Consider the following 56,385-nt stretch of genomic DNA (forward strand, 5'->3'; position numbering starts at 1 on the left):
TTCGCCTGACGCTCTCTTGCGAGCGGCGATTGGCATCTTCAACACTCAACGGTGACAGCGCCTTTCCTTTCGCCTGCCCCCGATGACAGCCGGTGGCTTTTGATATTTCATCGAATATTTACTGTGCGGCCGCAGGTCACTCTTCTTGGTTTCGGAAGAGGATCGTAGGATGGACCGTTTCTAGTGAAGGGGCTTACATGGCGAATATTCCTGTCAAAGACGACCGGGGGTTCTTTATTCTTCCTCAGCGGTTCGAAGGTGGCGGCTACTATACCTATGGCAGCCTTCAGGAGGACGCGGACAGTACGCCCATCCGAAGATGATTACTCTCCTGCTGGCTATCGCGACGGAATGGTGCCAGATAGACAAGCGAAAGTTTGGCATTGGAAATTTCAGCAAAGCGAATGGACCGCAGTTCAAGCCGCATCATTCCCACAGACTTGGTCTTGAAGTCGACGTCAGGCCCCTTCGTGTCGACGGGAAGGAGCTCGCTTGCAAATATCTCGACCCTGGCTACGACCGTGCGGCCACAACAAGACTCATCTCCCTCTTTGTCCGGCACCCGTTGGTCAACCGCGTGTTATTCAATGACCCGACCATTCCGAACGTCCGTCGCGCTCCCGACCACGACAATCATTTCCACGTAGAACTCATCCGATAGGGTCTTCCATGCGGCAATTGCTTGCAATGCTGTTTCTTCAATTCCTGACCTCCAGTCTGGCGTTCGCCGGCGATCAGGAGGAACCGTACAAGAAGTTTTCTGGGACGTATTGGATCTATGGGGGCGAACTCAGCGAGCCACGACCACCGACCATGGGGGACAAGAAGATCGCCTTTTCCATCAACGGCCAGCTCGCTAAAGAGCTGTTCGACGCAATCGGTCCTGACAAGCACGACGTCTGCACTGAAGGTAGTGGCATTCGCATGCGTTGGCAGGATAAACGAAACCTGTTATGCAGCCGTTCGAAAGAAGGCGAGTACGAATGCAATTTCGGTTTCGACCTCAGAACAGGGAAGGGCATTCGAGGGAGTATTTGCTAAGGCAAACGCGCCGTTTCACTCGCCGTCGCACACCATGGCATCGGTTCCGGGAACCCGCTCGACCAAATGGTACTTGTTCGGCTCGCTAATCATGTGCCGGCCGGCTTTGTGACCTGGAGGCGCTCAGCGGATGATTTGACTCAGCCAACCAGATATTTCTGTGGCGCATCAATTTCAACGGGCTGCCAGCGTGGCACAGTCTGGGCGGGACAACTTCCGGAGTTCACCATGTACCACGCACAACGACCAACCCCTGCTTTCGTCGGCGCCTCCTGGGGCGCCTTGCTGATCGGCGCCGCAGGCTACCTGACGGGTTTGTGGAACGCCGACATGCAGCTTAACGAAAAAGGCTATTACCTGACCTTGCTGTTATACGGTCTGTTCGCCGCCATTTCCTTGCAGAAGACCCTGCGCGACAAGGCGGAGAGTATGCCCGTCACCGGCTTGTACGTCGGCCTGTGCTGGCTGTCCCTGATCAGTGCGGCGCTCCTGACGACGGTCGGGTTGTGGAATGCCACCTTGGCGCGCAGTGAAAAAGGCTTCTACGCGATCGCCTATGTGATGGCGCTGTTCGCCGTCATCGCGGTCCAGAAGAACGTGCGCGACCTGAAAGCCGTCCGGCCGACGGCCGACGCCATGCCCGTCCAGTCCTGAAGCCTCATGCCCCAAACGGCTGAGCGTTGTGCATCTTGAAAAGTAGTCAGCCGTCCCTATTTTTCTCCTTAGTCAAAGAACACCACTAGGGAGCAATACCATGCGGCAAGACAAACTGACGACCAAGCTTCAGGAAGCGCTGGCGGATGCCCAGAGCCTGGCGGTCGGCAACGATAACCAGTACATCGAACCTCTCCACCTGCTGGCGGCCCTGCTGAACCAGGACGACGGCGGCGCGCGCTCGCTGCTGCAGCGCGCCGGCGTCAACGTCGGCGCCCTGACCAACGCGCTGAAGTCCGCCTTCGAACGCCTGCCCAAGGTCTCGGGCACCGGCGGCGACGTGCAGGTCGGGCGCGAGCTGGTGTCCCTGCTCAACCTCGCGGACCGCGAATCGCAGAAGCGCGGCGACCAGTTCCTCTCGTCGGAGATGGTGCTGCTGGCGCTGACGGAAGACAAGTCGGACGCCGGCCGCCTGGCGCGCGAGCACGGCCTGGCGAAGAAGGCGCTCGAATCGGCGATCCAGGCCGTGCGCGGCGGCGAATCCGTGAATTCGCAGGATGCCGAAGGCCAGCGCGAAGCGCTGAAAAAATACACCCTCGACCTGACCGAGCGCGCCCGCATGGGCAAGCTCGACCCGGTGATCGGCCGCGACGACGAGATCCGCCGCGCGATCCAGGTCCTGCAGCGCCGCAGCAAGAACAACCCGGTGCTGATCGGCGAGCCTGGCGTGGGCAAGACCGCCATCGTCGAAGGCCTGGCGCAGCGCATCGTCAATGGCGAGGTGCCCGATTCGCTCAAGGGCAAGCGCGTGCTCTCGCTCGACATGGCGGCCCTGCTGGCGGGCGCCAAGTACCGCGGCGAGTTCGAAGAGCGCCTGAAGTCAGTGCTGAAGGAGCTGGCCCAGGACGAGGGCCAGACCATCGTCTTCATCGACGAGATCCACACCATGGTCGGCGCCGGCAAGGCCGAGGGCGCGATGGACGCGGGCAATATGCTCAAGCCCGCGCTGGCGCGCGGCGAGCTGCATTGCGTGGGCGCGACCACCCTCGACGAGTACCGCAAGTACGTCGAGAAGGACGCAGCGCTGGAGCGCCGGTTCCAGAAGATCATGGTCGACGAGCCGAGCGTGGAGGCGACCATCGCCATCCTGCGCGGCCTGCAGGAGAAGTACGAGCTGCACCACAAGGTCGAGATCACCGACCCGGCCATCATCGCCGCGGCCGAGCTCTCGCACCGCTACATCAGCGACCGCTTCCTGCCCGACAAGGCGATCGACCTGATCGACGAGGCGGCGGCCAAGATCAAGATCGAGATCGACTCCAAGCCGGAAGTCATGGACCGCCTCGAGCGCCGCCTGATCCAGCTGAAGATCGAGCGCGAAGCCGTGCGCAAGGAGACCGACGAGGCCTCGATGCGCCGCCTCGAGCTGCTGGACGAAGAGATCGCGCGCCTGGAACGCGAGTACAACGACTACGAGGAGATCCTCAAGGCCGAGAAAGCGGCGGTGCAGGGCACCACCCACATCAAGGAAGAGATCGAGCGCATCCGCCACCAGATGGAAGAGGCCAAGCGCCAGAGCAACTGGCAGCAGGTCTCCGAGCTCCAGTACGGCCGCCTGCCGGAACTGGAAGCCCAGCTGAAGAAGGCCGAGGAAGCCGCCGGCGCCGAAGCCGAGAGCGCGCAGCCCAAGCTGCTGCGCACCCAGGTCGGGGCCGAGGAAATCGCCGAGGTGGTCTCGCGCGCGACCGGCATCCCGGTGTCGCGCATGATGCAGGGCGAGCGCGACAAGCTGCTGCACATCGAAGAGAAGCTGCACGAGCGCGTGGTGGGCCAGGACGAGGCGATCGAAGCCGTGTCCGACGCCATCCGCCGTTCGCGCGCCGGCCTGGCCGATCCGAACAAGCCCTATGGTTCCTTCATGTTCCTGGGCCCGACCGGCGTCGGCAAGACCGAGCTGTGCAAGGCGCTGGCCGCCTTCCTGTTCGATACCGAGGAAGCGCTGATCCGCATCGACATGAGCGAGTTCATGGAGAAGCATTCGGTGGCACGCCTGATCGGCGCGCCGCCGGGCTATGTGGGCTACGAGGAGGGCGGCTATCTCACCGAAGCCGTGCGCCGCAAGCCCTATAGCGTGATCCTGCTGGACGAGATCGAGAAGGCGCACCCGGACGTGTTCAACGTCCTGCTGCAGGCGCTCGACGACGGCCGCATGACCGACGGCCAGGGCCGCACCGTCGACTTCAAGAACACGGTGATCGTGATGACCTCGAACCTGGGTTCGCACAAGATCCAGTCGATGGACAGCGACGATCCGGCGGTGGTGAAGTTGGCCGTGATGGCCGAGGTGCGCGGGCACTTCCGACCGGAGTTCATCAACCGGATCGACGAGATCGTGGTGTTCCATGCGCTCGACGAGAAGAACATCGGCGCGATCGCCAAGATCCAGCTGCACAACCTGGAAGAGCGCCTGGCCAAGATGGAGATGGCGCTCGACATCGACGACGAAGCGCTGCAGAAGATCGCGGAAGCAGGTTACGACCCGGTGTATGGCGCGCGTCCGCTCAAGCGCGCGATCCAGCAGCAGATCGAGAACCCGCTGTCCAAGGCTATCCTGGCCGGCAAGTTCGGGCCGAAGGACACCATCCCCGTGCGCGTGCGCGGCGGGCAGCTGGTGTTCGGGGAGCAGCCGGCGGTCGAGCTGGCAAAATAAGGAAAGGCGCCGCAAGGCGCCTTTTTCATTGCGCGGTCCTGGCTCAGGCCTGCGTCTGCTTGCGGCGGCGCGCCATGAAGCCCAGCAGCGCCAGGCCGCCGCCCAGCATCGCATAGGTCTGCGGCTCCGGCACCGGCGCGATCGCCTGCGACAGCAGGCTGCCCACCTTGCGATCGCCCTCGCCGAAGAAGTTCACCTTCAGGTGCGGCGACTCCAGGTCCTGCGCGCCGCCGGCGAAGGTGAACTGGAACACCATGTCGTCGCTCAGGGCGATGCGGTCGCCCGAATAGCACAGGCCAAAGCCGGCATGGCCGCCGCCCGCGCAGCCGTTGGCATTCAGCTCCTTCGACGACAGGGTCCAGTCGCCCGCCGCGCCCGGCGCCGAAGTCAGGCTCACGTTCGAGAAGCTGCCGATGTCCTTCAGCTGCAGGGCGCCGAGCGAGGTCGCACTGGCCCAGTCGCCGGTCGGATTGGCGGCGTCGATTTCCAGGGTCAGCACATTGTCGGTCCAGGAGGACGTGAAGGTGACGCCCTGGTAGGTGAGGGATCCGGCGCTGGCCGGCAGGATGGCGCCTGCGGCCAGCAGGACGGCAGCTGCTTTGATGAGTGTGGTTTTCAACTTGCTCTCCTCGTAAAGGTGACAGTCCCCGCCTTCGCGTCCTGCGAACGGCCTGGACCGGCGCACTGTTGAGTACGCTGGGCTCAGCCTATTGCGTTTGGGAAGGGGGTTCTGTTAGCTGAATCACGGATGGCTCAGTTCAGCCGTTGCGGCGAACCGGGCCGGTGGAGGAGGGCACAAAGGAAAACGGACCCATGGCGGGTCCGTTTCGTGGAGGGGCGGCGTGCCGCCCTGGCTCATGCGCGCGGCTTGCGGCGGCGTGATGCCAGGCCCATCGCGGCCAGGCCCAGGCCCAGCAGGCCTAGCGCTGCGGGCTCCGGCACCTCGGCATGCGCTTGTTCGCCGGACTGTTCCCCCGAGCCGGAGCCGGTGTCGACCGGCAGCGTGTTGCCGCCGTCGATAGAGCCCGGATGCAGGCCCTCGTCCACCGCGCCAGGAGTGGCTTTGCCATCGCCTGCGCTCGTATCCGCGCCCGAGCCCGTGCCCGTACCGCTGCCCGTGTCTGACGCGGTATTCGAATCCGCACTGAACACGAAGGTATCCGACAGCAGGCTGCCTTCCTTCTTGCCGCGGGCATCGAGGAAGCGCACTTTCAGGTGCGGCGTATCGAGATTGAGCGCGCTGCCGGCCAGGTTGAAGGTGAAGACCATGTTGTCGGTCAGTGCAATGCCTTCACCTTCGAAGCACAGCTTGTCGAGCGAGGCGGAGGCGCGGCGGCCGCGGCCGTTCGACGCCGGGCAGCCGGCGGCCTTCAGCTCGGCGCGGTTCATGTTCCATGCGATCCCGGTAGGCGTTTCCAGGCTCGCACTCGACACGTTGCCGATGCCCTTGATGGCTAGCGCATCGATGACGACCGCGTCCTGCCAGCCGCCGCTGCGGTTCTTCGCATCGATTTCGATCTTCAGCACATTGCCGCTATAGGTGCTCGTAAAGGTGACCCCCATGTCGGTCGTGATGACGCTGGCGCTGGCTGCGCTCATGCCGGAGGCGAGGAAGAGGGAAAGCGCCGTCCAGCGCAGGGTGGTAGAAATCATGATGCTTATTGGCCTGTTGGCGTTTCTCGTTGTTAAGACTGCAAGCGAGATGCTGAGGGTTTAAGTTCATATAGTCAACATAAAATACCTAAATACAACAAATATTTACTGGAAGAATGTTCGCAGGAAATCCCTATGCCACAAATCAATTTCCAATTAGAAATTAAAGTCGTTATTTCATGATGCAGATATGACGTTTCGTATGGCGGGATACTCATGAAAGCCGAGCTCGCTTTAGTTCTCATGGGGAGAAATTTTATTCCGCATCATGATATGTGCGTCCCAAGTGTTTGATATCGCTGGAAAAAATTTTGGCTTCATGTCTTATATAAGAGTGATTGTGCTGCGCACAAACCGCTCTATGATTTCTCCAACGGACTCGCTTTCAGCAATCGAATGGTGTTTATCTTGAGGAGAACTAGCATGGCAACCCGTGAACAGCAGATCAGCCAATTGCAGCAGGACTGGGACAGCAATCCGCGCTGGAAAGGCGTGACCCGCAATTACACCGCGGCCGACGTCGTGCGCCTGCGCGGCTCGCTGCAGATCGAACACACCCTGGCCAAGCGCGGCGCGGAAAAGCTCTGGGACTTGGTCAACAACGAAGCCTATGTGCACGCCCTGGGCGCACTGACCGGCAACCAGGCGATGCAGCAGGTGAAGGCTGGCCTGAAAGCTATCTACCTGTCCGGCTGGCAGGTGGCGGGCGACGCCAACCTGGCCGGCGAAATGTATCCGGACCAGTCGCTGTACCCGGCCAACTCGGTGCCGAACGTGGTCCGCCGCATCAACAACACTTTCCAGCGCGCCGACCAGATCCAGTGGTCCGAAGGCAAGGACGAGATCGATTACTTCGCCCCGATCGTGGCCGACGCCGAAGCCGGTTTCGGCGGCGTGCTGAACGCCTTCGAGCTGATGAAATCCATGATCGAGGCGGGTGCCGCCGGCGTGCACTTCGAAGACCAGCTGGCCTCGGTCAAGAAATGCGGCCACATGGGCGGCAAGGTGCTGGTCCCGACCCGCGAAGCCGTCGAAAAGCTCAACGCCGCGCGCCTGGCCGCCGACGTGATGGGCGCCCCGACCCTGGTCATCGCCCGCACCGACGCCGAAGCGGCCGACCTCCTGACCTCGGACGTCGACGACAACGACCGCCCGTTCTGCACCGGCGAGCGTACCGTCGAGGGCTTCTTCCGCGTGCGCCCGGGCCTGGAGCAGGCCATCTCGCGCGGCCTGGCCTACGCGCCTTACGCCGACCTGGTGTGGTGCGAAACCGGCAAGCCGGACCTGAACTACGCCAAGCAGTTCGCCGAAGCCATCCACGCCAGGTTCCCGGGCAAGATGCTGGCCTATAACTGCTCGCCGTCCTTCAACTGGAAGAAGAATCTGGACGACGCCACCATCGCCAAGTTCCAGCGCGAACTGGGCGCCATGGGCTACAAGTTCCAGTTCATCACCCTGGCCGGCTTCCACGCCCTGAATTATGGCATGTTCAACCTGGCCCACGGCTATGCGCGGCGCGGCATGTCGGCCTTCGTGGAGCTGCAGGAAGCGGAATTCGCCGCCGCCGAACGCGGCTTCACCGCGGTCAAGCACCAGCGCGAGGTCGGCACCGGCTACTTCGACGCGGTCACCCAGACCATCCAGCAGAACCAGAGCTCGACCACCGCGCTGCACGGATCGACCGAAGACGAACAATTCTTCGACGAAAAAAAGGTTGCGTAAATTCTAGTTTCTAGAACGTTCATGCTCTGTAGCAACGCGTGCTTCGGCGCGCGTTTTTTTGTGTGTGTCAATCGGGCAACAGCTGTTGATTTTCATGCTACGCACCTGTAAATTTCGTCTCTGCAAGCAATTGTCTGTTTGTAATACCACTTCACTAACTGGTGATCCGCACCACTTCATAAACATGGCCCTGCAACGACGGGGCCGGATTCCAAAACCACCAAGGTCCTGAAAATCATGAAAAAAATCTCCGCCCTGCTGTTCGCACTCGTCCTCACCGCTTGCGCGAGTGCTCCGCGCATCGCCGCACCGAACCTGATCACCGCACCGACCCCGATCGTGGGCAACAGCGGCAAGTACATGTCGCCGTTCACCGAAGACGGCACCGTGGCCGCCTGGGTGGAGAAGGGCCGCAACGCCAGCGCCGGCGCCAGCATCGGCGGCTTCCTGGGCGCCCAGGCCGGCCAGAAAGTGGCTGAAAACATCCCGTTCATCGGCGGCTTCCTGGGCCAGGCTGTCGGCGAAAGCGCCGGCCGTGCGATCGCCCTGAAGATGGTCGGCGGCGAAGAGTTCATCCGCGCCAACTCGGACATCTCGTTCAACTCGGTCAACGACCTGGCCGTCTACATGTACGCCAAGAACTCGACCCACAAGGATTTCGCCGAAGCCCTGAAGCTGACCCAGGAAATCTACCCGGAACTGAAGACCACCTACTACCAGGCGATCATCAACGCCTCGCGCGGCAAGTAAGGAAACACCGATGAAAACGACGTACATCGCGGCCCTGGCCGCCGTGCTGGCCCTGAGCGGCTGCGCCACCTCGAACCTGAACAACAGCGCGGGCAGCCGCGTGGTCTACCAGGACGTGAGCACCACCTCGACCCAGGTCGCCGGCGTCGGCATGGAAGCGCAGGACATCGTGTCGAGCACCGACAAGATGGTGCGCGACATCCTGTCGAACCCGGCCATCGCCGGCCGCACCACGCCGCCGCGCATCATCATCGATTCGGAATACTTCGCCAACGACAGCTCGTCGCGCGTGAACAAGAACCTGATCACCGACCGCCTGCGCATCGAACTGAACCGCGCTGCCCAGGGCCGCCTGGTGTTCGTCGCCCGTCACTACGGCGACATGGTTTCGAAGGAACGCGAAGCCAAGCGCAGCGGCGAAACCGACCGCGGCACCATCCGCAGCACCAAGGCCAAGGCTGGCGCGGACTTCCGTCTCGGCGGCCGCATCACCTCGCTGGATGCCAACTCGGCCCGTACCGGCACCCTGTCGCGCTACCACCAGATCAGCTTCGAGCTGATCGACCTGGAGTACGAGACCATCGCCTGGAGCGGCATGTTCGAGTTCAAGAAGGAAGCCCAGGATGACGTCCTGTACCGCTAAGCGGAGCAGCATCGTCCTGGCAGTGGCCCTGGCACTCGGTGTGCCGGGCGCCGCCCAGGCCGATTACGCGTCCGAGGCAGCGCGCCTGAAAAGCGCGCCGGCCAAGGACGCGACCCTGCACACCCTGCAGGCCGGCGTGGCCGCCATGTCCGAAGGCAAGACCGCGGAAGCGTCCGAGCTGTTCGACGGCGCGCTGGCGAGCATCGAAGGCATGTTCGCCAACACCGAGAACGCCGCCAAGGCGCGCTCGCTGTGGTACGAAGAGGGCGCCAAGGACTACAAGGGCGAGCCCTACGAGCGCGCCATGGCCTACTACTACCGCGGCATGCTGTACCTGGCCGAGGGCGACTACGAGAACGCGCGCGCATCCTTCCGCGGCGGCATCCTGCAGGATGCCTTCGCCGAGGAACAGCAGCACCGCAGCGACTTCGCGGCGCTGATGATCCTGGAAGGCTGGAGCAGCCAGGCGAACGGCGAAGCCGGCATGGCGAAGGACACCTACGCCGAGGTGGCGCGCCTGCGTCCGCAGTTCGCTGCGCCGGCCGCCGGCGCCAACCTGCTGGTGGTCGCCGAGCTCGGCGGCGCGCCGCGCAAGGTCGGCGACGGTGTCGGCAACCACGAGATCGTGTACCGCAAGGCCAAGCGCATGCCGGAACGCAGCCTCAAGATCGAGTTCGACGGCAAGCCGCAGCAAGTAGCGCTGGCCGAGGACGTGTTCTTCCAGGCCAGCACCCGCGGCGGACGCCCGGTCGACCGCCTGATCGAAGGCAAGGTGGCGTTCCAGAACACCGCCAGCGCGATCGGCGAGACCTTCGGCGCCATCGCCTCGGAAGGCAGCGTGATCGCGGCGGCCAACGGCGGCGGCGGCGGCCGTGCGCTGGGCGCGGTCGCGGCAGTGGGCGCGATCGCCTCGCTGGTCGCGGTCAACGTCAAGCCGCGTGCCGACGTGCGCTACTGGAACAACCTGCCGGAAACGCTGCACATCGGCGCCGTCCAGCACCAGGGCCTGCCCGAGAACGTGACCATCAAGCTGTTCGACGAGAACGGCCAGCAAGTCCCCGCCGATTCCCTGCGCATCCAGAAATGGATCGACAAGAAGGGCAACGGCGTGGTCTGGATCAAGACTAGGAACAATTAAATGAAAAACACCCTCAACATCGCCGCTGCCGGCCTGGCCGCAGTGCTCCTGACCGGCTGCCCGACCGTGTCGCCGGAAGGCGCCCAGCTGGGCGCGCGCGTCAACGACGCCATGGCGCCGACCGCGACCGTGATGTACGACCAGGTCGTCATCATCGACAAGGTCCTGCAGAACACCAAGAACGGCAAGATCGCCATCGAACGCCAGGGCGCGCGCCGCAATCCGACCGGCACCCTGAACGTGATCGTCCAGATCCGCAACCGCACCGACCACCCGCAAGTGATCGAAGCGCGCACCAGCTTCTTCGACAACGGCTTCGCGCCGACCGAGAAGCCGTCGGCCTGGACCCGCGTCCACCTGGACGGCAACGGCATCGGCAGCTACCAGGAGTCGTCGATCGGCGCCGCCCAGGTTGCGCACTACTACGTCGAAGTGCGGGAGGCCCGCTGATGCGCCGTCTGATGTTTGCCGCGCTGATCGGCATCGCCGCCGGCGCCGGCGCGCAGAACCTGACCGCGCCGAATGCGCTGGCCCCGGCCGGCGCCGCCGTGCAGGGCTACACCGATCCGGCCGAAACCGCCGTGATCGCGGACACCCCGGGCGCGGGCAGCTTCCAGCAGTGGTATGTCGGCCAGCGCCGTCCGGCCATGGTGGTCTATTTCGACCGCAAGCTGGACCAGCTGCCGCCGGGCTGGCAAGGCCGTGAACGCCTGCTGGTCGAAGAGACCACCAAGGCCCAGGGCAAGGAAGAAAACCGCAAGCTGACCGTCGGCTTCGAGCGCAACACGGCCCAGGCCGCGCGCCCGGTGTCGCAGTTCGCCCAGCTGTTCCAGAACGCGCTGGAAGCGGAACTGAAGCGCCAGAGCCTGCGCGTGCTGGACGGCAAGGTCCTGCACCGTAAAGAGTCGGCCAGCGGCCGCGGCGGCGACATCGAGTACGCCTCGCTCAAGAAGTCGGCGCGCTTCGTGTTCGAAGTCGAACTGCTGGTGCTGAACGGCCAGTGGGAGCTGGTGGGCGTCCTCAAGGACATCCATAACGGCGACCTGACCGCCAACGTGCGCCTGCCGGTGGACAACCTGGGCAACCAGGCCGCCATCGACCGCGCCGTGCGTTCGCTGGTGCGCCGCCTGATGCATTACTCGGTCGCCTGACAGGACCGTTTCCCTTCGGGGAAGTACAAGGCCGCGGCTCACTGCCGCGGCCTTTTTATTTGTCCGCAGGGCGGCTTAGACCTCATCCATTTCCGTGCCCACCCCGTTTGTAGTGGATAATGGCGCCCATCGCGCCGCTGTCCTTAATGCGGCAACCATTTTCTCGAGGAATTCCAGCCCATGCTGAGCTACCGCCACGCCTTCCATGCGGGCAATCACGCCGACGTCCTGAAGCATTTCGTCCAGGTCCAGCTCCACCTGTACATGAACCAGAAGGACGCCGCCTACACCTATATCGACACCCACTCGGGCGCCGGCGTGTACGCGCTCGACAGCGCGCAGGCCACCAAGAGCAGCGAATACGAGACCGGCATCGGCCCGCTGTGGTCCTGCACCGACGTGCCGGCCCCGCTGGCGGCCTATCTCGACCTGGTGAAAGGCATGAACCCGAGCGGCAAGATGCGCTACTACCCGGGCTCGCCCTATGTGGCCGAGCAGGTGGCGCGCGAGCAGGACCGCCTGCGCCTGTTCGAGCTGCATCCTTCCGACCACAGGATCCTGAGCGAGAATTTCCGCCGCCTGGAAGCGCACAAGGCGGAGCAGGGCGAGCGTGCGCGCGGCCGGCGCGTGATCATCGAGCACGGCGACGGTTTCAACAGCCTCAAGGCACTGCTGCCGCCGCCTTCGCGCCGCGCCCTGGTGCTGATCGATCCGCCCTACGAGATCAAGGACGACTACCGGCGCGTACGCGACGCCCTCGACGAAGCGCTGGGCAAGTTCCCGAGCGGTATCTACGCGATCTGGTACCCGGTGCTGCAGCGCATGGAATCGCGCCAGTTCGCCGACCGCCTCAAGCGCCTGCCGGCCAAGGAGTGGCTGAACGTCACCCTGACCACCCGCACCCCGACCCCGGACGGAACTGGCCTGCACAGCAGCGGCATGTTCATCCTGAATCCGCCCTATACGCTGGAGCCGATGCTGCGCGAAGTGATGCCCTATCTGGTGCGCGTGCTGGGCAAGGATGCCGGCGCCCGCTTCACCATCGAAAAAGGCACGCAAGTGACGGGCGCCGCCGCCGGCCGCCTGGTGGGTGACGCACCGCGCGCGCCGGTAGGCAATGCGCGCCGCGCCAGCCCGCTGTCGGGCAAGGGCAGCTTGCGCCTGCCGGGCCAGAGCATGCCGGGCCGCGAGGAGGGCGCCGCCCGCCCGCCGCGCGCCGCGGGCGAACGCGGCCCATCCACCGAAGGCCGTCCGTCGACCGAAGGCCGCCGGCCCCAGGGCGCTGGTGCGCGTCCCGCCAGGGGCGATGCGCCGCGCGGTCCGTCCCCCGGCCCTCGCAAAGGTCCGCGCCAGGGCGGGCGCAGCTAGCGGTAACATCTTGATACGATGTCGAAATGCTAACGTCGACATTTTTGTAGTATAGTCAAGATGGGCGGAGAGTCCGACCTCCGCCCCATGCGGCGCATCGTGTCGCATTGGTGATCTAGTAGTTACCCAGGAGTATTTGATGCATGCCGACCCGACGGCAGCGGTTTCCGTGCCGTCCAACGATTTTTTCCTCGCCCGCCAACCCATTCTCGGCCGCGACCAGCACCTGGTCGCCTTCGAGCTGCTGTTCCGTGCAGCCGGCGAGGACGACGATGCCAAGCTGACCGATGGCGCCGCCGCGACCGCCGCGGTGATCTCGCACGCCTCCCAGCTCGGCATGGAGCAGGTGGTGGGCGAGCAGCTGGCCTTCGTCAACGTCGACGAAGTCGTCCTGATGAGCGACTTCGTGCGCTTCCTGCCGGCCCATAAAGTCATTCTCGAGATTCTCGAAACGGTGGAGCCCACCGAGCAGCTGCTGGCGCGGGTCGCCGAGCTGAAGGAGCTGGGTTTCAAGTTCGCGGTCGACGACGTGGTCGAGCACTCGGCCGAGCTAGACAAGCTGGTCGCCCTGGTGGACGTGATCAAGGTCGACGTCAAGGGCCTCGCGCCCGAAGAGCTGGCGCGCCTGGCGGATTCGCTCAAGGGCACGGGCAAGAAACTGCTGGCGGAAAAAGTCGAGACCCTGGACGAGTTCCGCCTGTGCATGGAGCTGGGCTTCGAATACTTCCAGGGCTATTACTTCGCCCGTCCGGCTATCCTGACCGGCAAGAAGATCACCCCTTCGGAGATGGGCATCCTGCGCCTGCTGGAGCTGGTCAATTCGAATGCGGACAGCCAGGCCATCGAAGCGGCGGTGAAGCGCGACGCGCTGATCAGCCTGAACCTGCTGCGCCTGGTGAACAGCCGCGCGGCCCCGGGGCCCCAGATCGAGTCGCTGTCGCAGGCGCTCAGCCAGCTGGGGCGGCGCCAGCTGTCGCGCTGGCTGCAGATCCTGGTCTATACCTCGGCCGGGCAGGTGGACCTGGATTCGCCGCTGCTGCTGCTGGCGACCACGCGCGGCAAGCTGCTGGAGATGATGACCCTGCATGTGCGGCCGGGCGACACGGCCAGCGCGGACCGGGCGTTCACGGTGGGCATCATGTCGCTGGCGGATGCGCTGTTCTCGGTGCCGATGGCGGATATTCTCGACAATGTCGAGGTGGCCGACGACGTGCGCGCGGCGCTGCTGGACCGGGAAGGGGATTTCGGGACCATGCTGCGCGTGGCCGAGTTGCTGGAGGCGGCCGATTGCGGGCGCAAGCTGGCGGCGGCGCTCAGGCGCGTGGGACTGACGGTGCCCGAGATTCGGGAGATCGAGCTGGCGGCGTTTAACTGGGTGCGCGAGCTGACCCACGAGGTGCACTAGTTATCGGCCTGCAGGCAAACTTGGGTTCCGGCCTTCGCCGGAACGACGTGCCTGAGCTTGCCACTTAAGCTTGAGCCGTCGTTCCGGCGGAGGCCGGAACCTCAGTTCGTTGAGCAGCCCCTAGCTCAAGCTTTATTGCCCCAGCAGCAAAAACACCGTCGGCTTCTTATGAAACTCCGGCGCCTTCCCACTAGCCAGCTGCGCCTTCCACTTCGCCGCCGTCAATGTCTTCACCGACTCGCTGGCAAGCGTCAGATCCGTCGCCACGCAAACGAGCGTCCCCGGCTGGCACGTCGTCACCAGCGCCTCCAGCATCTGCCCATTCCGGTACGGCGTCTCGATAAACAACTGGGTCTGCTTCTCGCTGCGCGAGCGCTGCTCCAGCTGCTGGATCCGCTTGGTGCGCTGCGCGGCGTCGGTCGGCAGATAGCCATTGAACGCGAAGCTCTGCCCATTCAGCCCGCTGGCCATCACGGCCAGCAGCAGCGAGGACGGCCCGACCAGCGGCCGCACCGGAATCCCGTGCTGGTGCGCCAGGCGCACCAGGTCCGCTCCCGGATCGGCCACCGCCGGCACCCCGGCTTCGGACACCAGCCCCGCATCGCGCCCTGCCAGCAGCGGCGCCAGCAGCTGGTTCAGGGCCTGCGCCGGCGTGTTCACGTTCAGCTCGGCGATCTGGATCTCCTGCAGCGGCCGGGCGAGCGGATGATCGATCGCCACCAGCTTGAGGAAGGCGCGCGCCGTCTTGGCGTTCTCGGCCACGAAATAGTCGAGACGGGACGTGACGGCCTGCACCTGGGTCGGAAGCAGGGTGGCCAAGGCGCCGGGAGCGGCGTCGACCGGGCCGAGGGTATTGGGAATCAGAAAAAGCGTGCCAGCCATAAATACACTATATAGAGAGGTCAGGTGCCGAAGAAACGCACGCCGGCGCGGCGCAGCATGCCGGTCAGGGCGATCAGGGGCAGGCCGGTGAGGGCGGTCGGGTCGGTGGAATCGATGCGTTCGAGCAGGGCGATGCCCAGGCCTTCGTTCTTGGCGCTGCCGGCGCAGTCGTAGGGCTGCTCGATGCGCAGGTAGGCGTCCAGCTCCTCGTCCGGCAGGTCGCGGAAGGTGACGAACACCTGCACATTCTCGACCTGGGCGGGCTCGTCCGTCCGGCCATCCCACAGGCACAACGCCGTATGAAACACCACCTGGCGCCCGCGCATCAGCTGCAGCTGGGCCAGGGCGCGCGCATGGTCGCCCGGCTTGCCGATCTGCAGCCCGTCGAGGGTCGCCACCTGGTCCGAACCGATCACCAGCGCGCCCGGATGAAGGGCCGCCACCGCGGCCGCCTTCTCGCGCGCCAGGCGCAGGGCGGTCTCCTGCGGCGCTTCGCCGGGCAGGGGCGTCTCGTCGAGTTGCGGCGCGATGGCCTCGAAAGGCAGGCCCAGGCGGGACAGCAATTCGCGCCGGTAGGCGGAGCTCGAAGCAAGAATGAGGCGCGCGGGCGCAGAACTTGGTATCATGTCGGCCTTGAAGGGAAAACCATAAGTAAAACAGATAGATAGCTAGTTCCCGACAAGCAAATCTGATGAATGCCGAGCTCGCTGCAACAGCTGCCTCCGAAACAGGCAAAAAACTGTGCAAGTTTTTGACTCTGCAGCGAGAAGCCTGTTATTATCGCAGGTTTTCCGGGGAACCTTCCAAATGAGCGCTTTTGTCATCGACGCTTTTGAGTTTTGTCGGAATAGCGGGCAGCGCGAAGGCGTGACGCCCGTGGCGGACATGCCCCGTCTGGCAGCCGATTGCGCCGACAAGAGTGGCGAGATCCGCTGGTCCATCCAGGGAGGCCAGACCCGCCAGGGCTACCCCTCGATGACCCTGTCGGTGGCTGGTCCGGTGCAGCTGGTGTGCCAGCGTTGCCTGCAGCCCTTTAGCTACGAGATCGATTCGTCCACCATGCTGGTGCTCGGCAAGGACGACGAGGAAGCCGACCAGATCGAGGAAATCCTCGACGACGAGAGTATCGACGTGATCGTCGGCAGCCACGCCTGCGACGTGCGCGAGCTGCTCGAAGATGAAGCCCTGCTGGCCCTGCCGCAGGCACCGAAACACGATGTCTGTCCGGACACCAAGCTCCTGGACAGCCTGAAGACCGAAAAGGTTTCGCCGTTCGCCGGCCTCAAGAATCTCAAGTCAGAGTGATCAGTACAGAATTTGTAGTACCGCAGTAAAAGGCAGTACGACGAAAGAACGTGTCAAACGCGTGCAGCAGTCGAGTATGGCAGTAGGCAGTAGATGTAGGCAGCGTTAAAACATGTCGGCATTCACGGAGAATTATTCCTAAGAATTGCCGGTGGGATACTCGATGCGCATGTATTTGCAAGTCGAATGTGTTAGAATTTTAGAACTTATGTATTAGGAGTCATCATGGCAGTTCAACAGAATAAGAAGTCCCCTTCGAAGCGCGGCATGCACCGTTCGCACGATTTCCTGACCGCGCCGAACCTGGCAGTCGAGCCGACCACCGGCGAGACCCACCTGCGTCACCACATCAGCCCGAACGGCTTCTACCGTGGTCGCAAAGTCCTGAAGACCAAGAACGACGAGTAATCGACGTCTTGTCTTTCAGTACCATGAAAGCGGTGCAACGTATGTTATTTGCGTGGCGCCGCTTTTTCTTTATGACTCATCCAGTAATCGGCTGCAATCCAAGCTTGCACACCGTCATTTACTATCGCGCGGACTCCGGCCGGCCCAGCGCCACGCCCCGATCCCATCTTGCCGCTCGCTGTGCGTAATTCGCGGCAACTTCCCGACAAATGACAATTAAAATTTCCATTGACTGCATGGGCGGCGATCACGGCCCCTCTGTGACGATCCCGGCAGCCATCTCCTTTCTAAAAAAGCAAGCTGACGCCGAACTTATCCTGGTCGGCAACGAAGACCTGCTGCGCCAGGAGCTCAAGAAATCCGGTGCGGACACCCATCCGCGCATCTCGCTCAAGCACGCGACCGAAGTGGTCGCCATGGACGATCCGGTCGAAGTGGCGCTGCGCCGCAAGAAGGATTCGTCGATGCGCGTGGCGATCGAGCTGGTCAAGGACGGCAGCGCCAATGCCTGCGTCTCGGCCGGCAATACCGGCGCCCTGATGGCCGTCTCGCGCTACGTGCTCAAGACCATGGCCGGCGTCGACCGCCCGGCGATCTGCTCGATCGTGCCGAACCAGAAGAACGGCCCCACCTACATGCTCGACCTCGGCGCCAACGTCGACTGCGAGCCGGACCACCTGCACCAGTTCGCCATCATGGGCTCGGTGCTGTGCTCGGCCATCGAAGGCATCGAGCGCCCGACCATCGGCCTGCTCAACGTGGGCACCGAGGACATCAAGGGCAACGACGTGGTCAAGGCCACCGGTGCGCTGCTGCGCGCCGACCACGAGCGCGGTAAACTCAATTTCTACGGCAATGTCGAAGGCAACGATATCTTCAAGGGCACCACGGACGTGGTAGTCTGCGACGGTTTCGTCGGCAATGTCACCCTGAAGGCCATCGAAGGCATGTCGCGCTTCGTCAAGTCGGTCTTCAAGCAGAGCGTGTTGTCGATGGCCGGCGCGGTGCTGGCGCGCGGCGCGCTCAAGAAGCTGAATCCCGAGCGCTACAACGGCGCCGGGCTGCTGGGCCTGAAGGGCCTGGTGTTCAAGAGCCATGGCGGCGCCAACGCCTATGCTTTCGAATGGGCGCTCAAGCGTGCCTACGAGGCCGCCGCGCACAACGTACAAGAGCAGCTGTCGGCCCTGATCGCCGAACTGATGCCCTCTCAGGACCCTGAACGCCAGGCTTGACCAGCCGCGTTCACTCAACTAGCAGGATGGTGGAGCAATGACCGTATTCAGCAAAATCACCGGCACCGGCAGCTATCTGCCGGCCAAGCGCGTCACGAACGACGAACTCGCGGCCCAGCTGGCCGAGAAGGGCATCGAGACCTCGCACGAGTGGATCGTGACCCGCAGCGGCATCGAGGCGCGCCACTATGCGGACGCCACCGAGAACTCGTCCGACCTGGCCGTCAAGGCCGCGCGCAAGGCGCTCGAGATGGCCGGCAAGCAGCCGTCCGACGTCGACCTGGTGATCGTCGCCAGCTCCACCCCCGACTTCCACGGCAGCTTCCCCAGCACCGCCTGCATCGTGCAGCAGAAGCTCGGCATGGAGAACAACAGCGCCGCCTTCGACGTGCAGGCCGTGTGCAGCGGTTTCGTCTACGCGGTCTCGACCGCCGACGCCTTCATCCGCTCGGGCATGCACAAGACCGTGCTGGTGATCGGCGCCGAGATCTTCTCGCGCATCCTCGACTTCTCGGACCGCACCACCTGCGTGCTGTTCGGCGATGGCGCCGGCGCCATCGTGATGGAAGCCTCGAGCGAACCGGGCGTGCTGGCCTCCAAGCTGCACGCCGACGGCCGCCACTCGCATATCCTGTCGGTCCCGGGCAACCTGGCCCAGGGCGCGATCGCCGGCAGCGGCTTCCTGTACATGGACGGCCCGGCGGTGTTCAAGCTGGCCGTTACCGTGCTCGAGGAAGTGGCCCACGAAGTGCTGGAGCAGGCGCAGATGCGTCCTTCGGACATCGACTGGCTGGTGCCGCACCAGGCCAACCTGCGCATCATGAAGGGCACCGCCAAGAAGCTCGACCTGCCCATGGAAAAGATGGTCGTGACGGTCGGCGAACATGGCAACACCTCGGCCGCCTCGATCCCGCTGGCGCTGGACCAGGCCGTGCGCGACGGCCGCATCAAGCCGGGCCAGAACGTCCTCATGGAAGGCGTGGGCGGCGGCTTCACCTGGGGCGCGGCCCTGGTGCGCATGTAACCAAATCGATAAGGACAATAAGAAGATGAGCAAATTCGCATTCCTGTTCACGGGCCAGGGCGCCCAGGCAGTCGGCATGCTGAACGGCTTCGCCGGCAACCCGGTCGTCGAGCAGACCGTGGCCGAAGCATCGGACGCCCTGGGCTTCGACCTTGGCCGCCTGATCGCCGAAGGCCCGAAGGAAGACCTCGACCTCACCACCAATACCCAGCCGGTCATGCTGACCGCCGCCGTCGCCGTCTACCGCGCCTGGATCGCGGCCGGCGGCCCGGCCCCCGCGGTCGTGGCAGGCCACAGCCTGGGCGAATACTCGGCCCTGGTGGCCGCCGGCGTGATCCCGTTCAAGGACGCCGTGCCGCTGGTGCGCTTCCGCGCGCAATCGATGCAGGATGCGGTGCCGGTGGGGCAGGGCGGCATGGCCGTCATCCTCGGCCTGCTGGCCGACGACGTGCGCGCTGTCTGCGCCGAGGCGGCGCAAGGTGAAGTGGTCGAAGCCGTCAACTTCAACGAGCCGACCCAGATTGTCATCGCCGGCCACACCGCGGCCGTCGAGCGCGCCTGCGAGATCGCCAAGGCCAAGGGCGCCAAGCGCGCCATGAAGCTGGCCGTGTCGGCGCCGTTCCACTCGTCGCTGCTCAAGCCCGCATCGGACCGCCTGCGCGAGTACATGGGCAAGCTGAGCTTCTCGGCGCCGCAGATCGAGGTCATCAACAACGTCGACGTCGCCGTGCTGAAGGACCCGGAACAGATCAAGGACGCCCTGGTGCGCCAGGCCGCCGGCCCGGTGCGCTGGGTCGAGACCATGCAGAAGATGGCTGCCGAGGGTGTCACCCAGGTCATCGAATGCGCCCCGAGCAAGACCCTGATCGGCATGGCCAAGCGCATCGACCCGGTGCTGGTGGGCGAAGCCCTGGTCGACCAGGCCTCGCTCGAGCGCGTGCTGGCCTCCCTGCAGCAGGCATAAACCCTATTTCATAAGAAGAGGATGAAAGAGATGAATCTGGAGAACCAAGTCGCCCTCGTGACCGGCGCATCGCGCGGCATCGGCAAGGCCATCGCGCTGGAACTGGCGCGCCAGGGCGCGAAAGTGGTCGGCACCGCCACCACCGAATCCGGCGCACAGGCCATCACCGAATACCTGGGCGAATTCGGCGGCAAGGGCGTGGTCCTGAACGTGACCGATGCGGCGCGCTGCGGCGAAGTCGTGGACGAAGTGCAGAAGAGCTTCGGCAGCCTGTCGATCCTGGTCAACAACGCCGGCATCACCCAGGACAACCTGGCCATGCGCATGAAGGACGAGGAGTGGGACAGCGTGGTCGCCACCAACCTGACCTCGGTCGGCCGCCTGTCGCGCCTGGTGCTGCGCGGGATGATGAAGGCCAAGCACGGCCGCATCATCAACATCACCTCGGTGGTCGGCGCGTCCGGCAACCCGGGCCAGATGAACTACGCCGCCGCCAAGGCCGGCGTGGCCGGCATGACCCGCGCCCTGGCGCGCGAGATCGGCAGCCGCAACATCACCGTCAACTGCGTCGCGCCGGGCTTCATCGACACCGACATGACCAAGGCGCTGGGCGACGACCAGCACGCCGCGCTGCTGGGCCAGATCCCGCTGGGCCGCCTGGGCAAGCCGGAAGACATCGCCCATGCGGTCGCCTTCCTGGCCGGTCCGCAAGCCGCTTATATCACCGGTACCGAGCTGCACGTGAATGGCGGCATGTACATGAATTGATGTGCTAATGTCCGGCTTTTGAGCATTCGCTTGCAAAAAGCCGGTTCATTCCCATCTTTTAGCAGGAAATTCGGACGAATTAGCAGCAATCGCCGAAAATAGTTTTTCAAGGCGCAAACCTGATAAAATGCGCGCACTTTCCGCAACACATACCTTAATGGAGCCAAAACATGTCGGATATCGAACAACGCGTTAAAAAAATCGTCGCTGAGCAACTGGGCGTTGCCGAAGCAGACATCAAAATCGAATCCTCGTTCGTTGACGACCTCGGCGCTGACTCGCTGGACACCGTGGAACTGGTGATGGCACTGGAAGACGAGTTCGAGATGGAAATCCCTGACGAACAGGCTGAGAAGATCACCACCGTCAAGCAGGCAATCGACTACGCAACCGCGCACGTCAAGGCCTAAGCTGCTGCTTTAAAGTTTTTGGGAGAATCGCTTGAGCCGTTCACGCAACCGCCGTGTCGTCGTTACTGGCCTGGGCTGTATTTCACCGATCGGCAACACCATTGCCGAGGCGTGGAGCGCGGCCCTGGCAGGTAAGTCGGGCATTGCCAACATCACCAAGTTCGACGCGTCGCAGTTCAGCACCCGTTTCGCGGGCGAAGTGAAGAACTTCGTTGTCGAGGACTACCTGCCGGGCAAGGAAGGCCGTCACATGGATAGCTTTATCCATTACGGCATGGCAGCCGGCATCCAGGCCCTGCAGGATTCGGGACTGGAAGTCACCGAGGAGAACGCGGACCGTATCGGCGTGACCATCGGTTCGGGTATCGGCGGCCTGCCGATGATCGAAGCCACCAAGGAAGAGTACACGGCCAAGGGCCCGCGCCGCATCTCGCCGTTCTTCGTGCCGGCCTCGATCATCAACATGATCTCGGGCGATCTCTCGATCAAATTCGGCCTGCGCGGCCCGAACCTGGCGATCGTCACCGCCTGCACCACCGGCCTGCACTGCATCGGCGCGGCGGCCCGCCTGATCGAGTACGGCGACGCCGACGTGATGATCGCCGGCGGCGCCGAGTCGACCGTCTCGCCGCTGGGCCTTGGCGGTTTCGCCTCGGCGCGCGCGCTGTCGACCCGCAACGAAGATCCGACCACCGCGTCCCGTCCGTGGGACAAGGACCGCGACGGCTTCGTGCTGGGCGAGGGCGCCGGCGTCATGGTGCTGGAAGAGTACGAGCACGCCGTCAAGCGCGGCGCCAGGATCTATGCGGAAGTCATCGGCTTCGGCATGAGCGCGGACGCCAACCACATCACCTCGCCGGTCGAGGATGGCAGTGGCGCGGCGCGCTGCATGGTCACGGCGCTGAAGAACGCCGAGATCAACCCGGACCAGGTGCAGTACGTGAACGCGCACGGCACCTCGACGCCGCTGGGCGACGTGGCTGAAGTGCGCGGCATCAAGCGCGTCTTCGGCGACCAGGCGAAAAACATGGTCGTGAACTCGACCAAGTCGATGACCGGTCACCTGCTGGGTGGCGCGGGCGGCCTGGAATCGGTGTTCACCGTCCTGGCCATCCACAACCAGGTCTCGCCGCCGACGATCAATATCTTCAACCAGGATCCGGAATGCGACCTGGACTTCTGCGCCAACACGGCGCGCGAGATGCAGATCAACTACGCGGTCAAGAACTCGTTCGGTTTCGGCGGTACCAACGGTACCCTCGTGTTCGCTAAAGTCTAAGCTGAACTCACCACGCCCATCCCTTGTCTAAGGGGTGGGCGCCTGCCTCATCCGGCTCGGCCATCCTGGCCTCCGCTTTCCGCTGGCGCTGTTTTCCTTCCCTACATCATGCCGATCACGGTGACTGCCGTCGTCGCGCCGTCGCGCCGCCTGCGCGTGCTGCTGGCCGCCTTCTGCGCGTCCCTGTTCGCGGCGTCCGTCGCCGTCGGCCTGCTATTGCCCGGGCGTTTCCTGACCGGCGCCTGGCTGCCGCTGTTGCTTGCCGCGATAGCCGTCGCCCACGCTTTAGGCAGCGGCAATGCAGCCGTGCGCCGGATTGATTTTTCTGGAGTCGGAACACTACGCCTGACGGTACAACGGAATGTGCACCTGCCGACGGCGACCAGCGCGAGCTTGCTGCCCGGCGCCACTGTCTGGCCCTGCTGCATGCTGCTGCGCCTGCGCGCCGGGGAGTCCGGCGACGCCTGGCGCCTCGTGCTGCTGCCCGACAGCCTGGGCCCCAGCGCCTACCGCGAGCTGGCGGTGGCCTTGCGGCATGGGGGTGCTGTGGCGGACGCCGCGGGGGGCGCCGCGGGTGCCGGAGTCAGCGCAAAAATACTTTGAACTTATTGCAGTGGGCCAACTCTTAAGCAAGGAGGGCCGGCTGCAGCCGATGGGGCATGGTCCGTGACGACAGAACGCGAGTGTGATCAGCTGCTGGTGGAGCGCGTCCAGGCCGGGGACCGGCAGGCGTTCGACCTGCTTGTGGCCAAGTACCAGCGCCGCCTGATGCGGCTGGTATCGCGGCTGGTGCACGACCCGGCCGAGGCCGAAGATGTTGTGCAGGAGACGTTTATTAAAGCGTTCCGGGCACTGCGGCATTTTCGGGGCGACTCGGCGTTCTATACTTGGCTTTACCGAATAGGAATCAACACTGCAAAAAACTTTCTTGTAACCCAAGGCCGCCGGGCGCCGACCTCGACCGAGACGGATGCCGAGCGTGCCGAGGGGTTCGACGACGCAGACAGCCTGCGCGACATCAACACACCGGAATCTATGCTTGCCAGCAAGCAGATCGCCCACACGGTCAACGCGGCCATGGAAGCGCTGCCCCTCGAACTGCGCACGGCGATCGTCCTGCGCGAGATCGAGGGACTGAGCTACGAAGAGATATCCGAAGTGATGGCCTGTCCCATAGGCACCGTGCGCAGCCGGATCTTCCGCGCGCGCGAAGTCATCGCCGAGAAATTGCGCCCTTTGCTCGATTTCCCGGTTGACAAACGTCGGTAGGTAGCGAGATCGTAGACAGGCGCAGCACATCTTGAACATACCGACAGATACACCGATGGACACCAACAAAAAAATCCGCGAACACATCTCCGCCCTGGGCGACGGCGAGCTGCCGGAAGCCGAGCTGGAGCTGGCGTTCGCCGCGTTGCAGGAACCCGGCGGGCGCGAGGCCTGGGACCTGTACCACCGCATCGGCGACGTGCTGCGCGCGCAGCCTGTGCCGGATCTGTCGCCCGGGTTCGCGGCCAGGCTGGCGGCCCGGCTGGCGGCCGAGCCGATGTCCGTGAAGCGTGCGCCGGTCGGCACGACCGAGGCGGAGGCGCCATCCTCCGCGCCTGCGCTGACGAATCCCGCGTCATCGTAGGGTTGGCGGCTACGCCGCCGACGCGGCGATTGTTTGCGGCGCCGATGTCGTGCCGGATGATCTTGCTGCAAACCGCCACCGCGTGGCGGCAGAGCCGCCAACCCTACGATCGCCGCACGGCCCGGCTATGCCGCGCGCCGCGACAAAGCGCTGATTTTGCCTTACCATTCAGTCAATCTCAGCCCAGTCCATCGCCACCCCATGCCTAGCAAAACCGCCACCCTGATCCTGTCGGCACTGCTCGTGTCCGGCTCTTCCGCATTGCTCGCTTCCCCAGCCGCCACCGGCGCCGCACCCGTCCCGACCCCGCTCGTCACCGGCTTGCCGGACTTCACCGACCTGGTCGACAAGGTCAGCCCGGCCGTGGTCAACATCCGCACCACCGAGCGCGTGCGCGCCGGCAGCGGCATGCCGGGCGAGGAAGAGATGCAGGAATTCCTGCGCCGCTTCTTCGGCGGCCAGATCCCGCGCGGCGGCGGCGGGCGCCGCGGTCCCCAGCAGCAGCCCGAGGAGCAGGAAGTGCAGCGCGGCGTGGGCTCGGGCTTCATCATTTCCGACGACGGCTTCGTGCTCACCAACGCCCACGTGGTCGAGGGCGCCGACGAAGTCACCGTGACCCTCAACGACCGCCGCGAATTCAAGGCCAAGGTGCTGGGCGCCGACCGCCGCTCGGACGTGGCCCTGCTCAAGCTGGCCGCGACCGGCCTGCCTTACCTGCGCACCGGCGACTCCAGCAAGATCCGGGTCGGCGAATGGGTGGTCGCGATCGGCTCGCCCTTCAACCTCGACAACACCGTGACCGCCGGCATCATCTCGGCCAAGTCGCGCGATACCGGCGAATACCTGCCGCTGATCCAGAGCGACGTGGCGGTCAATCCCGGCAACTCGGGCGGCCCCCTGATCAACATGCGCGGCGAGGTGATCGGCATTAACTCCCAGATCGCCACCCTGTCCGGCGCCTATAACGGCATTTCCTTCGCCGTGCCGATCGATGAAGTGATCCGCGTGGCCGACCAGCTCAAGAAGACCGGACGCGTCACCCGCGGCCGCCTGGGCGTGCAGATCAGCGAAGTCACGCGCGACGTGGCCGAGTCGCTCGGCCTGGGCAAGGCGCGCGGCGCCGAAGTCTCGATGGTCGAGCAGGGCGGCCCGGCGGAGAAGGGCGGCATCAAGGTCGGCGACATCATCCTCAAGTTCAACGGCCAGCCGATCGAGACCACCCGCGACCTGCCGCGCCTGGTGGGCGCGTCCAAGGTCGGCAGCCGCGCGACCGTCACCGTGTGGCGCCGCGGCACCCAGCTCGACGTGCCGGTCACCATCGTCGAACTGCAGGACGAAAAGACCACCCCGGCCAAGCCGCAGCCCAAGAAGCCGGCGCCGAGCGCCGCGCCCAACGTCCTCGGGCTCAACGTATCGGGCCTGAGCGCCCAGCAGCACCGCGAACTCGGGATCGAGGGCGGGGTGCTGGTCGAGAACGCCCAGGGCAATGCGGCCACCGCCGGCATCCGGCCGGGCGACCTCATCCTGCAGGTGAACAATGCCCCGGTGACCGACGAGGCCCAGTTCAATGGGCTGATCGGCAAGCTCGATCCCAAGAAGCCGGTGGCCCTGCTGGTGCGGCGCGAGAACGTCACCCAATATGTCGTGATCAAGCCGCGCCAATGATGGGGGCGATTCCTTTCACCCTGTATTCGCGCGTCTGGTGCCACCTGTGCGAGGACATGCTGGCGGCCCTCCAGGCCCTGGAGGAGCCCGGCCGGCCGTTCGCGATCACGGTTCTCGACGTGGACGCCGACCCGGCCCTGGAAGCGCGCTTCAACGAGCTGGTGCCGGTGCTGTACGGCGACCCGGACGGCCCGGAGCTCTGCCATTACTTCCTGGATGAAGCGGCGGTGCGGGCCTACGTGGCCAGCTTCAGCACCGCCGCGGCCTGAGCGCGCACGCCCGTCCGCGCCTGCTCCGGGACAGGCCAAGCCTTGTTTCGGCTGTTTTGGCCCGCAGATATGCCTGCCGGCGCCCCGGAAACCGGGCTTTCTGCCTCGAAATCCGGTAAAATGCCGGGTCGGAAAGCTTCTATCGCTGTGATGATCGCCGCATAAACGTTTTTCCCGCTGTTGACCAGGCGCTGCCTGGGGACCCTCGCGGCCCCGGATGCGGCGCTTTTTTCGTATTTCCGCTGCCTGCCACCGTGCTGTGCGGCGCCCGGATGCCGGCCTTGTGCGGCCCTTTTGGTTTTGAGCTTTGTTAATGAACAACATACGTAACTTTTCCATCATCGCCCACATCGACCACGGCAAATCGACCCTGGCGGACCGCATCATCCAGCTGTGCGGCGGCCTGTCGGAGCGCGAGATGGACGCGCAGGTGCTCGACTCGATGGATCTGGAGCGCGAGCGCGGCATCACCATCAAGGCCCAGACCGCGGCGCTGCAGTACAAGGCGCGCGACGGCCAGACCTACAACCTGAACCTGATCGACACCCCCGGCCACGTCGACTTCAGCTATGAAGTCTCGCGCTCGCTGTCCGCCTGCGAAGGCGCGCTGCTGGTGGTCGACGCGTCCCAGGGCGTGGAAGCCCAGACCGTGGCCAACTGCTACACCGCGCTCGACCTGGGCGTGGAAGTGGTGCCGATCCTGAACAAGATCGACCTGCCGCACGCCGACCCGGACAACGCCAAGAAGGAAATCGAGGACGTGATCGGCATCGACGCCTCGGACGCGACCACCTGCTCGGCCAAGACCGGCCTGGGCGTGGAAGACGTGCTCGAGACCCTGATCGCCAAGGTCCCGCCGCCCAAGGGCGACCCGGAGGCGCCGCTGCAGGCCCTGATCGTCGACTCCTGGTACGACCCTTACGTGGGCGTCGTGATGCTGGTGCGCGTGGTCAACGGCGTCCTGCGCCCGAAAGAAAAGATCCTGCTGATGGCGACCGGTTCGGTGAACCTGGTCGAGAGCGTCGGCGTGTTCACCCCGCGTTCGGTCTCGCTGCCGGAACTGTCCGCAGGGCAGGTGGGCTTCATCATCGCCGGCATCAAGGAACTGACCGCCGCCAAGGTGGGCGACACCGTCACCCTGGCGAGCAAGCCGGCCTTGGCCCCGCTGCCGGGCTTCAAGGAAGTCCAGCCGCAGGTGTTCGCCGGCCTGTTCCCGGTGGAAGCGAACCAGTACGACGCGCTGCGCGACTCGCTGGAAAAGCTGAAGCTGAACGACGCCGCCCTGATGTACGAGCCGGAAGTCTCGCAGGCGCTGGGCTTCGGCTTCCGCTGCGGCTTCCTGGGCCTGCTGCACATGGAAATCGTGCAGGAACGCCTCGAGCGCGAATTCGACATGGACCTGATCACCACCGCCCCGACCGTCGTGTACGAGGTCGAGATGCGCGACGGCTCCATGGTCCGCGTCGACAACCCGTCGAAGATGCCGGAGCCGTCCAAGATCAACGAAGTGCGCGAGCCGATCGTCGACGTCAACCTGTACATGCCCCAGGAATACGTGGGCGCGGTGATGACCCTGTGTAACGGCAAGCGCGGCGTCCAGATGGACATGGCCTACCACGGCCGCCAGGTCAAGCTGCACTACGAGATCCCGATGGCGGAAATCGTGCTGGACTTCTTCGACCGCCTGAAGTCGACCTCGCGCGGCTATGCCTCGATGGACTACGAGTTCAAGGAATACCGCGCCGCCGACGTGGTCAAGGTCGACATGCTGATCAACAGCGAGAAGGTCGATGCGCTGGCGATCATCGTGCACCGCGCTAACGCGCCTTACCGCGGCCGCCAGGTCGCCGCCAAGATGCGCGAACTGATCCCGCGCCAGATGTTCGACGTGGCGATCCAGGCCGCCATCGGCGCCACCATCATCTCGCGCGAGAACGTCAAGGCGCTGCGCAAGAACGTGCTGGCCAAGTGCTACGGCGGCGACATCAGCCGCAAGAAGAAACTGCTGGAAAAACAGAAAGCCGGTAAGAAGCGCATGAAGCAGGTCGGTTCCGTGGAGATTCCGCAGGAAGCCTTCCTCGCCATCCTCCAGGTGGAAGAAAAATAAATGAACCTGCAACCCATCTTGGGCAACTTTGCCCTGATCCTGTTCGTCGCCATGGTGATCACCGGTGTCATCTGGTGCCTGGATGTGTTCTACCTGGCCAAGGAGCGCCGCCGCAAGGCCGACGCCGCCCTGGCCGAGTACGACGCCCGCACCGCCAAGCTGGTGGCGGACGGGATCAAGGTCGACAACAACGGCAACCGCGCGGCGATCGAGCAGGCCCACCTGCGCCAGCCGACCTGGATCGAGTACTCGGGCAGCTTCTTCCCGGTGATCGCCCTGGTCTTCGTGCTGCGCTCCTTCCTGTGGGAGCCGTTCAAGATCCCGTCCTCGTCGATGGTGCCGACCCTGCTGGTGGGCGACTTCATCCTGGTAAACAAGTACACCTACGGTATCCGCCTGCCGATCATTAACAAAAAGATCATCCAGGTGAACGATCCCCAGCGCGGCGACGTGATGGTGTTCAAGTACCCGAAGGACATGAGCCAGGACTACATCAAACGCGTCATTGGTGTGCCGGGTGATAAAATCACCTACGAGAACAAGCGCCTGATGGTGAACGGCAAGCCGGTCGAGTACACGCCCCTGGACGACTACCTCGACGACCAGCACCCCGTCTACCACAAGCAGCTGGTGGAAAAGCTCCCGGGCAAGGATAGCGAGGTCGCCCACCGCATCCTGAATACCGACGGCCGCCCCACCTTCGATCTCGGCAATGTCGAGAACTTCCCGAACCGTGAAGCTTGCGACTATTCGTACGATAAATTTACCTGTATCGTACCGGAGGGCAACTATTTCATGTTAGGCGATAACCGAGACAACAGCCAGGACAGCCGCTATTGGGGCTTCGTCCCGGACAAGAACATCGTTGGCAAGGCGATCGTCGTTTGGATGAACTTCGGCAATCCCAAGCGGATTGGCGGCATCCGGTAACGCGGGGAGCGCAAGCAATGCAAGGCAATAAGAAGCACTATTTCGTGGGCGCCGAAAAAGGCATGTCGCTGACCGGCCTGATCGCCGTACTGGCGGTCCTCTGTGTCATGGCGCTATTCGCCATCAAGCTGATTCCGGCTTATCTCGAATACAACACGATCAAGGACGCGGTCGCCAAGGCCAAGGAAGCGGGCGGCACGCCGCGCGAGATGATCGCGGCCTACGACCGCAACGCCGAGATCAACAACGTGGAAGCCCTGCGCGGCCGCGACCTGGTGATCTCGCGCGACGGCGGCGAACCGGAAATCAGCTTCGCCTACGAAAAGCGGGTTCCGCTGATGGGCAACGTCAGCTTCGTGATCGACTTCGCCGGCAGCACCGACCCGAACGCGGCGGCGCCGGCTGCCGACACAGCCCAGTAACAACACACAGTACCCGGCCTGGCGCCGGGCGAGAGACGGCATCGACAATGAATCTTCAGTTATTGCAAACACGCTTGGGGTATACGTTTCGGGATGCCGGGCTGCTTCAGCAAGCCCTGACCCACCGTAGCCACAGCAGTTTGCATAACGAGCGCCTGGAATTCCTGGGCGACTCGATCCTGAACTGCGTCGTGGCCTCGATCCTGTACGAACGCTTCACGAACCTCGACGAAGGCGATTTGTCGCGCCTGCGCGCCAACCTGGTGAAGCAGCAGTCGCTGTTCGAGATCGCCCAGAAGCTGGAGCTGTCGCAGTTCCTGCGCCTGGGCGAGGGCGAGCTCAAGTCGGGCGGTTTCCGCCGTCCTTCGATCCTGGCCGACACCCTCGAAGCGCTGCTGGGCGCGATCTTCCTGGACACCGGCTTCGAGGCCGCGCGCGCCGTGATCCGCGCCTTCTACCTGCCCTTGCTGGACACGGTCGACCCGGCCACCCTGGGCAAGGACGCCAAGACCCTGCTGCAGGAATTCCTGCAGAGCAAGAAGATCTCGCTGCCGACCTATAACGTGGTGGCCACCCATGGCGCCGCCCACAGCCAGGAATTCGAAGTCGAATGCCTGGTGCCCAAGCTGAACATCCAGGTCTTCGGCCGCGGCGGCAGCCGCCGCGCCGGCGAGCAGGCCGCGGCCAGGCTCGCCCTCGAAGTCGCGCAGCAGGCCCTGACCAAGCCGGCAGGACGCAAGACCAAACCGCGCGCCGCCCAGCTCAAGCTGGCGGGCATCGCCACCATCCAGAGCGACGCGCCCGCTGCGCAAGCAGAACAACCAGGAACCACCCCATCATGAGCAGCACCCAAGAAGCCTTCCGCTGTGGCTACATCGCCATCGTCGGCCGCCCCAACGTCGGCAAGTCGACCCTGATGAACGTGCTGATCGGCGCCAAGGTGTCGATCACCTCGCGCAAGGCCCAGACCACGCGCCACCGCATCACCGGCATCCAGACCCGCGACGACGCCCAGTTCATCTATGTCGACACCCCGGGCTTCCAGACCCGCCACGCCAACGCCCTGAACAAGACGCTCAACAAGACCGTCTCGAACACGCTGACCTCGTCGGACGTGATCCTGTTCCTGGTGGAAGCCGGCACCTTCGGCCCGGCCGACGAGCAGGTGCTGAACCTGCTGCCCAAGAACGTGCCGGTGGTCCTGGTGATCAACAAGGCCGACCGCGTCAAGGACAAGGCGGTGCTGATGCCTTTCGCGCAAAAGATCGCCGCGCTGCGCGACTTCGCCGCCGTGGTGCCGGTCTCGGCCAAGCTGCGCTTCCAGGTCGACGCCCTGGAAAACGAGATCAAGCGCCACCTGCCGGAAAACGAGCCCATCTTCGGGCCGGACGACATCACCGACCGCAGCGAGAAATTCCTGGCCGCCGAGATCGTGCGCGAAAAGGTGTTCCGCCTGCTGGGCGACGAGCTGCCCTATACCAGCACCGTCGTGATCGAGCAGTTCGAGCAGGAAGGCAATTTGCGCCGCATCTTCGCCGCCATCCTGGTCGAGCGCGATACGCACAAGTCCATGATCATCGGTAACAAGGGCGCCAGGTTGAAGGAAATCTCGACCCAGTCGCGCCTGGACATGGAAAAGCTGTTCGGCGGCCCCGTGTACCTGGAAATCTGGGTCAAGGTCAAATCCGGCTGGGCCGACAACGAAGCGGGCCTGCGCGCCTACGGCTACGAGTAAGCGGCGCAGGGGGATCCCCAGGAACGCATGCCCAGCCACGACGACCTCGACGATGCCCAAGCGCTGATCGCGTCCAGTGCGCCTGCGAGCGCGCCCGCGCCCGAGCGGCGCATCCGTCCGCGCACGACCCAGCGCGAGGGCAGGGTGGTGGGCCAGCCGGGCTTCGTGCTGCACAGCTACCCCTACAAGGAAACCAGCCTCATCGTCGACATGTTCACGCGCGACCACGGCCGCGTGGGCCTGGTCGCCAAGGGCGCCAAGCGCCCGCTGTCGAAGCTGCGCGGGGTGCTGCAGACCTTCCAGCCCTTGTCCGTCTCCTTCAGCGGCAAGTCCGAGCTGCGCACCCTGATCGATGCCGAATGGGTGGGCGGCATGCTGCCCCTGGAAAAGACCGCGCTGCTGTGCGGCTTCTACCTCAACGAATTGCTGGTCAAGCTGCTGGCCCGCGACGACAAGCATCCGGCCTTGTTCGATCACTACGTCTCGACCCTGAACCAGCTGGCCCACGGCGAACCTGCGCAAATCGTCTTGCGAAAGTTCGAAAGGGCCTTACTTAAGGAAACGGGCGTCGCCGCCGACCTCGGCCGCTGCACGACGACGCGCGCGCAGGTGGAGCCGGAGGGCAGCTATGTGGTCGACCCCGAGCGCGGCCCGCGCCAGGCGGTCGTCAGCGACGTTTGGCCCGTGGTCAGCGGCAAGTGTTTGATCGACATGGAGCGCGACGACTACGCCGATCCGGCCACCCTGGCGCAGAGCAAGCAGCTGATGCGCTTCCTGCTGGCGCACCACCTGGGCGGCCAGCCGCTCAACACGCGCCAGATTTTGATCGATTTAATGCAGTTATAACCACGAATAAGACCATGAGCTTCCTGCAACCTGCCGGCCCGGTGATCGACCTGGGCGTGAACATCGACCACATCGCCACCGTGCGCAATGCCCGCGGCACCGTGTATCCGGACCCGATCCGCGCGGCGCTGCTGGCCGAGCAGGCGGGCGCCGACCTGATCACCCTGCACCTGCGCGAGGACCGCCGCCACATCAAGGATGCCGACGTGCTGGCGCTGCGCCCGCAGCTGGCCACCCGCATGAACCTGGAAGCGGCGGTGACGCGCGAGATGATCGACTTCGCCTGCCGGGTGAAGCCCCAGGACGTGTGCCTTGTGCCCGAGCGCCGCGAAGAGGTGACCACCGAGGGCGGCCTGGACGTGGTGCGCCACTACAAGGAAGTCGAGGCCGCCGTGCAGCAGCTCAAGCAGGAAGGCATCCGCGTGTCGCTGTTCATCGATGCGGACGAACAGCAGATCGAAGCCTCGCGCGCCGTCGGCGCCACCGTGATCGAGCTGCACACCGGCGCCTACGCGGAAGCGGAAGGCGAGGAAGCGCTGCGCGAGCTGGAGCGCATCAAAGCCGGCGTGCATGCCGGCGTGACGCGCGGCCTGCGCGTGAACGCGGGCCACGGGCTGCATTACACCAATGTGCAGCCGGTGGCCGCGATCCGCGACATCCACGAGCTGAACATCGGCCATGCGATCGTCGCCCATGCGCTGTTCGCGGGCTGGGAAAACGCGGTGCGCGAGATGAAGGCGATCATGGTCGCGGCGCGCCTGGGCGTATCGTATGCGAACGGAAAAGTCGGGGGCTGACGTGATCTACGGCATCGGCACCGACATCGTCCAGATCTCGCGTGTCGAGGCCGCCCTCGCACGCAGCGGCCCGCGCTTCGCCGAGAAGATCCTCGGCCCGCAGGAGCTGGAAAAATACCACGCGCGCAGCGCCAAGAACGCCGTGCGCGGCCTGCGCTTCCTGGCGACCCGCTTTTCGGCCAAGGAAGCGTTCTCGAAAGCCATCGGCCTGGGCATGCGCATGCCCATGACCTGGCGGTCGATGCAGATGCTGAATGCCCCGAGCGGCAAGCCCGTCATCGTCTGCAGCGGCGATCTCGAACAATTCATGCGCGCCAACCGGCTCAGCGCCCAGGTGTCGATCAGCGACGAAGCCGACTATGGTGTCGCCTTCGTGATCGTGACCCAGGACCTCAGCCAGTCCACCCTATAGCGATTCGCCAGTGACCAAGGAAGTACAACCCCCAGCGCAGCCGGACCTGCCGGCGCCCACCAGCGAAGTGGCGGAGGCGCCCGCGAGCTATGCGGCGTCGGCAGGCGCCGCGATGCCGGCCGCGCCTTCGAAGCCTGCACGCACCCGCAAACCGAAGGCCGCGGCGCCCCAACCCCCTGAACTGCGCGTGCGTCCGGACGCCTGGCAGGCCAGGAAGGAAGAGATGGCGGCGACCCTGAGCAAGGACGCCGAGGGAGGCGTGCAGCCCAGCGCCTCGGCGCGCGACCAGGTGCTGGCGACGGTGGCCAAGCTGCCCGACCTGCCGGGCGTCTACCGCTACCTCGACGCCAACGGCGGGGTGCTGTACGTCGGCAAGGCGCGCAACCTCAAGAAGCGCGTGTCGAGCTACTTCCAGAAGACCTTGTCGAGCCCGCGCATCGCGATGATGGTGTCGCAGATCGCGAACCTGGAAACCACGGTGACCAGCAGCGAGGCCGAGGCCCTGATCCTGGAAAACAACCTGATCAAGTCGCTCAAGCCCCGCTACAACATCCTGTTCCGCGACGACAAGTCCTACCCCTACATCAAGATCTCCAGCGGCGAAGCGCCCCGCATGTCCTACTACCGCGGCTCGCTGGACAAGAAGAACCAGTACTTCGGGCCTTTCCCGAGCGGCTGGGCGGCCAAGGAATCGATGCAGCTGCTGCAGAAGGTCTTCATGCTGCGCACCTGCGAGGACAGCGTCTACAGCAACCGCACGCGTCCCTGCCTGCTGCACCAGATCGGCCGCTGCAGCGCGCCCTGCGTGAACCTGATCGCGCCGGAGGACTACAAGCGCGACGTCGACAACGCCGCGCGCTTCCTGCGCGGACGCCAGACCGAGGTGCTGGACGACCTGCAGGCCAAGATGCAGGGCTATGCCATGGAGCTCAAGTTCGAGCGGGCGGCCTCGGTGCGCAACCAGATCCAGGCGCTGTCGAAAGTGCTGCACGCGCAGAGCATGGAGACCACCGGCGACGCCGATGTCGACGTGATCGCCGTGGTGGTGCAGGGCGGGCGCGCCTGCGTCAACCTGGCCATGGTGCGCGGCGGCCGCCACCTGGGCGACCGCGCCTACTTCCCGACCCACGTGGGCGAATCGCTGGGAGAATGTCCGATCGAGGTCGAGGTGCTGTGCGCCTTCCTGGCCCAGCACTACAGCGGCCAGTTCATTCCGGGCACGCTGATCCTGAACATCGAGTTCGACCAGCCGGAGCTGATCATGGCGCTCGCCGAGCAGTGCGGACACCGCATCAACCTGGTGTTCCAGCCGCAGGGGCAGCGCCGTCAGTGGCTGGAGATGGCCTGCAAGGGCGCCGAGATCGCGCTGGCGCGCCTGCTGTCCGAGCAGGGATCGCAGCAGGCGCGCACCCAGGCGCTGGCCGATGTGCTGGAGCTGGACAACGATGATCTCGAGTCCCTGCGCATCGAGTGCTTCGACATCAGCCACACGGCGGGCGAGGCGACCCAGGCCTCGTGCGTGGTGTTCCACCATCACCAGATGCAGAACGGCGAGTACCGGCGCTTCAACATCAACGGCATCACGCCGGGCGACGACTACGCGGCGATGCGCCAGGTGCTGACCCGCCGCTACGAGCGGGTGGCGAACGGCGAGGGCGTCGTGCCGGACATCGTGCTGGTGGACGGCGGCAAGGGCCAGGTCGAGATGGCGCGCCAGGTGTTCGAGGAACTGGGGCTGGATATCTCGCTGATCGTGGGCGTGGCGAAAGGGGAGGGGCGCCGGGTGGGCCTGGAGACCCTGATCTTCGCCGACGGCCGCGCGCCCAAGGAGCTGGGCAAGGAGTCGGCGGCCCTGATGCTGGTGGCGATGATCCGCGACGAGGCGCACCGCTTCGCGATCACCGGCATGCGCGCCAAGCGCGCCAAGGCCCGCCAGGCCTCGCGCCTGGAGGAGATCGAGGGCATCGGCGCCAAGCGCCGCCAGAAGCTGCTGGCGCGCTTCGGCGGGCTGCGCGGGGTGATCGACGCCAGCGTGGAGGACTTGATGACCGTGGAGGGCATCTCGAGCACGCTGGCGGAGGAGATTTATCGGCAGCTGCACTAACGGAACCGGGGCGATGCCCCGGTTTTGTTTTTAGAGGTGTGCTTCGAACTTGGGCGGAACAATGCCAGTGGCATTGTTCCGGCCTTCGCCGGAACGACGTACTAAAGCAGCGGGCCGCAATAGCGACTTCGACACGCGCCTTTAAAACCGTCATCCCGGGACTCGGCGTCCCCCTTGGCCGGGATCCAAGTTTGCCCGCACACCCAAAGCTCATACACTCGCTCCATACAGATGAGCTACCTGTTCCAATCCCCAATACCCATGTAGACTAGCGGCGCAAGCACTTTTCGCGGAATTTAGCCGTTACCTTATGCCTTTCAACATCCCGATTCTCCTGACCTGGTTACGCGTAGCGCTCATTCCCCTGGTTGTCGGTGTCTACTACCTGCCCACCCATTGGCTGCCGCTGGCCGACCGCAACCTGGCCGCGACCCTCGTCTTCATCGTCGCCGCCGTCACCGACTGGTTCGACGGCTACCTGGCGCGCCGCTGGAACCAGGTCTCCGCCTTCGGCGCCTTCCTCGACCCCGTGGCCGACAAGCTGATGGTGGCCGGCGCCCTGCTGGTGCTGGTCCAGCTGGACCGTGTCAACGCCATCATCGCCTTCATCATCATCGGCCGCGAGATCACCATCTCGGCCCTGCGCGAATGGATGGCCGAGATCGGCGCCAGGAAATCAGTAGCGGTCAGCTCGCTCGGCAAGATCAAGACCGCCGCCCAGATGACCGCCATCCCCATGCTGCTGTTCCACGACCGCCTGCTGGGCGTGCTCGACACCCACTACTGGGGCGAGTACCTGCTGTGGATCGCGGGCGTGCTGACAGTGTGGTCGATGCTGTACTACCTGCGCCGCGCCTGGCCCCTCATCAAGGAAAAAGCGGGGACGATGTAATTTGTTCTGTGGCATCCTTGACGTACAGAATAGAATCTCTATAATGCCTGCCTGTTGCGACGACATCGCAGCAGAGTAAGACGAAGCGGGAGTAGCTCAGTTGGTAGAGCGCAACCTTGCCAAGGTTGAGGTCGAGAGTTCGAGACTCTTCTCCCGCTCCAAGATTGCAGAAATGGCAGCAGTCTTGGAAAAACGTCAAAGTTCTGCGATAATCGATGTCTTGTACGCGGGAGTAGCTCAGTTGGTAGAGCGCAACCTTGCCAAGGTTGAGGTCGAGAGTTCGAGACTCTTCTCCCGCTCCAGTTAAAGCTGGCGCGGCAAATATGTAAGACTCCAATGCGGGAGTAGCTCAGTTGGTAGAGCGCAACCTTGCCAAGGTTGAGGTCGAGAGTTCGAGACTCTTCTCCCGCTCCAAAGGTTTTACGAAAAACACGTTGTACTCCTAAGCGGGAGTAGCTCAGTTGGTAGAGCGCAACCTTGCCAAGGTTGAGGTCGAGAGTTCGAGACTCTTCTCCCGCTCCAGAATTCCGAGAAGACTTTCCCTTCTCCTGTTGATGCGGCACATAACCCGCCGGCTCAGCAGATCTACACTATCTTCTGGCGAGGTAGCAAAGCGGTTATGCAGCGGCCTGCAAAGCCGTCTAGACGGGTTCGACTCCCGTCCTCGCCTCCAGAATATCGCACACCTAGGAATAGGTGCTGATCTAGATCAGATGAATGGCCTCCAAAATGGAGGCCATTTTTTTGTCCGCAGATGTTTCGCACATATACGCTCGCGATGTGAGCAGCGGCGCACACTGCGTTGGGAAGCCGCGTGGCCGCCTACCGGGCCCGACGCGGGCAGAATGGCCTGTGCACGACCATGCGCATCCAGGTGTCGCGGCGCTAATCGGCAATCCATGGCCAGTCGGTAATTGCAGCAGGCCCGCGCGCTAGTCACCGCGCTGGCTGCCCGAGCCGTATGGATGTGTGATTACAGGGCGCGCATCGGGAAACAGGTTTCGGAATTGCGCGATGTCGCTGCCGCCCGCATCGATCCACGCACGCGCTTCTGCGACCCGTCCGAGCTCCTCAAAGCAGTACACGCCACCGTTGAGCGTGACTTCATTTGTCAGTTCCATTCTTCTCTCTTCCGTGCCGACCGGCACTGCTATGGAACGCGATAGGCCATGCAAGGCTGTCCAGGCAGGACGAGGCGCGTTTTCGCCTCTAGTGCATCCTTTCCCTCGCCGGAGGTCGGATTCAGCTTGGGAAAGGGATACCCGGCCTGTCCAGCCCGGTCAGTCCTTCATGCTGTCCCAGCCGTGGTGCAAGGCCGCCCTGATCTCTTCCCAGGTCGCTGGCTTGCGCTGTTGATGACCACGCTCCCATTCGTCCCGCAATTCGCCTTCCACATCGTTCCAGCCGCGGCCCAGGAAGGCGACTCGGCGGCGCACGTTGTGGCCGTAGCGGTAAACCGGGGCCAGATCGTTGTAATCCGTGCCGGGATAGTTATGGGCATGATGAAAACGGTAGTCGGCCTCGTGCAGAGCGTGGCCAGTGCCGAATCGGTTCCAGCCATGCTTGATGGCATCCATAAAGTCGGCCCAAGCAGAGAATTTTCCCGGATGCCCAGGAGCGAATGCGCTCCTCCGGAGGGAGGGTGCGTGGGCGAACCCAGCATCATCGGCGCTGGTCGAGGCACTGGTCCTCCGGTGCCCCGGATCCTGGCTATCGTCGTCGGCATGCCCTTCCCGCATTACCCCATCGTTGAGTGTCAAGGCTGGATAATGTGCTGGCGACAGCGTCGGTTCCCGGTAGGTAGTGCCGATCATGAACGTGTCACCGGCATCGTGGGTGCCGAAATAGTGGTCGACGTCGCGTGCGTAGAACTGCAGCGCTCCCGGTGCGACGGTGCGGCGCTGGGCGACGTTCGCGAGGTCCGCCGGCCTGGCGGGTACGCTCGTCCAGGCATCCTCGCCGCTGAGATGCACGAAGCCGGAAACCAGCGAGCTGGCGCGTTCCGCGTCCTGGGCGTTGTCGGTCGACAGGGTAAGGACATGGCTGTCCGCCGCATCCGACTGCGGATCGGCCGTCACCGGACGGTTCTTCATCCGGGCGAGAGAGCGGTAGAGCCAGCGGGCGGTCGATGTCCCGGGGCGCTCCGGCCATTCGAGTGCCGGGGCGTCGTGGGATCCGGACCGCACGCCAGGCATGGTCACCAGGTCCGCGTCGGCGCGCGCGTATCCGGAGGCCAGCAATTCGTCCAGCGCCTGCTGGGCTTTGTCGCGGTCGTCGAAGACCGCCTTCAGCTTGTGTCGCATGATGTTCTCCTGCTGCCATTGATGAAAGCATGCTTGCCGGCGCTTCGGAAATGCCCGATGTGATCGCAAGGACGATGCCGGGGGAATCGCGGTGCGTCGTACGGCCCGCAGCGTGCGGGCTGGTGCTGGTCGCCAGGAGAAGCATTCGCGATATGACGCGAGGCGTCAGCGACCGGAGGGGAGGGCGGCGCGCATTTGCGGAGCCGGAGTATCAGTGTACGCCGATGGTGACGCAGGTGTGGACAATGCGCGGGATTCTTTACACGCCGGTAGGGCGTCCATGCGATCCACAGTCCGCCCTCCGGCGCCGCACACGCCGCGACCAGGGCGCGCAAGAACCTGGCCTCGAACAATTCGTGCGACGACGCTTGTGCGCCGTGCTAGCATGCCCTGTAAGCTTTCTGGCAACGCGTGAGGAACCATCCATGGAACCGGTCGAGCCAGCCGAGGTGAGGCGGTGCGCGGAAACCCCGAACCAACGGTCATGGAATCCTGCAGATGTTGAACTGCAGGGAGTGATCGGTACCGATGCTGGTAGCGACCAGTCATTTCCACTGAGGGGGCATGCAGGAGCCCGTCGCCGGTCGACTGTCTGCCAGGCGGTATCGCGCCGACGACAGGAGCGTCCCACCTGGTGCGGTGCGCTTTGGTTGATCGGCTGCGGCGGGGCGGCCTGGGGCCGCAAGTGTTGGGCCGTACTCAAGGAGGCAACGTGGCAAACCGGGTACTCGTCATCTCGCCTGACCCGGACGATGTCCGGACCCTTCGCCAGGCACTGGGCAGCGCATCCGACGGCCCCTTCATCGTGGAGAACGCCTCGACCTTGGCAAGCGGCCTGCGACGCATCGAACAGGGCGGGGTCGATGCGATCCTGCTGGACTTGACCCTGCCGGACAGCCGCGGCCTGGCGGGCTTCGACCAGGTTCACGCGGTCGCGCGCCATACGCCAGTCATGACGCTGTGCGCGCTCGGGGAAGAGCAGGATGCCAGTGAGGCGGTCCAGCGCGGCGCGCAGGGCTGGCTGTCGAAGGGCTACTTCGACAATAACCTGGTGCCGCAATCCTTGCGCAATGTAATCGAGCGCATGAAGGTCGAGCAGAAGCTGTACGCTGTCCAGGCACGCGCGCAGATCACGCTGAACTCGATCGGCGACGCCGTCATCTCGGTCGACATGCACGGGCGCGTCGACTACCTGAACATCGCCGCCGAACTAATGACCGGGTGGAAACGCGACGAGGCCAAGGGCCGGCGCATCTCGGAAATACTCGTCATGGTCGATGGCGATGGCGGCGCGCCGGTCGTCAATCCCGTCGAAGCCGTGCTGCGAGATGGCCAGGTCGAGGGCCTGGCCGGGGAAGTCGTCATGGCGGATCGCCATGGCAAATGCAGGAGGATCGAAGATTCGGCCGCACCTATCTTCGATTGGGACGGACTGCTGGTGGGCGCCGTCATGGTCTTCAGGGACGTTTCCGATACTGTCGCGCTGACCACGAAGATGAAGCACCTCGCCCAGCACGATTTCCTCACCGGCCTGCCCAACCGTGTCCTCCTGAACGACCGCATCACCCAGGCCACCGTATCGGCCAAACGCAGCAACACCTGCCCGGCGCTCCTTTTCCTTGACCTGGACAAATTCAAGCACATCAACGACTCGCTTGGACACGCCATCGGCGACCATTTGCTGCAAGCCGTGGCCGGACGCCTGCTCGACTGTGTGCGCTCGTCCGACACGGTCAGCCGCCACGGAGGCGACGAGTTCGTGGTCCTGCTTGCGGACGAGCGGCGCCCGCAGGACGCGGCGCTGGCGGCCGAGAAGATCCTGATCGCCATATCGACGCCTTTCCTGCTCGATGGGCATCAATTGCATACGTCCACGAGCATCGGCATCAGTGTGTTTCCGCTCGACGGCCTGGATGCCGCCGCCCTGCTCAAGAACGCCGATACCGCGATGTATCACGCCAAGGAGCGAGGCCGTAACGCTTACCAGTTCTTTCGCCACGACATGAATGCGCGCGCCGTCGAGCGTCAACTGATCGAAAGTAACTTGCGCCTCGCACTCGAACGGTCCGAGTTCACACTCCATTACCAGCCCAAGCTGGACCTGGAAAGCGAAACGATCACTGGCGTCGAGGCCCTGCTGCGCTGGAACCACCCGGAATGGGGACTGGTTCCGCCGGAGCGCTTCATCCACATTGCCGAGGAGTGCGGCCTGGTCATTCCCCTGGGACGGTGGGTGTTGCGCGAAGCCTGTACCCAAGCGGTGCGCTGGCGTGACAGCGGGATTGCACCGGTGTCGATCGCGGTCAATGTCTCTGCCATGGAGTTCCGCCACCGCGACTATTTCGACCACGCGCTTGCCATCTTCAAGGCAACCGGGGCCGACCCGGTCTGGCTGCAGCTGGAACTGACCGAGAGCGTGCTGATGCGCGACGTCGCGGCCAGTGCCGGCTTGCTCGCGAAGTTCAAGGCGATGGGCGTGCAGATTGCCGTCGATGACTTCGGCACCGGCTATTCCAGCCTCAGTTACCTGAACCAGTTTCCGATCGATGTGCTCAAGATCGACCAGTCCTTCGTCAGGGCGATCGATGGTAGTGCGGAAAGAAACGGCGCCATCGTGAGCGCCGTGATCGGCATGGGAAGGAGCCTGCACCAGCGTGTCATCGCCGAAGGCATCGAGAATGCGGTCCAACTAGCCTTTCTCAAGCTGCACGGCTGTGGCGAGGGACAGGGCTATTTTTTCAGCAAGCCTGTCGACGCCGACCGGATGCGGGCGATGCTGCATGCAGGTGGGTGACTTCGGCTGGCTGGCTGCCGGCGGGCTGTTTTTGAACTGCCGGCATGGCCTTTTATGCGACCAACGACATGGTGCGTGACGGCCAGGGGATCCGGCATCTGTTGGTCCTGGCCGGCGGCATGTGCCACTAGATCGTCGTCCCGTTCGATGTTGTCTGAGGCCCGGCCGCGCGCGCTGCCAAGGCGGGCGCCTTCCGGAGCAATATGTTGCCGCTTGCTATTCCACAAAAATAGATTTGCAAATTGGCCGCACGCACGCGGAAATGAGCGCATAGTGTGATGGTCATACGCGATCTCAGCGATCGTCCTCTCCCAGACGGCATTTGCTGTGCTGCCATTCCCGCCGGACCTGTCCACGCATTGCGTCAGGCGCACCTGCATGTCCAATTTGTTATAACTTTTGAAAGGTACTTCATGTATCCATTCCCCCAATCCGTCAATCCCGCGTTGCGTTCGCATATCGATGCACAGAGCGCGTTCTACAACGAACTATCGCAAACGATCTCCGACTCCCTGCAGCAGGTATTTCAGATGAACATGCAGCTGGGCCAGACCCTGTTCGAGGAAAGCGCCAGCACCGTCCGACGCATGCTGGCCACCGGAAGTCCGACCGACGCGCTGTCGGCGGCGGCATCGCGCGCCCAGCCCGCTGCCGACAAGTTGCGTTCGTACCAGCAGCAGTTGTCGCAGCTTGCCGCCAGCACCCAGGTCGACCTGACCCGCGTGACCGAGCAGCATGTCCAGGAAACGTCCCGTACCGCGCACGCCCTGGCCGACGAGGTGACGCGCGTCTCGGGTGAAGACATCGACAAAAGCTTGCGTCAACAAGCGGATGCGATGAAGAATTCGCGTGACGCCTTTCGGCAGGATGCTGAGCGCGGCGCCAGGGCCGGCGCCCAATTCTCAGGCAACCTGCAAAGCGGCGCCGACGGCGCGGGCGTGAAGCCCGACGGCCAAGCGCGTCCGTCGGGTGGTTCCGGCAACGCGCAAGGCGGCAACAACCAGGCCGGCAACAAGATCCCGTCCCCGGCGCGCTGACCTTGGGCGTCCTGGCCCCGACAGCGAGGTGTTGGGACGCCGCCGACCACGCGGTGTCGCCGTCGCCTTCATTTGCAGTAGCGTGTTTGACCACGTCATCGAGGAAACGGCGCGCGCATTTGTCTCTGGCGGAACAGGCCATCGATGATCTTCCACTGAATGTACGCCGGCACATCGCAATAGCCCACGTTAAAAGGAACGATAATGAGCAAGAATCACGATTCGAAGAGAGCCACGAAAAAAGAACCGGCCAGGACGCCGAAGGAAAAAAAGGCAGACAAAAAAATTAAGAAGGCGGAGAAAATGCGCCAGCAATGACGAGTATCTTGCAGCTAGGATTCCTACTGAGTTCGCAAAGCAGGCCGTGAGGCGCGTCGGCCGCCGCCATAGGGGTTGACATGGCCTTGAGGCCTTATCGCCCCTGACGAGCAGGGCGATGTGGCATAACCTGCGGTTCTCGACTAAACGATTGATATCGCTGAGCGAAATACGCCCTGCAAAGCCGTCTAGACGGGTTCGACTCCCGTCCTCGCCTCCAGTTTATTCTTTATCCAGATCTGGATATTGATTCAAGTCAGACCAAAGCAAATCGCCGGCTCAGCCGGCGATTTGCTTTTGCGTCATCATCATGCGCTCGCGGCTTGAAGGCTGCTCGCAGGTATGTGCGACCTACACAGCTAGACCCGTCACGGTCGACGGTGTCGCGCCACTTGCCGCGCGACGAAACGTTGATGGCGAGACACCGGTGTGGTCTTTAAAAAATCTCGAGAAGTTGCCCGGTGCCGAGAATCCAAGATCCAAAGCCACTGAGGTCAAGGATTCTCCCTGGCTGATGAGCCGGCGCATTGCTTCCTCCACCCGTACTGCACTCCAGAACACCTGAGGCGTCGTATTGAGCTGATCGCGGAATAGCGTAAACAGGTGCGCTCTCGAAACGCCAACCCGGCTCGCTATCTCATCCACTGCAAACTTTTCGCTGACGTTTTCGCGCATCAGCGCAATCGCGGTACGCAAGCGGTGATCGAGCAAGGGCGGAAGCAGCCATTTCGTATCCCCGAAGCGCTCCCGGGTGACTGCATCGATGCTCGCGATAATGAGCTGCTCGACCAGTTCATCCAGCTTTTCTTCTGAATCCCGCGAGTAGAGGATGAGGTCAAGGATCTGCCAGCAGGCCTGGCGCAGGGCGGCATCGATTGGAATCCGGGGGGAGGGGAACACAAAAGGCCGTCCGGTCACCCTGCGGCGCTCGTTCAACCAGCTTCGTGAAATCATGAAGACCAGGAACACGGCAGGCCCATGCTGATCCAGCAGCGACATGTCATGCGATTGGTTCGCGTTCGTCGCCAGCCCAACGTTCTCGCAGTATTCCACCTCGTCCGCGCCAACCTTGGCCCGTGCCCGCGAACCACCTAGCCAGAACACGATCTGCGATTCCGAATGTGAATGCGCAACAAGATCACTACTGGCCTCAAGCACGATCGCTTGGCCGAACGCCCCTTCACGGAACGCGTACGCCGCTGTCATTGAATGTCTCCTTGCCAGTTTTTCTGGTCGATTTGTAGCTGGATTTTAACGCCTCCCTCCTGATAACGAGCATTCAGCGAAAAGATATCAGACTCCTTGATAAGTTATCCGACAGCTGGATAAGGCCCGGCATTCCCCGATAAGCGCGGCTTTTTCATCCTTCCTACACTCCCTGCACGGTTGATCGTTCCGCACCGGTTGGAACAGACCGCATCTAGGAGAAACAAGGAATGCAACTCGCTACTTATCAATACGACGGCCGCCGCTTTGTGGGAATCGTCAGCGCCGACGGTCAGAGCGTCATGCCGCTGGACCTGCCGCAAGCCGTCGCTGCAAAGGGCGTCCTCGCCGTGATCGAACTGCTGGCGAAAGGCGAAGCACTGCCGGCGGCGGCGGGCCAGGCTGTGTCGGTCGCGTCCGTGAACCTGGAGGCGCCGCTGCCCCAGCCGCGCCGCAATCTCTGGTGTGTCGGCCGCAATTACCACGCCCACGCAAAGGAATTGCAGACCTCGGTGTTCAAGGACAACGACAAGAACCCGGAGTCGTGGCCGATTGTGTTTACCAAGGTTCCGGAATGCGTGGTTGGCCCGACCGCCAATATCATCTTGCCAGGTGCGGCGATCTCCGAACAGATCGACTATGAAGCCGAGTTGGCGGTTGTCATCGGCAAAGGTGGCAAGAACATCACCCGCGACAACGCGATGGATCACGTGTTCGGCTACACGGTGGTCAACGACATTACCGCACGCGACGTCCAGATGCGTCACCAGCAGTGGGACATGGGCAAATCGTTCGACACCTTCTGCCCGATGGGACCATGGATCGTCACGGCCGACCAGCTCGACGGCACCAATACCCGCGTGCGTTGCTGGGTCAACGGCGAGCTGCGCCAGGACGGTCCGACCGAAAACCTCATCTTCGACATTCCCATGCTGATCGAGACTATCTCGCGCGGAATCACCCTTTATCCGGGCGATGTGATCGCGACCGGAACGCCGGCAGGCGTCGGCCTGGGCATGACGCCGCCGCGTTTCCTGGCGGCGGGCGATGTGGTACGGGTCGAGATCGACGGTATCGGCGCCATCGAAAACAAATTCGTTTAAGGAACGGACATGACTAGCCACGTCATTCAAGGCATCGCCGTCGAGGTCGAAGGCGAGGGACCGGTTGTCGTCTGCATCCACGGCTTGGGCGGGACGAGCAATACGTGGACGCCCCTGCTCCCCGCAATGCAGGGCTACCGTATTGTCCGAATCGACTTGCCCGCCAGCGGGCGTTCCGCGATTCCGAGCGACCCGGTCAGCATCGACACCATGGTTAGCGCCGTCGAAGCTGTTTGCGATGAACTGGAGGTGAGTCGGGCGACTTTTCTCGGACATTCGATGGGAACCATCGTCTGCCAGCATCTTGCCACGCGCAACCCGGCCCTGGTGCAGCGCCTGGCCCTGTTTGGTCCGCTGCTGTGTCCGCCTGACGCCGGCCGCCCGGGCATCCTGGCGCGTGCGGACAAAGCGGCTACGGGTGGCATCGCGGCGATGCAAGAGATTGCGGATGCGATCGTTTCAGGGGCTACCGGACGTGAAACCAAGGAGAACGAACCGGTCGTGCTCGCCATGGTGCGCGAGAGCCTGATGCGGCAGACCCCGGAAGGCTATGCGCAATGCTGTATCGCCCTGGCCAAGGCGCGAGCGGCTGCCGTCGAACAGATTAAGGTGCCGACCTTGCTTGTGACCGGAGATCAGGATGGCGTGGCGCCCGCCGCCGCAGTCGAGGAAATGGCCGCACGTATAACGAACAGCCGAATGGTCGTGTTCAAAGCTTGCGGCCACTGGACCACATTCGAGCGTCCGCAAGAATGCATGGACGAGCTCAACGACTTCTTGAACCAAGCCAATTAACGCCTTCCTTGTGTCGAGGGTGGAGGAGACAGAAATGAAAAAGACAGCAATTACGAACGTTGCGATTTTCGATGGAAGCGGCGGAGAGGTGTTCAACGGCGAGATTCTCATCGAAGGAAACCGCATCGTCGAGGTCGCGCATTTTCCCAACAAGCTCGCCGGCCGTGCCGATCAGGTCATCGACGGCAAAGGCAAGTTCCTGATGCCGGGCATGACGGAAGCGCACACGCACTTCTCGTGGAACGACCAGCCAAGCCTTGCGGCCATCCAGATGATGCCGCCTGAAGAGCACATTCTCTGGTGCGTTCAGGTGGCCAAGCGCTACCTCGACATGGGATGGACCTCGGCGCTTGGTGCGGCAGCGGCCAAAGCGCGGCTCGACGTGGTACTGCGCAATGCCATCACTGCCGGCCAATGTGTCGGTCCCCGCTATCTGGCGGGGAGCCAGGAGATCACGACCCTGGGCGGCCTCGGCGACATGACCCTGCCGCACCTGCCGTTCCAGGAACTCAGCTTTGGCCATATCGTCAGCGGTCCTGAAGAGATCCGCAAGGCGGCGCGGATGTTCATCAAATATGGCGTCGACCATCTCAAGATCAATCTGTCCGGCGAATATATCGCAGGCATCGCAGCGGAGCTGTCGCCATTCTCCGACGAAGAAGTCGCCATGCTTGCCGCCGAAGCCAAACGCTATGGCAAGCGGGTGGCGGCCCATGCCCGGTCGAGCGAATCGGTGAAGCAGTGCGTCCGGCACGGTCTCGAGCTGATCTTCCACGCGAGTTTTGCAGACGAGGAAGCGCTCGACCTGCTCGAAGCAAACAAGGACAAGCACTTCGTGGCGCCGGGCATCGGCTGGCTGGTGCGCACCTGCTTCAATGCGTCGGAATACGGCATCACGACGGAAGTGGCGGAAAAGATGGGTTACCGGCGCGAACTGGAAGCGGCATCCGAAACCCTGAGCAAGATGCACAAACGCGGTGTCCGCGTCCTGCCGGGCGGCGACTATGGATTTGCATGGATGCCGCACGGTACGAATGCAAACGACCTGCAGTATTTCGTCGACTATATCGGCATGAGCTCGAAAGAAGCGCTGTTGGCGGCCACCCGTCTGGGCGGCGAACTCATGATGCGCGCCGATGAGTTGGGCCAGATCCAGCCCGGCTATATAGCGGACCTGGTGATGGTCGATGGAGATCCGCTCCATGATCTGCGCATTCTGACCGAACCGTCGCGCATCGCCATGGTCATGCAGGACGGTGTCGTTCACAAGAACCTCCATGACAGCAGCCCGCGCGAAGCTGCACTGCACATTCCCGACAGTGAAAACCCCTTGCGCGACAAGGGCGTCCAGGAAGCCATCCCGGCTTGATGAAGCATCCGGCTGGGGCTAGATCATGTCCCGGCCAACAATCACAAGATCATGGAGACAAGATGAGTAAGATGCACCATGTGGCCCGGGTTGCCCTGGCCGCTGCAGGCTTGACGATGGCCGGAACGAGCGTTGCCGCCGAATTTCAGGTGGCGAACCTGAATGCCCTCTACACCACGCGGTCGAAAGCGGATCCGGTGCTCGGCACCGGCACTGACGACGAACATCTCAAGACCTACCAGTTCGAGTATTTCGCCGGCTTTAAATACGGTGACGTGTACGTGGATGCCGAGGTTTTTCATGGTGATCATGTGGGCGGGGCTGGTGCTGGCTCATTCGGTGGAAGCAGCAGCTTCCAGAACCTGATGGTCTTCAATCCTCGCCTGAGCCTGGGGAAACTCAGCGGCCGCCAGCTTTCGCTCGGTCCGATCATCGATGTTTCCTTGATCGCGAGGTATGAAAGGGCCAGCTATGCCGATTTCCGCTCCTACAACCATGGGGTCTCGTTGAATTTCTCAGTTCCCGGGTTCGCGTATTTCGAAAGTGGACTCCTTCGTCGGAATACGAATTTCTACCGCGGTGAATGGCTGTGGCGTTCGGTGCTGATGTCCAAGCCATGGCCGATTGCCGGGCAACAGCTGCACTTCAACCTTCTCTCCTTGGTCAACGGTGCGGGAAGCAATGGGACCGAGGTGTTCCTCAGGCCGGAGCTCTTGTTGGAGATGGACCCGAAGGGAAGGGTACAACTCGGCCTGCGGTACGAGATCCATCGCTACAAGATCAACGGTGCGAATTATTCACGCAACTCACCAATGCTGATGCTGAAGTGGAACTTGTAACTTCCGCTTGACGATACTGGGCTCGGCCGATAACGCGGCACGACAGCGCATTATCTATCTTCGAGACCCCGGGCAATGGATGACGGCCGACCTTACACCGGAAAGGCACACTTCGATGACTGTTCCCGCCGGACCTGGGCCCAAGCTTGAGCGAGCTCAGGTGGTGAAATACTGTGGTTCTCAACTAAGTCTTTGAAATTGTTGAGTATAATGCGTCCTGCAAAGCCGTCTAGACGGGTTCGACTCCCGTCCTCGCCTCCAAATAAAAATACGAACGGGCCTCAAAATGAGGCCCGTTTCGTTTTTTCGGTTTCCATCTTCGGCATATCTTATTTGGCAAGGGCGGTCCGACGTTCCATCGCTCCACGAGCGGCCCAGCAGGCCGTTGTTAGTATCTTCGTATTTCGATTAGCAGCATCACGAGATGAGGGCCTCGAAAACGCCCAAAATGCTCTTGATCGAAAGATGGGCGCGGACTAAGGTGATATCGACACAGGCGGTTTCGGAGGCTGCGCCGATGGAAGGCCAAGCGAAGAAGCATTGGGATGACGCAACGGTGGGCCCCGGCTTGGCACTTCCCGGAAAGCTGGCTGTGGCGAGCCATTGAGCGCTGCTTGCCAGGCTTGGCCACAGACGCGGTCACCGGCTAATGGCGACACTCTATTGACAGCGAAAAGTATGCATCGGCGGTAGACCTGGATGTCCCCGCAGACTTTCCGGTGAACAGTGCTCCATTGGATGCCATGGGTGAAACCGCATCGATTTCTACAGAGAGGCCCGGTGTGGGGATCGTTCGCCCTAGGCAACGTGGCCCGCATCCCTTCCCTGAGCAGCCTCGAACGGGCCTGATGTTGCCGATCACATGCCGAGTTCGATGACAATCCTGCGGAGAGCCCTGATGAAGCGTAGTTGCATGATCCTGCTAGGACTGCCGGTCGTGGCCTTGGCCGATCCGGTCGTCGTCACCACGCATTCTGCCGGTACCAGCGATGTCGACAGCACCGTCCTGTTCGCACTCGGCTTGAACAGCGCCACGCCGGCGCCCTTGCTTCCTTTTGAACTGACACTCACGTCGGCGTTCGAGCCGGACGCCATGCCTTCCAACCGGGCCGACAACAACGGAGGCGCGGTGGCGATCGACTTCCGGATCGGAGACCAGATCTACCACTACGGCGGCAGCGCCAACAGCTCGGTCAATCGGACCGGCCAGTCCCCCAGCTTCGACGCGTACAGCCACACGATCTTGTTTAACACTCCAGGTCCGCCGGACGCCAGCTACACGGTCCGTTTCTCTCATACGCTGACCTACCTGCCGCACAACCCGGAATCAACTGGACCATTGAGCCCGCTCCAGGCTGACTCGAGCGATGGCATCTATGGGTATTACGCGATCGATGTTTTTCCGAGCAATCCCGATGTGCCACTCCACTGGCAGATGTCCTCCACCACCGATGCGAGGCTGTCCGTCCAGGTGGGTGTGGTGCCGGAGCCGGCACCGCTCGCCCTCATGGCGGCAGGGCTGTTGGTCCTTGGGCTGGGCCGGCATTTGGCCCGGCGGCGATCAACACCTGCGAAATTACTTGTCTCTTGACCTGCATCAAATATTTTTTTGATTGAGCCGTACAGACTTGCGCTAAAAGTCCTTCAACGCAGACGGACAGGAAAGGCGATCATGTTCCGCAAAATCCTGGTTCCTACCGATGGCTCGCCCTTGTCCGACACCGCGGGTAAGGCTGCGGTGTCGCTCGCGCGCGGTTGTGGCGCTGAAATCGTCGCCTTGTCTATCGCCGAGCCAGGCTCCCCGACGGGGCGCGAGCGGGCGCTTGACCTGGCTGCGCGCCGCGCCGCTAGAATCGCCCGCCTGGCCGGGGACGCGGGGGTGCCGCATAGCGAGCTCACCTCCGCCGGATCGCCGGAGTACGAGGAAATCATCCGAATCGCCCTTGAACGACATTGCGACCTGATTTTCATGGCGACACATGGACAGGGAGGCCTGACCAAGCTGATCGCCGCGCGGGTGCCTCAACTGGTGCTCGCCTATTCCCCCTTGCCGGTCATGCTGTACCGGGGGAGCGTCGAACCCGCCTAACAAAACCGGCAGGCGGCCCCTTCCACAACGTCATCCAGGAGTGGACATGTACAAGCGAATTCTGTTTCCGACCGACGGTTCCGAAGCTTCGGGACGAGCCGCCCTGGCCGCCGTCGGCTTCGCCAGGAGCGTCGGGGCCGAACTGGTCGCCATGACCGCGGTACCCGAGTTCCATACCTTCACCACCGACGCGGAAATGCTGGAACAAACCGCGTCCCAGTACGCGGAGGCCAGCAAGGCGCGGGCGGGGCGTCTGCTGGACGAGGTCGCCGAGGCCGCGCGCGATGCGGGTGTGCGCTGCACCTGCCTGCAAGTGGTATCCGATACTCCCTACGAGGCCATCATTGCCACCGCGCGGGCGCAGCACTGCGATCTCATCGTGATGGCTTCACACGGCCGCAGGGGCATCAAGGGACTGCTTCTGGGCAGCGAGACCCAGAAGGTGCTCGTCCACAGCGCGATCCCCGTGATGGTGCACCGCTAGGGCGCCGCCGCGCCAGAAAGGACGACAGCCATGTACAAGCGTATCCTGGTTCCTACCGACGGCTCTGCCGTCTCCGAGAACGCCGTCGCCGCCGCGATCGACTTCGCCCGCGCCTGCGGCGGCGAGATCGTGGCGCTCTCCGTCGCCATGCCCCAGCCGGCGATGCAGTCGGCCGAGGCCGCGATGGTGATCGATGCGGGGCTGGAGATCGACGTCCTGCTCGAGGAGGCGAAAGCGCAGGTCGCGGCCGTCTGCGCACGCGCGCGGAAAGCGGGCGTGACGTGTACCGAGCGCGTCGAACTGTCCATGGATCCCGGTAAGGTGATCGTCGGTACTGCTCGCGAGCAGGCGTGCGACCTGATCTTCATGGGCTCGCATGGCCGGCGCGGGCTGAGCCGCCTGCTGGCGGGCAGCGTCACGCAGGCCGTTCTCGCGTATGCACCGGTCCCGGTCATGGTGTTGCGTCCGGTTCCGGACGACGAACGTGCGCAGGGGTTCGCGCGTCCGTGCCCTGCCGAGCATTCCACGCGATAGGGACAGCCAGTGCGTTTCCATCCACAGTGGCAGGCATGGCGCATGCTTGCAAGCCACGCGAAGCTTGCCGGCAGGGGCGAGGTGCAGGCCGGTGCTCGTCCTGGCCTGGGGCAGCGCTGGCGCGCTGCACGGACGCGCATCCTGGGCACGCTCGACCCGCCCCTCGAGCGCGAGTTCGGCGTCGCCCTCGACCGCAGCATATCCGGCATGCTGCCCGCGCTCGGGGCCGTGTTCGGCATCGCCGTGATCCTGTTCAGCGCCTGGGACTATTGGCTCGATCCGGAGCGCGCAGGCGCCACTTGCCTCGTGCGCCTGGCGCTGGTGCTGGCCGGAGCGGCAGGCTACGCCGAGTGGCACCCTGCCATCCCCGTCGCCTGGCGCTGCGGCTTCGTGTACGGCACGCATACGGGCGCCATGATCCTGAGTTCGGCACTCCTCCCCGGCGGCCTGGTGCTCGCACTGCCGGCGATTACCGGGGCCATGTTCCTGGCGGCCCTGGTCGAGCCGCGCCTGCATCGCTTGTTGTACCTGTTCCCGTTCCCTTCGCTGCTGTTTGCCGTGCTGGCTGCCGCCGTCCTGCCACAGCAGCTCTTCACCAGCAGCCTCCTGCTCTACCTGCTCACGCTTGGGCTGGCGGTGGCCATCGCCGTCGCGCATGGCCGCCTGCGGCGCGGCGCCTTCGCGGCGGAGCATGCGCTCGAGTATGCCGCCCGCCACGACAGCCTGAGCGGACTGCTGGCGCGCGGCTACCTGATCGAGCTCGCCACCCATGATCTCGCGCTGGCGCGGCGGTACAACAGGCCGTTGACGATCAGCATGCTCGATATCGACTACTTCAAGCGCATCAACGACACCTTCGGCCATGCGGCGGGCGACGCACTGATCCGCGCGATCGGCAAGGCATGTTCGGACGAACTGCGCGCCAGTGACTACTTCGGCCGCGTCGGTGGCGAAGAGTTCGTCTGCGTCATGCCCGAGACGCCAGTGGAAGATGCGCTCGCTTGCGCCGAGAGGATGCGCAAGGCTGTGGCGGCCATACGGCTCGAACTTCCCCAAGGCAGCGTCGCGTGCACGATCAGCATCGGCGTCGCGGCGCTCGGGCCCGGCCATGCGCATTTCGACGCCTTGCTGGCCGAGGCCGACGCCGCCCTCTACCGGGCCAAGTCGGGCGGGCGGAACCGCATCGAACTGGCCCTGGATACCGGCCCTGGCAGCTAAGCGGGGACGGCGGTCAGCAGCGCCTCGAGCTTGTCCGGGTCGCGCAGGACGAGTTCACGCTTGTCGAGCTCGATCCACCCCAGGTCGCGAAAACGGGTCAGCAGCCGGCTGACGCTTTCCAGCGCCAGTCCAAGGTGGTTGCCGATATCCGCGCGCGACATGTGCAGGCGAAACCGGTTCGGGGACAAGCCACGTTCGGCATATCTTGCCGAGAGACTCAGCAGGAAGCCTGCCAGCCGTTCGGCCGCCGGGGTATTCGCCTGTATGAGCGCGGCCTGCTCGCGGACGATTTCATGGCTCATGGCGCAGTGGAAGCGCTGCATCAACTGCGATGATGCCCGCAAGGCATCCTGAAATTCGGGATAGGGGATCGCACATACTTCGCTGTCTTCCAGCGCCACCACGGTGCATGCGTGATGCCCGGCGCAGATGGCGTCCAGTCCGATCAGGTCTCCAGCCATATGGAATGCGGTAACGTGTGGCTGGCCGTGGCGGTCGGGACGCGTGGCCTTCAGGTGTCCCAGGCGCACCACATAGAGCGCCACCAAAGGCTGGGCCCTGCGCAACAGGGTTTCGTCGCGTTCCAGGCGGCGGCGATAGCCGGCGAGCACATCGAATGCCCCGGCCCCGCTGGCATCGGCACCCGCAGGCGCGCATGCATCGCGGACGATACAGCGAGGACAATGGGCGGACTGCGGAACCGGGACGGGCGTACGCAGGACGCGAGGAATGCTCATGTGATTCATCCGTTCCCCCTTGAAGGACCACGAAGGCCACGCTTGACCAGTATCTGGCAAAGTCCCCGAAGGGGCAAGCGGAAATACGGATGAGTTTCCCCGCGGGCAGCGTATGGTGAGCTCAGGAAACGGCTCCCTTTATCTATGCGCAATTTGATCTCGGTCAATTCAGATGCATGACTTCCGCGCGCGGAGGATTTACAGTCGATCCGACCACGTCGGTTGAATGCGACAGCGAGAAAGCAATGCGTGAATTGGTTCGGATCTGCGCGGGCACACGCCCCTACATTGCAAGCGGGCTCCGGCCGTGGCTGGGCATCCATGGAGGCTGACGCCGCCGCGGCACCCGAGGGGCTGAGCAGCGAAGATGCGGCGCGGCGCCTGGCGCGAGACGGGCCCAACCGGCTGCCGGATGCGGGGCGACGGCGGTGGCGGCGCATCGCTGCTGACGCGGCGCGCGAGCCCATGTACCTGCTGCTTGCGGGTGCGGCCGTACTCTACCTGCTGCTCGGCGAGCCGCGCGAAGGCGCCTTCCTGCTGGGCATGGTGTGCCTGATGCTATGCATGACCTTGTTCCAGGAAGGACGTACCGAACGCGCGTTGCAGGCACTGCGCGACTTGAGTTCGCCGAACGCCCTGGTGTGGCGCGATGGGCGGGTGCAGCGCGTGCCGGCCACTGCCCTGGTCGAAGGCGACGTGGTCGAGCTGGGCGAGGGGGACAGGGTTCCTGCCGACGGCCTGCTGCTGTCCGCGGCCGGATTGCTGGTCGACGAATCCCTGCTCACCGGGGAGTCGGTCCCGGTCGGCAAGCTGGCGGCGCCGCAGGGGAGTGCCCCGGCCGCCCCGGGTGGCGCCGATCTGCCCTGGGTCTATTCGGGCACCCTGGTGGTGCAAGGCCATGGCCTGGCGCGGATCAGCGCCACCGGTATCCGCAGCGAGATCGGGCGCATTGGCGCAGCCCTCGGCCATATCGAACCGCCGCGCGGGCGCCTGCAGCGCGAGACCACGCTGTTGGCCCGCCGTTTTGCGCTGCTGGGCGCGGTCGTCAGCCTCTCGCTGGTGCTGCTGCTGGTCGCGCGCGGCGGCGACTGGCTGCAAGCCCTGTTGGCAGGGATTGCGCTCTCGATGTCGATGCTTCCGGAGGAATTTCCTGTCATCCTCACGGTGTTTCCGGCCATCGGTGCCTGGCGGCTGGCCCGGCAGCAGGTCCTGACGCGGCGCCTGGCCGCTATCGAGATCCTCGGCTCGACCTCGGTCCTGTGCGTGGACAAGACGGGCACGCTGACCGAGAACCGGATGGCGGTGGCGGCGCTGTGGCGCGACGGAGTCCCCCATGAGCCGGTCGCCGGCGTTCCGATGCCGGCGCTGCACCGGGAACTGCTGGCGTACGCGCTGCGCGCCAGCCGGGAGCTCGGCAGCGATCCAATGGAGGCGGCGTTCTGGCGCCTGGCTGCCAACGCGCTCCCGGACGGCGGCGCGACGCCGCGCGGCTGGTCCCTGGTGCACGAGTACGGCCTGACCCCGCAGCGGCCGGCGCTGGTCCACATCTGGGACCGGGGCGACGGTACCGGACTGGCGGCCGCCAAGGGAGCGCCGGAGGCGATCGCCGCGATGTGCCGCACGGACGAGGCCCGCAGGAACGCTGTCCTCGGCGCGGCGGCGCGGATGGCGGGCGCGGGACTGCGGGTTCTGGCCGTCGCCCGCGCGCCAGCCGGGGGCGGGCCATGGCCGGACGATCCCGCCGGCTTCGGCTTCGAGCTTCTCGGCCTGGCGGCGCTGGCCGACCCCCTGCGCCAGGATATACCGGACGCGGTCGCGGCCTGCCGCGAAGCGGGGCTGCGCATCGTCATGATCACGGGCGACCACCCGCAGACTGCCAGTGCGATCGCGCGCCAGGCCGGCCTCGGCGGCGGCGAGGTGCTGACCGGCGCGCAGATCGAAAGCCTCGACGGCGAGGCGCTGGCGCGCCGGCTCGATGGCGTCGACGTCTGCGCACGCATCGCGCCGCAGCAGAAGCTGCGCATCGTGCAGGCGCTGCAGCGCAATGGCGCCGTGGTGGCGATGACGGGAGACGGCGTCAACGACGCGCCGGCGCTGCGCGCGGCCAACGTCGGCGTCGCGATGGGGCGGCGCGGCACCGACGTCGCGCGCGAGGCGGCCGAGCTGACCCTGCTCGACGACCGGTTCGCCTCGCTGGTCGAGGCGATCGCCTCGGGGCGCCGGATATTCGGCAACATGCGCAAGTCGATGTGCTACGTGATGGCGATGCATGTGCCGATCGCGGGCATGGCCTTGCTGCCGGTCCTGCTGGGCTGGCCCGTCCTCCTCTATCCCTTGCACATCGTGTTCCTCGAACTGGTGATCGATCCCGCCTGCTCGCTGGCCTTCGAGAACGAACCAGCGGAACCCGACATGATGCGGCGGCCGCCGCGGGCGCTCGACGATGCGCTGTTCGGGCGTGAAGCGATTCTCGGCGCAGTGGCGCAGGGCACGTGGGTACTGGCTTTGTTGACCCTCCTGTACGCCTGGGCGCTGTCGCAGCTGCCGGAAGCCGAAGCACGCGCGGTCGCCTTCGCGGGGCTGATCCTGTGCAGCCTTGCCCTGCTGTTGTCGAACCGCCAGCAAGGCGGCGTCCGAGGGACGCTGCGCACAGCCAATCCGGTGTTCTGGACGATTGCCGGGGTGGCGCTGCTGTTGCTGGCACTTGCCGTATTCACGCCTCCGGCGGCGTCCATGCTGCTGCTGGCGCCGCCGGCACCGGCCATGCTGGGCGTCGCCGGGCTGACCGCAATGCTCGCGCTGGCGGGTCTCGAGCTGCGCAAGCTCCGCCTCGCGCGCAGGCGGTAAAGGGCTTGTCAGCGACAACAGGGCGGCTATTGTTGTTGGAGCTTCAGATACCGGCCGACAAGGATTGCAGTCGGATAGAGGATTTCCTCCTCCTGCCGCGCATGCGCCTTCAAGTGTGCGGCGAACGCCACAGCTTCCTTCTTTCCTTCTTTTCGGCCGGCCGCGCGCAGCCGGTCCAGGGCCTGCGCAATCGCCCGGTGTTCCGCCAGCATGGCAGGCATATCGCCCTGCAGAAAAGCTGACATCCAGATGATCTCGGCGGCGTTCGCGGGCCTGCCTCCCGACGCCAGCTCCGCCAGCGCCGCGAGGGGCGGAAGTGCGAACTGTTCCTCCTTGGCGAAGTGAGGTTGAAGCAGCTGCTGCACATTCCGCGCTTCGATCGCGGTCCGCCCC

55 protein-coding genes, 5 tRNA genes and 1 pseudogene (1 of these 61 only partly in view) are annotated in these 56,385 nt (G+C 64.0%); 52 read left to right on the forward strand and 9 right to left on the reverse strand.

The window, feature by feature from the left end; all coding sequences use genetic code 11:
• Window positions 1-313 precede the first annotated feature (313 nt).
• The 4 genes and pseudogenes from KBW95_RS24850 to clpB form a co-directional block, all read left to right on the forward strand.
• A pseudogene (locus KBW95_RS24850) lies at window positions 314-661 on the forward strand (hypothetical protein); the annotation flags it as partial.
• Window positions 662-669: 8 nt separating this feature from the next.
• Window positions 670-1,041, forward strand: coding sequence for a hypothetical protein (locus KBW95_RS02765; RefSeq protein ID WP_211523107.1), 372 nt, complete (start codon window positions 670-672; stop codon window positions 1,039-1,041).
• 228 nt (window positions 1,042-1,269) lie between these two features.
• Window positions 1,270-1,695 carry an inner membrane protein YiaA gene (yiaA, locus tag KBW95_RS02770; RefSeq protein WP_211523108.1) on the forward strand — a complete coding sequence of 142 codons (426 nt, stop codon included), beginning with the start codon at window positions 1,270-1,272 and terminating at the stop codon, window positions 1,693-1,695.
• 100 nt (window positions 1,696-1,795) lie between these two features.
• Window positions 1,796-4,405 (forward strand): ATP-dependent chaperone ClpB, encoded by a 2,610-nt coding sequence (gene clpB / locus KBW95_RS02775; protein WP_211523109.1) that lies wholly within the window; start codon window positions 1,796-1,798, stop codon window positions 4,403-4,405.
• Between the two features lie 43 nt (window positions 4,406-4,448).
• On the opposite strand, the gene KBW95_RS24500 is transcribed toward clpB, so the two are convergent.
• Both KBW95_RS24500 and KBW95_RS02785 read right to left on the reverse strand, forming a co-directional pair.
• On the reverse strand, window positions 4,449-5,024 hold the full coding sequence (locus KBW95_RS24500) for a PEP-CTERM sorting domain-containing protein (RefSeq protein ID WP_229429504.1): 576 nt from the start codon (window positions 5,022-5,024) through the stop codon (window positions 4,449-4,451).
• A gap of 236 nt (window positions 5,025-5,260) precedes the next feature.
• Window positions 5,261-6,058 carry a PEP-CTERM sorting domain-containing protein gene (locus KBW95_RS02785; RefSeq protein WP_211527440.1) on the reverse strand — a complete coding sequence of 266 codons (798 nt, stop codon included), beginning with the start codon at window positions 6,056-6,058 and terminating at the stop codon, window positions 5,261-5,263.
• A 423-nt stretch (window positions 6,059-6,481) separates the two neighbouring features.
• On the opposite strand from KBW95_RS02785, the gene aceA reads away from it, so the two are divergent.
• From aceA to KBW95_RS02825, 8 genes are all read left to right on the forward strand, one after another.
• Window positions 6,482-7,780, forward strand: a complete 1,299-nt coding sequence (aceA, locus tag KBW95_RS02790) for an isocitrate lyase (protein ID WP_211523111.1) — start codon at window positions 6,482-6,484, stop codon at window positions 7,778-7,780.
• 237 nt (window positions 7,781-8,017) lie between these two features.
• Window positions 8,018-8,530, forward strand: coding sequence for a hypothetical protein (locus KBW95_RS02795; RefSeq protein ID WP_211523112.1), 513 nt, complete (start codon window positions 8,018-8,020; stop codon window positions 8,528-8,530).
• A gap of 10 nt (window positions 8,531-8,540) precedes the next feature.
• Entirely contained in the window at window positions 8,541-9,173 is a 633-nt protein-coding gene (locus KBW95_RS02800; protein WP_211523113.1) for a penicillin-binding protein activator LpoB, read from the forward strand.
• Entirely contained in the window at window positions 9,154-10,311 is a 1,158-nt protein-coding gene (locus tag KBW95_RS02805) for a hypothetical protein (RefSeq protein WP_211523114.1), read from the forward strand. Before KBW95_RS02800 ends, KBW95_RS02805 begins: the two co-directional genes overlap by 20 nt.
• The gene (locus KBW95_RS02810; RefSeq protein WP_211523115.1) at window positions 10,312-10,761 is read left to right on the forward strand and encodes a hypothetical protein; all 450 of its coding nucleotides are present in this window, start codon (window positions 10,312-10,314) and stop codon (window positions 10,759-10,761) included.
• Window positions 10,761-11,462, forward strand: coding sequence for a hypothetical protein (locus KBW95_RS02815; protein ID WP_211523116.1), 702 nt, complete (start codon window positions 10,761-10,763; stop codon window positions 11,460-11,462). Before KBW95_RS02810 ends, KBW95_RS02815 begins: the two co-directional genes overlap by 1 nt.
• A gap of 180 nt (window positions 11,463-11,642) precedes the next feature.
• Entirely contained in the window at window positions 11,643-12,830 is a 1,188-nt protein-coding gene (gene rlmJ / locus KBW95_RS02820; protein WP_229429505.1) for a 23S rRNA (adenine(2030)-N(6))-methyltransferase RlmJ, read from the forward strand.
• A 139-nt stretch (window positions 12,831-12,969) separates the two neighbouring features.
• A complete protein-coding gene (locus tag KBW95_RS02825; protein WP_211523117.1) occupies window positions 12,970-14,235 on the forward strand; it encodes an EAL and HDOD domain-containing protein in 1,266 nt (421 codons plus the stop codon).
• A gap of 132 nt (window positions 14,236-14,367) precedes the next feature.
• Here the strand turns inward: KBW95_RS02825 and KBW95_RS02830 are convergent, their stop codons facing one another.
• Together KBW95_RS02830 and KBW95_RS02835 are read right to left on the reverse strand one after the other, a co-directional pair.
• A complete protein-coding gene (locus KBW95_RS02830) occupies window positions 14,368-15,117 on the reverse strand; it encodes an SAM-dependent methyltransferase (protein WP_211523118.1) in 750 nt (249 codons plus the stop codon).
• 20 nt (window positions 15,118-15,137) lie between these two features.
• Complete coding sequence (locus tag KBW95_RS02835) at window positions 15,138-15,743, reverse strand: Maf-like protein (protein ID WP_211527441.1); 606 nt, start codon at window positions 15,741-15,743, stop codon at window positions 15,138-15,140.
• A 181-nt stretch (window positions 15,744-15,924) separates the two neighbouring features.
• Here KBW95_RS02835 and KBW95_RS02840 point away from each other — a divergent pair, with 181 nt between their 5' ends.
• The 28 genes from KBW95_RS02840 (at window position 15,925) to KBW95_RS02975 (ending at window position 36,992) form a co-directional block, all read left to right on the forward strand.
• Window positions 15,925-16,422 carry a DUF177 domain-containing protein gene (locus KBW95_RS02840; RefSeq protein ID WP_211523120.1) on the forward strand — a complete coding sequence of 166 codons (498 nt, stop codon included), beginning with the start codon at window positions 15,925-15,927 and terminating at the stop codon, window positions 16,420-16,422.
• A gap of 225 nt (window positions 16,423-16,647) precedes the next feature.
• Window positions 16,648-16,830 (forward strand): 50S ribosomal protein L32, encoded by a 183-nt coding sequence (gene rpmF / locus KBW95_RS02845; RefSeq protein ID WP_005666806.1) that lies wholly within the window; start codon window positions 16,648-16,650, stop codon window positions 16,828-16,830.
• Window positions 16,831-17,039: 209 nt separating this feature from the next.
• Window positions 17,040-18,062 carry a phosphate acyltransferase PlsX gene (plsX, locus tag KBW95_RS02850; protein WP_211523121.1) on the forward strand — a complete coding sequence of 341 codons (1,023 nt, stop codon included), beginning with the start codon at window positions 17,040-17,042 and terminating at the stop codon, window positions 18,060-18,062.
• A 37-nt stretch (window positions 18,063-18,099) separates the two neighbouring features.
• On the forward strand, window positions 18,100-19,086 hold the full coding sequence (locus KBW95_RS02855) for a beta-ketoacyl-ACP synthase III (RefSeq protein WP_211523122.1): 987 nt from the start codon (window positions 18,100-18,102) through the stop codon (window positions 19,084-19,086).
• A gap of 25 nt (window positions 19,087-19,111) precedes the next feature.
• Complete coding sequence (gene fabD, locus KBW95_RS02860; RefSeq protein WP_211523123.1) at window positions 19,112-20,050, forward strand: ACP S-malonyltransferase; 939 nt, start codon at window positions 19,112-19,114, stop codon at window positions 20,048-20,050.
• 30 nt (window positions 20,051-20,080) lie between these two features.
• Entirely contained in the window at window positions 20,081-20,818 is a 738-nt protein-coding gene (gene fabG / locus KBW95_RS02865; protein ID WP_373888751.1) for a 3-oxoacyl-ACP reductase FabG, read from the forward strand.
• Between the two features lie 170 nt (window positions 20,819-20,988).
• On the forward strand, window positions 20,989-21,228 hold the full coding sequence (gene acpP / locus KBW95_RS02870; RefSeq protein ID WP_020653257.1) for an acyl carrier protein: 240 nt from the start codon (window positions 20,989-20,991) through the stop codon (window positions 21,226-21,228).
• 31 nt (window positions 21,229-21,259) lie between these two features.
• A complete protein-coding gene (fabF, locus tag KBW95_RS02875; protein WP_211523125.1) occupies window positions 21,260-22,507 on the forward strand; it encodes a beta-ketoacyl-ACP synthase II in 1,248 nt (415 codons plus the stop codon).
• A gap of 108 nt (window positions 22,508-22,615) precedes the next feature.
• Window positions 22,616-23,110: a protein YgfX gene (locus tag KBW95_RS02880; protein WP_211523126.1), complete on the forward strand. Its 495-nt coding sequence runs from the start codon at window positions 22,616-22,618 to the stop codon at window positions 23,108-23,110.
• A gap of 63 nt (window positions 23,111-23,173) precedes the next feature.
• Window positions 23,174-23,776, forward strand: coding sequence for an RNA polymerase sigma factor RpoE (gene rpoE, locus KBW95_RS02885; protein WP_211523127.1), 603 nt, complete (start codon window positions 23,174-23,176; stop codon window positions 23,774-23,776).
• A gap of 31 nt (window positions 23,777-23,807) precedes the next feature.
• The gene (locus tag KBW95_RS02890) at window positions 23,808-24,140 is read left to right on the forward strand and encodes a sigma-E factor negative regulatory protein (RefSeq protein WP_229429506.1); all 333 of its coding nucleotides are present in this window, start codon (window positions 23,808-23,810) and stop codon (window positions 24,138-24,140) included.
• A 201-nt stretch (window positions 24,141-24,341) separates the two neighbouring features.
• On the forward strand, window positions 24,342-25,805 hold the full coding sequence (locus KBW95_RS02895; RefSeq protein WP_211523128.1) for a Do family serine endopeptidase: 1,464 nt from the start codon (window positions 24,342-24,344) through the stop codon (window positions 25,803-25,805).
• Window positions 25,802-26,074 (forward strand): glutaredoxin family protein, encoded by a 273-nt coding sequence (locus KBW95_RS02900; RefSeq protein WP_229429507.1) that lies wholly within the window; start codon window positions 25,802-25,804, stop codon window positions 26,072-26,074. Before KBW95_RS02895 ends, KBW95_RS02900 begins: the two co-directional genes overlap by 4 nt.
• A gap of 313 nt (window positions 26,075-26,387) precedes the next feature.
• Window positions 26,388-28,181 carry a translation elongation factor 4 gene (lepA, locus tag KBW95_RS02905; protein ID WP_211523129.1) on the forward strand — a complete coding sequence of 598 codons (1,794 nt, stop codon included), beginning with the start codon at window positions 26,388-26,390 and terminating at the stop codon, window positions 28,179-28,181.
• The gene (gene lepB, locus KBW95_RS02910; protein ID WP_211523130.1) at window positions 28,182-29,111 is read left to right on the forward strand and encodes a signal peptidase I; all 930 of its coding nucleotides are present in this window, start codon (window positions 28,182-28,184) and stop codon (window positions 29,109-29,111) included.
• 17 nt (window positions 29,112-29,128) lie between these two features.
• Window positions 29,129-29,533 carry a DUF4845 domain-containing protein gene (locus tag KBW95_RS02915; protein WP_211523131.1) on the forward strand — a complete coding sequence of 135 codons (405 nt, stop codon included), beginning with the start codon at window positions 29,129-29,131 and terminating at the stop codon, window positions 29,531-29,533.
• A gap of 74 nt (window positions 29,534-29,607) precedes the next feature.
• Entirely contained in the window at window positions 29,608-30,375 is a 768-nt protein-coding gene (gene rnc, locus KBW95_RS02920; RefSeq protein ID WP_229429508.1) for a ribonuclease III, read from the forward strand.
• The gene (gene era / locus KBW95_RS02925) at window positions 30,372-31,268 is read left to right on the forward strand and encodes a GTPase Era (protein WP_211523133.1); all 897 of its coding nucleotides are present in this window, start codon (window positions 30,372-30,374) and stop codon (window positions 31,266-31,268) included. Before rnc ends, era begins: the two co-directional genes overlap by 4 nt.
• A gap of 27 nt (window positions 31,269-31,295) precedes the next feature.
• A complete protein-coding gene (gene recO, locus KBW95_RS02930) occupies window positions 31,296-32,114 on the forward strand; it encodes a DNA repair protein RecO (RefSeq protein ID WP_211527442.1) in 819 nt (272 codons plus the stop codon).
• 14 nt (window positions 32,115-32,128) lie between these two features.
• Complete coding sequence (locus tag KBW95_RS02935) at window positions 32,129-32,911, forward strand: pyridoxine 5'-phosphate synthase (RefSeq protein WP_211523135.1); 783 nt, start codon at window positions 32,129-32,131, stop codon at window positions 32,909-32,911.
• A gap of 1 nt (window position 32,912) precedes the next feature.
• Complete coding sequence (gene acpS / locus KBW95_RS02940) at window positions 32,913-33,323, forward strand: holo-ACP synthase (RefSeq protein ID WP_211523305.1); 411 nt, start codon at window positions 32,913-32,915, stop codon at window positions 33,321-33,323.
• A gap of 223 nt (window positions 33,324-33,546) precedes the next feature.
• Window positions 33,547-35,427: an excinuclease ABC subunit UvrC gene (uvrC, locus tag KBW95_RS02945; protein ID WP_229429524.1), complete on the forward strand. Its 1,881-nt coding sequence runs from the start codon at window positions 33,547-33,549 to the stop codon at window positions 35,425-35,427.
• A gap of 310 nt (window positions 35,428-35,737) precedes the next feature.
• Window positions 35,738-36,319 (forward strand): CDP-diacylglycerol--glycerol-3-phosphate 3-phosphatidyltransferase, encoded by a 582-nt coding sequence (gene pgsA, locus KBW95_RS02950; protein ID WP_211523136.1) that lies wholly within the window; start codon window positions 35,738-35,740, stop codon window positions 36,317-36,319.
• An 85-nt stretch (window positions 36,320-36,404) separates the two neighbouring features.
• A tRNA-Gly gene (locus KBW95_RS02955) sits at window positions 36,405-36,480 on the forward strand.
• Between the two features lie 65 nt (window positions 36,481-36,545).
• A tRNA-Gly gene (locus tag KBW95_RS02960) sits at window positions 36,546-36,621 on the forward strand.
• Between the two features lie 36 nt (window positions 36,622-36,657).
• Window positions 36,658-36,733, forward strand: a tRNA-Gly gene (locus KBW95_RS02965).
• A gap of 32 nt (window positions 36,734-36,765) precedes the next feature.
• A tRNA-Gly gene (locus KBW95_RS02970) sits at window positions 36,766-36,841 on the forward strand.
• Window positions 36,842-36,918: 77 nt separating this feature from the next.
• A tRNA-Cys gene (locus KBW95_RS02975) sits at window positions 36,919-36,992 on the forward strand.
• A 259-nt stretch (window positions 36,993-37,251) separates the two neighbouring features.
• Here KBW95_RS02975 and KBW95_RS02980 read toward each other — a convergent pair.
• Window positions 37,252-37,440, reverse strand: a complete 189-nt coding sequence (locus KBW95_RS02980) for a hypothetical protein (protein ID WP_211527443.1) — start codon at window positions 37,438-37,440, stop codon at window positions 37,252-37,254.
• A gap of 159 nt (window positions 37,441-37,599) precedes the next feature.
• Window positions 37,600-38,622, reverse strand: a complete 1,023-nt coding sequence (locus tag KBW95_RS02985; RefSeq protein ID WP_211527444.1) for a hypothetical protein — start codon at window positions 38,620-38,622, stop codon at window positions 37,600-37,602.
• A 712-nt stretch (window positions 38,623-39,334) separates the two neighbouring features.
• Here KBW95_RS02985 and KBW95_RS02990 point away from each other — a divergent pair.
• Window positions 39,335-41,416 carry an EAL domain-containing protein gene (locus tag KBW95_RS02990; protein WP_211527445.1) on the forward strand — a complete coding sequence of 694 codons (2,082 nt, stop codon included), beginning with the start codon at window positions 39,335-39,337 and terminating at the stop codon, window positions 41,414-41,416.
• Window positions 41,417-41,829: 413 nt separating this feature from the next.
• Window positions 41,830-42,453, forward strand: a complete 624-nt coding sequence (gene phaP / locus KBW95_RS02995; protein WP_267875407.1) for a TIGR01841 family phasin — start codon at window positions 41,830-41,832, stop codon at window positions 42,451-42,453.
• A 669-nt stretch (window positions 42,454-43,122) separates the two neighbouring features.
• Here the strand turns inward: phaP and KBW95_RS03000 are convergent.
• Window positions 43,123-43,977 carry a helix-turn-helix domain-containing protein gene (locus KBW95_RS03000; RefSeq protein WP_211527447.1) on the reverse strand — a complete coding sequence of 285 codons (855 nt, stop codon included), beginning with the start codon at window positions 43,975-43,977 and terminating at the stop codon, window positions 43,123-43,125.
• A gap of 230 nt (window positions 43,978-44,207) precedes the next feature.
• Between KBW95_RS03000 and KBW95_RS03005 the strand changes: the two genes are divergently transcribed.
• The 9 genes from KBW95_RS03005 to KBW95_RS03045 all read left to right on the forward strand — a co-directional run bounded on the left by KBW95_RS03005 (window position 44,208) and on the right by KBW95_RS03045 (window position 52,408).
• Window positions 44,208-45,080 (forward strand): fumarylacetoacetate hydrolase family protein, encoded by an 873-nt coding sequence (locus tag KBW95_RS03005; protein ID WP_211527448.1) that lies wholly within the window; start codon window positions 44,208-44,210, stop codon window positions 45,078-45,080.
• 9 nt (window positions 45,081-45,089) lie between these two features.
• On the forward strand, window positions 45,090-45,875 hold the full coding sequence (locus KBW95_RS03010; RefSeq protein WP_211523141.1) for an alpha/beta fold hydrolase: 786 nt from the start codon (window positions 45,090-45,092) through the stop codon (window positions 45,873-45,875).
• A 34-nt stretch (window positions 45,876-45,909) separates the two neighbouring features.
• The gene (locus KBW95_RS03015; RefSeq protein WP_211527449.1) at window positions 45,910-47,244 is read left to right on the forward strand and encodes an amidohydrolase family protein; all 1,335 of its coding nucleotides are present in this window, start codon (window positions 45,910-45,912) and stop codon (window positions 47,242-47,244) included.
• Window positions 47,245-47,306: 62 nt separating this feature from the next.
• Entirely contained in the window at window positions 47,307-48,083 is a 777-nt protein-coding gene (locus KBW95_RS03020) for a hypothetical protein (protein WP_211523143.1), read from the forward strand.
• Window positions 48,084-48,981: 898 nt separating this feature from the next.
• Window positions 48,982-49,674, forward strand: a complete 693-nt coding sequence (locus KBW95_RS03025) for a hypothetical protein (RefSeq protein ID WP_211527450.1) — start codon at window positions 48,982-48,984, stop codon at window positions 49,672-49,674.
• An 81-nt stretch (window positions 49,675-49,755) separates the two neighbouring features.
• Window positions 49,756-50,172 (forward strand): universal stress protein, encoded by a 417-nt coding sequence (locus KBW95_RS03030; protein WP_211523145.1) that lies wholly within the window; start codon window positions 49,756-49,758, stop codon window positions 50,170-50,172.
• Window positions 50,173-50,218: 46 nt separating this feature from the next.
• A complete protein-coding gene (locus tag KBW95_RS03035) occupies window positions 50,219-50,656 on the forward strand; it encodes a universal stress protein (protein WP_211527451.1) in 438 nt (145 codons plus the stop codon).
• A 30-nt stretch (window positions 50,657-50,686) separates the two neighbouring features.
• Window positions 50,687-51,190, forward strand: coding sequence for a universal stress protein (locus tag KBW95_RS03040; protein ID WP_211527452.1), 504 nt, complete (start codon window positions 50,687-50,689; stop codon window positions 51,188-51,190).
• Between the two features lie 9 nt (window positions 51,191-51,199).
• Window positions 51,200-52,408: a GGDEF domain-containing protein gene (locus KBW95_RS03045; protein WP_373888747.1), complete on the forward strand. Its 1,209-nt coding sequence runs from the start codon at window positions 51,200-51,202 to the stop codon at window positions 52,406-52,408.
• On the opposite strand, the gene KBW95_RS03050 is transcribed toward KBW95_RS03045, so the two are convergent.
• Window positions 52,405-53,145: a helix-turn-helix domain-containing protein gene (locus KBW95_RS03050; RefSeq protein WP_211523149.1), complete on the reverse strand. Its 741-nt coding sequence runs from the start codon at window positions 53,143-53,145 to the stop codon at window positions 52,405-52,407. The genes KBW95_RS03045 and KBW95_RS03050 overlap by 4 nt on opposite strands.
• Before the next feature lie 321 nt (window positions 53,146-53,466).
• On the opposite strand from KBW95_RS03050, the gene KBW95_RS03055 reads away from it, so the two are divergent.
• Window positions 53,467-55,992, forward strand: coding sequence for a cation-translocating P-type ATPase (locus KBW95_RS03055; protein ID WP_211527453.1), 2,526 nt, complete (start codon window positions 53,467-53,469; stop codon window positions 55,990-55,992).
• 26 nt (window positions 55,993-56,018) lie between these two features.
• On the opposite strand, the gene KBW95_RS03060 is transcribed toward KBW95_RS03055, so the two are convergent.
• On the reverse strand, window positions 56,019-56,385 hold the 3' portion of the coding sequence (locus KBW95_RS03060) for a hemerythrin domain-containing protein (protein ID WP_211527454.1). It continues 194 nt past the right edge of the window; 367 of the gene's 561 nt are visible here — the last part of the coding sequence; its start codon lies off the right edge, out of view; it ends in the stop codon at window positions 56,019-56,021.

Source organism: Massilia sp. ZL223 (assembly GCF_018119395.1).
Classification (GTDB): domain Bacteria; phylum Pseudomonadota; class Gammaproteobacteria; order Burkholderiales; family Burkholderiaceae_D; genus Telluria.

Coding starts and splice junctions, on each gene's coding strand:
- KBW95_RS02765 (WP_211523107.1), top strand. CDS start 670: ATGCGGCAATTGCTTGCAATGCTGTTTCTTCAATTCCTGACCTCCAGT.
- yiaA (WP_211523108.1), top strand. CDS start 1,270: ATGTACCACGCACAACGACCAACCCCTGCTTTCGTCGGCGCCTCCTGG.
- clpB (WP_211523109.1), top strand. CDS start 1,796: ATGCGGCAAGACAAACTGACGACCAAGCTTCAGGAAGCGCTGGCGGAT.
- KBW95_RS02785 (WP_211527440.1), bottom strand. CDS start 6,058: ATGATTTCTACCACCCTGCGCTGGACGGCGCTTTCCCTCTTCCTCGCC.
- aceA (WP_211523111.1), top strand. CDS start 6,482: ATGGCAACCCGTGAACAGCAGATCAGCCAATTGCAGCAGGACTGGGAC.
- KBW95_RS02795 (WP_211523112.1), top strand. CDS start 8,018: ATGAAAAAAATCTCCGCCCTGCTGTTCGCACTCGTCCTCACCGCTTGC.
- KBW95_RS02800 (WP_211523113.1), top strand. CDS start 8,541: ATGAAAACGACGTACATCGCGGCCCTGGCCGCCGTGCTGGCCCTGAGC.
- KBW95_RS02805 (WP_211523114.1), top strand. CDS start 9,154: ATGACGTCCTGTACCGCTAAGCGGAGCAGCATCGTCCTGGCAGTGGCC.
- KBW95_RS02810 (WP_211523115.1), top strand. CDS start 10,312: ATGAAAAACACCCTCAACATCGCCGCTGCCGGCCTGGCCGCAGTGCTC.
- KBW95_RS02815 (WP_211523116.1), top strand. CDS start 10,761: ATGCGCCGTCTGATGTTTGCCGCGCTGATCGGCATCGCCGCCGGCGCC.
- rlmJ (WP_229429505.1), top strand. CDS start 11,643: ATGCTGAGCTACCGCCACGCCTTCCATGCGGGCAATCACGCCGACGTC.
- KBW95_RS02825 (WP_211523117.1), top strand. CDS start 12,970: ATGCATGCCGACCCGACGGCAGCGGTTTCCGTGCCGTCCAACGATTTT.
- KBW95_RS02830 (WP_211523118.1), bottom strand. CDS start 15,117: ATGGCTGGCACGCTTTTTCTGATTCCCAATACCCTCGGCCCGGTCGAC.
- KBW95_RS02835 (WP_211527441.1), bottom strand. CDS start 15,743: ATGATACCAAGTTCTGCGCCCGCGCGCCTCATTCTTGCTTCGAGCTCC.
- KBW95_RS02840 (WP_211523120.1), top strand. CDS start 15,925: ATGAGCGCTTTTGTCATCGACGCTTTTGAGTTTTGTCGGAATAGCGGG.
- rpmF (WP_005666806.1), top strand. CDS start 16,648: ATGGCAGTTCAACAGAATAAGAAGTCCCCTTCGAAGCGCGGCATGCAC.
- plsX (WP_211523121.1), top strand. CDS start 17,040: ATGACAATTAAAATTTCCATTGACTGCATGGGCGGCGATCACGGCCCC.
- KBW95_RS02855 (WP_211523122.1), top strand. CDS start 18,100: ATGACCGTATTCAGCAAAATCACCGGCACCGGCAGCTATCTGCCGGCC.
- fabD (WP_211523123.1), top strand. CDS start 19,112: ATGAGCAAATTCGCATTCCTGTTCACGGGCCAGGGCGCCCAGGCAGTC.
- fabG (WP_373888751.1), top strand. CDS start 20,081: ATGAATCTGGAGAACCAAGTCGCCCTCGTGACCGGCGCATCGCGCGGC.
- acpP (WP_020653257.1), top strand. CDS start 20,989: ATGTCGGATATCGAACAACGCGTTAAAAAAATCGTCGCTGAGCAACTG.
- KBW95_RS02880 (WP_211523126.1), top strand. CDS start 22,616: ATGCCGATCACGGTGACTGCCGTCGTCGCGCCGTCGCGCCGCCTGCGC.
- KBW95_RS02895 (WP_211523128.1), top strand. CDS start 24,342: ATGCCTAGCAAAACCGCCACCCTGATCCTGTCGGCACTGCTCGTGTCC.
- KBW95_RS02900 (WP_229429507.1), top strand. CDS start 25,802: ATGATGGGGGCGATTCCTTTCACCCTGTATTCGCGCGTCTGGTGCCAC.
- lepA (WP_211523129.1), top strand. CDS start 26,388: ATGAACAACATACGTAACTTTTCCATCATCGCCCACATCGACCACGGC.
- lepB (WP_211523130.1), top strand. CDS start 28,182: ATGAACCTGCAACCCATCTTGGGCAACTTTGCCCTGATCCTGTTCGTC.
- KBW95_RS02915 (WP_211523131.1), top strand. CDS start 29,129: ATGCAAGGCAATAAGAAGCACTATTTCGTGGGCGCCGAAAAAGGCATG.
- era (WP_211523133.1), top strand. CDS start 30,372: ATGAGCAGCACCCAAGAAGCCTTCCGCTGTGGCTACATCGCCATCGTC.
- recO (WP_211527442.1), top strand. CDS start 31,296: ATGCCCAGCCACGACGACCTCGACGATGCCCAAGCGCTGATCGCGTCC.
- KBW95_RS02935 (WP_211523135.1), top strand. CDS start 32,129: ATGAGCTTCCTGCAACCTGCCGGCCCGGTGATCGACCTGGGCGTGAAC.
- uvrC (WP_229429524.1), top strand. CDS start 33,547: ATGGCGGCGACCCTGAGCAAGGACGCCGAGGGAGGCGTGCAGCCCAGC.
- pgsA (WP_211523136.1), top strand. CDS start 35,738: ATGCCTTTCAACATCCCGATTCTCCTGACCTGGTTACGCGTAGCGCTC.
- KBW95_RS02980 (WP_211527443.1), bottom strand. CDS start 37,440: ATGGAACTGACAAATGAAGTCACGCTCAACGGTGGCGTGTACTGCTTT.
- KBW95_RS02985 (WP_211527444.1), bottom strand. CDS start 38,622: ATGCGACACAAGCTGAAGGCGGTCTTCGACGACCGCGACAAAGCCCAG.
- phaP (WP_267875407.1), top strand. CDS start 41,830: ATGTATCCATTCCCCCAATCCGTCAATCCCGCGTTGCGTTCGCATATC.
- KBW95_RS03000 (WP_211527447.1), bottom strand. CDS start 43,977: ATGACAGCGGCGTACGCGTTCCGTGAAGGGGCGTTCGGCCAAGCGATC.
- KBW95_RS03005 (WP_211527448.1), top strand. CDS start 44,208: ATGCAACTCGCTACTTATCAATACGACGGCCGCCGCTTTGTGGGAATC.
- KBW95_RS03010 (WP_211523141.1), top strand. CDS start 45,090: ATGACTAGCCACGTCATTCAAGGCATCGCCGTCGAGGTCGAAGGCGAG.
- KBW95_RS03015 (WP_211527449.1), top strand. CDS start 45,910: ATGAAAAAGACAGCAATTACGAACGTTGCGATTTTCGATGGAAGCGGC.
- KBW95_RS03020 (WP_211523143.1), top strand. CDS start 47,307: ATGAGTAAGATGCACCATGTGGCCCGGGTTGCCCTGGCCGCTGCAGGC.
- KBW95_RS03025 (WP_211527450.1), top strand. CDS start 48,982: ATGAAGCGTAGTTGCATGATCCTGCTAGGACTGCCGGTCGTGGCCTTG.
- KBW95_RS03030 (WP_211523145.1), top strand. CDS start 49,756: ATGTTCCGCAAAATCCTGGTTCCTACCGATGGCTCGCCCTTGTCCGAC.
- KBW95_RS03035 (WP_211527451.1), top strand. CDS start 50,219: ATGTACAAGCGAATTCTGTTTCCGACCGACGGTTCCGAAGCTTCGGGA.
- KBW95_RS03040 (WP_211527452.1), top strand. CDS start 50,687: ATGTACAAGCGTATCCTGGTTCCTACCGACGGCTCTGCCGTCTCCGAG.
- KBW95_RS03050 (WP_211523149.1), bottom strand. CDS start 53,145: ATGAGCATTCCTCGCGTCCTGCGTACGCCCGTCCCGGTTCCGCAGTCC.
- KBW95_RS03055 (WP_211527453.1), top strand. CDS start 53,467: ATGGAGGCTGACGCCGCCGCGGCACCCGAGGGGCTGAGCAGCGAAGAT.